Origin of the sequence: Amycolatopsis vancoresmycina, assembly GCF_000716785.1 — a bacterium.
GTDB classification, from domain to species: Bacteria; Actinomycetota; Actinomycetes; order Mycobacteriales; family Pseudonocardiaceae; genus Amycolatopsis; species Amycolatopsis vancoresmycina.
Window position 1 is genome coordinate 1 of sequence record NZ_JNYY01000034.1, and the last position, 53,611, is coordinate 53,611.

The 53,611-nt window shown below is 71.3% G+C and carries 52 protein-coding genes and 2 pseudogenes; 26 read left to right on the top strand and 28 right to left on the bottom strand.

Going from position 1 to position 53,611, the window contains the following annotated elements; genetic code table 11:
- Positions 1 to 354 (top strand): annotated as a pseudogene (locus tag OO60_RS42615) (zinc-binding dehydrogenase); the annotation flags it as partial.
- A 25-nt stretch (positions 355 to 379) separates the two neighbouring features.
- On the opposite strand, the gene OO60_RS42620 reads toward OO60_RS42615, so the two are convergent.
- Positions 380 to 856: a MarR family winged helix-turn-helix transcriptional regulator gene (locus OO60_RS42620; RefSeq protein WP_004558861.1), complete on the bottom strand. Its 477-nt coding sequence runs from the start codon at positions 854 to 856 to the stop codon at positions 380 to 382.
- A 140-nt stretch (positions 857 to 996) separates the two neighbouring features.
- On the opposite strand from OO60_RS42620, the gene OO60_RS42625 reads away from it, so the two are divergent.
- Positions 997 to 1,374 carry a DoxX family protein gene (locus OO60_RS42625; protein WP_033263545.1) on the top strand — a complete coding sequence of 126 codons (378 nt, stop codon included), beginning with the start codon at positions 997 to 999 and terminating at the stop codon, positions 1,372 to 1,374.
- 33 nt (positions 1,375 to 1,407) lie between these two features.
- On the opposite strand, the gene OO60_RS42630 is transcribed toward OO60_RS42625, so the two are convergent.
- On the bottom strand, positions 1,408 to 2,298 hold the full coding sequence (locus tag OO60_RS42630) for an endo-beta-N-acetylglucosaminidase H (RefSeq protein ID WP_004558859.1): 891 nt from the start codon (positions 2,296 to 2,298) through the stop codon (positions 1,408 to 1,410).
- Between the two features lie 440 nt (positions 2,299 to 2,738).
- On the opposite strand from OO60_RS42630, the gene OO60_RS42635 reads away from it, so the two are divergent.
- From OO60_RS42635 to OO60_RS42645, 3 genes are read left to right on the top strand one after another with little or no spacing between them, the layout of a single operon-like run.
- On the top strand, positions 2,739 to 3,770 hold the full coding sequence (locus OO60_RS42635) for an isopenicillin N synthase family dioxygenase (RefSeq protein WP_004558858.1): 1,032 nt from the start codon (positions 2,739 to 2,741) through the stop codon (positions 3,768 to 3,770).
- On the top strand, positions 3,767 to 5,053 hold the full coding sequence (locus tag OO60_RS42640; RefSeq protein ID WP_004558857.1) for a bifunctional o-acetylhomoserine/o-acetylserine sulfhydrylase: 1,287 nt from the start codon (positions 3,767 to 3,769) through the stop codon (positions 5,051 to 5,053). Before OO60_RS42635 ends, OO60_RS42640 begins: the two co-directional genes overlap by 4 nt.
- Entirely contained in the window at positions 5,046 to 5,849 is an 804-nt protein-coding gene (locus OO60_RS42645) for an alpha/beta fold hydrolase (protein WP_033263529.1), read from the top strand. Before OO60_RS42640 ends, OO60_RS42645 begins: the two co-directional genes overlap by 8 nt.
- Positions 5,850 to 5,858: 9 nt before the next feature.
- On the opposite strand, the gene OO60_RS42650 is transcribed toward OO60_RS42645, so the two are convergent.
- The gene (locus OO60_RS42650; protein ID WP_004558855.1) at positions 5,859 to 6,959 is read right to left on the bottom strand and encodes a hypothetical protein; all 1,101 of its coding nucleotides are present in this window, start codon (positions 6,957 to 6,959) and stop codon (positions 5,859 to 5,861) included.
- 265 nt (positions 6,960 to 7,224) lie between these two features.
- Between OO60_RS42650 and OO60_RS42655 the strand changes: the two genes are divergently transcribed.
- Entirely contained in the window at positions 7,225 to 8,079 is an 855-nt protein-coding gene (locus OO60_RS42655; protein ID WP_004558854.1) for a hypothetical protein, read from the top strand.
- Positions 8,080 to 8,081: 2 nt separating this feature from the next.
- Here the strand turns inward: OO60_RS42655 and OO60_RS42660 are convergent, their stop codons facing one another.
- Positions 8,082 to 9,047 (bottom strand): LysR family transcriptional regulator, encoded by a 966-nt coding sequence (locus tag OO60_RS42660; protein ID WP_004558853.1) that lies wholly within the window; start codon positions 9,045 to 9,047, stop codon positions 8,082 to 8,084.
- 124 nt (positions 9,048 to 9,171) lie between these two features.
- Positions 9,172 to 10,689 carry a glycoside hydrolase family 44 protein gene (locus OO60_RS42665; RefSeq protein WP_004558852.1) on the bottom strand — a complete coding sequence of 506 codons (1,518 nt, stop codon included), beginning with the start codon at positions 10,687 to 10,689 and terminating at the stop codon, positions 9,172 to 9,174.
- A 683-nt stretch (positions 10,690 to 11,372) separates the two neighbouring features.
- On the opposite strand from OO60_RS42665, the gene OO60_RS42670 reads away from it, so the two are divergent.
- The 4 genes from OO60_RS42670 (at position 11,373) to OO60_RS42685 (ending at position 18,693) form a co-directional block, all read left to right on the top strand.
- Positions 11,373 to 14,408 (top strand): tetratricopeptide repeat protein, encoded by a 3,036-nt coding sequence (locus tag OO60_RS42670; protein ID WP_156081361.1) that lies wholly within the window; start codon positions 11,373 to 11,375, stop codon positions 14,406 to 14,408.
- Between the two features lie 52 nt (positions 14,409 to 14,460).
- A complete protein-coding gene (locus OO60_RS42675; RefSeq protein WP_244885665.1) occupies positions 14,461 to 16,677 on the top strand; it encodes an ATP-binding protein in 2,217 nt (738 codons plus the stop codon).
- A 79-nt stretch (positions 16,678 to 16,756) separates the two neighbouring features.
- Complete coding sequence (locus OO60_RS42680) at positions 16,757 to 17,329, top strand: RICIN domain-containing protein (protein ID WP_244885666.1); 573 nt, start codon at positions 16,757 to 16,759, stop codon at positions 17,327 to 17,329.
- Between the two features lie 35 nt (positions 17,330 to 17,364).
- Positions 17,365 to 18,693 carry a TolB family protein gene (locus OO60_RS42685; RefSeq protein ID WP_244885668.1) on the top strand — a complete coding sequence of 443 codons (1,329 nt, stop codon included), beginning with the start codon at positions 17,365 to 17,367 and terminating at the stop codon, positions 18,691 to 18,693.
- A gap of 76 nt (positions 18,694 to 18,769) precedes the next feature.
- Here OO60_RS42685 and OO60_RS42690 read toward each other — a convergent pair whose 3' ends face one another.
- Positions 18,770 to 19,177, bottom strand: a complete 408-nt coding sequence (locus tag OO60_RS42690; RefSeq protein WP_033263533.1) for a PPOX class F420-dependent oxidoreductase — start codon at positions 19,175 to 19,177, stop codon at positions 18,770 to 18,772.
- A gap of 81 nt (positions 19,178 to 19,258) precedes the next feature.
- Here OO60_RS42690 and OO60_RS42695 point away from each other — a divergent pair, with 81 nt between their 5' ends.
- The 6 genes from OO60_RS42695 to OO60_RS42720 all read left to right on the top strand — a co-directional run bounded on the left by OO60_RS42695 (position 19,259) and on the right by OO60_RS42720 (position 24,559).
- Complete coding sequence (locus tag OO60_RS42695) at positions 19,259 to 19,930, top strand: TetR/AcrR family transcriptional regulator (RefSeq protein ID WP_033263534.1); 672 nt, start codon at positions 19,259 to 19,261, stop codon at positions 19,928 to 19,930.
- A gap of 74 nt (positions 19,931 to 20,004) precedes the next feature.
- A complete protein-coding gene (locus OO60_RS42700; protein WP_033263535.1) occupies positions 20,005 to 20,451 on the top strand; it encodes a hypothetical protein in 447 nt (148 codons plus the stop codon).
- Positions 20,452 to 20,476: 25 nt separating this feature from the next.
- The gene (locus OO60_RS42705) at positions 20,477 to 21,661 is read left to right on the top strand and encodes a sensor histidine kinase (RefSeq protein ID WP_244885669.1); all 1,185 of its coding nucleotides are present in this window, start codon (positions 20,477 to 20,479) and stop codon (positions 21,659 to 21,661) included.
- Positions 21,661 to 22,311 (top strand): response regulator, encoded by a 651-nt coding sequence (locus tag OO60_RS42710; protein ID WP_004559511.1) that lies wholly within the window; start codon positions 21,661 to 21,663, stop codon positions 22,309 to 22,311. Before OO60_RS42705 ends, OO60_RS42710 begins: the two co-directional genes overlap by 1 nt.
- On the top strand, positions 22,308 to 22,799 hold the full coding sequence (locus tag OO60_RS42715) for an RDD family protein (protein WP_033263537.1): 492 nt from the start codon (positions 22,308 to 22,310) through the stop codon (positions 22,797 to 22,799). The genes OO60_RS42710 and OO60_RS42715 overlap by 4 nt, the downstream gene beginning before the upstream one ends.
- Positions 22,800 to 22,861: 62 nt before the next feature.
- Positions 22,862 to 24,559 carry an alpha/beta fold hydrolase gene (locus OO60_RS42720; protein ID WP_004559509.1) on the top strand — a complete coding sequence of 566 codons (1,698 nt, stop codon included), beginning with the start codon at positions 22,862 to 22,864 and terminating at the stop codon, positions 24,557 to 24,559.
- Positions 24,560 to 24,621: 62 nt separating this feature from the next.
- Here OO60_RS42720 and OO60_RS42725 read toward each other — a convergent pair whose 3' ends face one another.
- On the bottom strand, positions 24,622 to 26,586 hold the full coding sequence (locus OO60_RS42725) for a right-handed parallel beta-helix repeat-containing protein (RefSeq protein WP_004559508.1): 1,965 nt from the start codon (positions 26,584 to 26,586) through the stop codon (positions 24,622 to 24,624).
- Between the two features lie 486 nt (positions 26,587 to 27,072).
- Here OO60_RS42725 and OO60_RS42730 point away from each other — a divergent pair, with 486 nt between their 5' ends.
- Positions 27,073 to 28,089: an MEDS domain-containing protein gene (locus OO60_RS42730; RefSeq protein ID WP_240490859.1), complete on the top strand. Its 1,017-nt coding sequence runs from the start codon at positions 27,073 to 27,075 to the stop codon at positions 28,087 to 28,089.
- A gap of 27 nt (positions 28,090 to 28,116) precedes the next feature.
- Here the strand turns inward: OO60_RS42730 and OO60_RS42735 are convergent, their stop codons facing one another.
- Positions 28,117 to 28,632 (bottom strand): helix-turn-helix domain-containing protein, encoded by a 516-nt coding sequence (locus OO60_RS42735; RefSeq protein WP_240490860.1) that lies wholly within the window; start codon positions 28,630 to 28,632, stop codon positions 28,117 to 28,119.
- A 167-nt stretch (positions 28,633 to 28,799) separates the two neighbouring features.
- On the opposite strand from OO60_RS42735, the gene OO60_RS42740 reads away from it, so the two are divergent.
- From OO60_RS42740 to hypF, 4 genes are read left to right on the top strand one after another with little or no spacing between them, the layout of a single operon-like run.
- The gene (locus OO60_RS42740) at positions 28,800 to 29,819 is read left to right on the top strand and encodes an NADH-quinone oxidoreductase subunit B family protein (RefSeq protein WP_004559505.1); all 1,020 of its coding nucleotides are present in this window, start codon (positions 28,800 to 28,802) and stop codon (positions 29,817 to 29,819) included.
- Entirely contained in the window at positions 29,816 to 30,301 is a 486-nt protein-coding gene (locus tag OO60_RS42745) for a NifU family protein (RefSeq protein ID WP_004559504.1), read from the top strand. The genes OO60_RS42740 and OO60_RS42745 overlap by 4 nt, the downstream gene beginning before the upstream one ends.
- Entirely contained in the window at positions 30,298 to 30,900 is a 603-nt protein-coding gene (locus OO60_RS42750) for a DUF5947 family protein (protein ID WP_081656036.1), read from the top strand. Before OO60_RS42745 ends, OO60_RS42750 begins: the two co-directional genes overlap by 4 nt.
- A 32-nt stretch (positions 30,901 to 30,932) precedes the next feature.
- Complete coding sequence (hypF, locus tag OO60_RS42755; protein ID WP_004559502.1) at positions 30,933 to 33,092, top strand: carbamoyltransferase HypF; 2,160 nt, start codon at positions 30,933 to 30,935, stop codon at positions 33,090 to 33,092.
- Here hypF and hypB read toward each other — a convergent pair.
- The 16 genes from hypB to OO60_RS42830 all read right to left on the bottom strand — a co-directional run bounded on the left by hypB (position 33,049) and on the right by OO60_RS42830 (position 44,472).
- Positions 33,049 to 33,744 (bottom strand): hydrogenase nickel incorporation protein HypB, encoded by a 696-nt coding sequence (hypB, locus tag OO60_RS42760; RefSeq protein WP_004559501.1) that lies wholly within the window; start codon positions 33,742 to 33,744, stop codon positions 33,049 to 33,051. The two genes, hypF and hypB, sit on opposite strands and share 44 nt — an antisense overlap.
- Positions 33,737 to 34,072, bottom strand: a complete 336-nt coding sequence (locus OO60_RS42765; protein WP_004559500.1) for a hydrogenase maturation nickel metallochaperone HypA/HybF — start codon at positions 34,070 to 34,072, stop codon at positions 33,737 to 33,739. Before OO60_RS42765 ends, hypB begins: the two co-directional genes overlap by 8 nt.
- A gap of 62 nt (positions 34,073 to 34,134) precedes the next feature.
- Positions 34,135 to 35,211, bottom strand: a complete 1,077-nt coding sequence (hypE, locus tag OO60_RS42770) for a hydrogenase expression/formation protein HypE (RefSeq protein ID WP_004559499.1) — start codon at positions 35,209 to 35,211, stop codon at positions 34,135 to 34,137.
- A complete protein-coding gene (gene hypD / locus OO60_RS42775; protein ID WP_004559498.1) occupies positions 35,208 to 36,335 on the bottom strand; it encodes a hydrogenase formation protein HypD in 1,128 nt (375 codons plus the stop codon). The genes hypE and hypD overlap by 4 nt, the downstream gene beginning before the upstream one ends.
- 8 nt (positions 36,336 to 36,343) lie before the next feature.
- The gene (locus OO60_RS42780) at positions 36,344 to 36,616 is read right to left on the bottom strand and encodes a HypC/HybG/HupF family hydrogenase formation chaperone (protein WP_004559497.1); all 273 of its coding nucleotides are present in this window, start codon (positions 36,614 to 36,616) and stop codon (positions 36,344 to 36,346) included.
- Between the two features lie 6 nt (positions 36,617 to 36,622).
- Positions 36,623 to 36,727 (bottom strand): DUF6893 family small protein, encoded by a 105-nt coding sequence (locus tag OO60_RS48500; protein WP_420835584.1) that lies wholly within the window; start codon positions 36,725 to 36,727, stop codon positions 36,623 to 36,625.
- Positions 36,724 to 37,227, bottom strand: coding sequence for a hydrogenase maturation protease (locus OO60_RS42785; protein ID WP_004559496.1), 504 nt, complete (start codon positions 37,225 to 37,227; stop codon positions 36,724 to 36,726). Before OO60_RS42785 ends, OO60_RS48500 begins: the two co-directional genes overlap by 4 nt.
- The gene (locus OO60_RS42790; RefSeq protein ID WP_033263539.1) at positions 37,224 to 38,372 is read right to left on the bottom strand and encodes a hypothetical protein; all 1,149 of its coding nucleotides are present in this window, start codon (positions 38,370 to 38,372) and stop codon (positions 37,224 to 37,226) included. The genes OO60_RS42785 and OO60_RS42790 overlap by 4 nt, the downstream gene beginning before the upstream one ends.
- Positions 38,369 to 38,998 carry a DUF6084 family protein gene (locus OO60_RS42795; RefSeq protein ID WP_004559492.1) on the bottom strand — a complete coding sequence of 210 codons (630 nt, stop codon included), beginning with the start codon at positions 38,996 to 38,998 and terminating at the stop codon, positions 38,369 to 38,371. The genes OO60_RS42790 and OO60_RS42795 overlap by 4 nt, the downstream gene beginning before the upstream one ends.
- Entirely contained in the window at positions 38,991 to 39,596 is a 606-nt protein-coding gene (locus OO60_RS42800) for a DUF5947 family protein (protein ID WP_004559490.1), read from the bottom strand. The genes OO60_RS42795 and OO60_RS42800 overlap by 8 nt, the downstream gene beginning before the upstream one ends.
- Entirely contained in the window at positions 39,593 to 40,102 is a 510-nt protein-coding gene (locus OO60_RS42805; protein ID WP_004559488.1) for a NifU family protein, read from the bottom strand. The genes OO60_RS42800 and OO60_RS42805 overlap by 4 nt, the downstream gene beginning before the upstream one ends.
- A complete protein-coding gene (locus OO60_RS42810; RefSeq protein WP_004559486.1) occupies positions 40,099 to 41,871 on the bottom strand; it encodes a nickel-dependent hydrogenase large subunit in 1,773 nt (590 codons plus the stop codon). The genes OO60_RS42805 and OO60_RS42810 overlap by 4 nt, the downstream gene beginning before the upstream one ends.
- Positions 41,868 to 42,923, bottom strand: coding sequence for an NADH-quinone oxidoreductase subunit B family protein (locus OO60_RS42815; protein WP_004559484.1), 1,056 nt, complete (start codon positions 42,921 to 42,923; stop codon positions 41,868 to 41,870). The genes OO60_RS42810 and OO60_RS42815 overlap by 4 nt, the downstream gene beginning before the upstream one ends.
- Positions 42,920 to 43,612 (bottom strand): D-sedoheptulose-7-phosphate isomerase, encoded by a 693-nt coding sequence (locus OO60_RS42820; protein WP_004559483.1) that lies wholly within the window; start codon positions 43,610 to 43,612, stop codon positions 42,920 to 42,922. The genes OO60_RS42815 and OO60_RS42820 overlap by 4 nt, the downstream gene beginning before the upstream one ends.
- 6 nt (positions 43,613 to 43,618) lie before the next feature.
- Positions 43,619 to 43,855: a HypC/HybG/HupF family hydrogenase formation chaperone gene (locus tag OO60_RS42825; RefSeq protein WP_004559482.1), complete on the bottom strand. Its 237-nt coding sequence runs from the start codon at positions 43,853 to 43,855 to the stop codon at positions 43,619 to 43,621.
- Entirely contained in the window at positions 43,852 to 44,472 is a 621-nt protein-coding gene (locus tag OO60_RS42830; RefSeq protein ID WP_004559481.1) for a D-sedoheptulose-7-phosphate isomerase, read from the bottom strand. Before OO60_RS42830 ends, OO60_RS42825 begins: the two co-directional genes overlap by 4 nt.
- Positions 44,473 to 44,843: 371 nt before the next feature.
- Here OO60_RS42830 and kdpF point away from each other — a divergent pair, with 371 nt between their 5' ends.
- From kdpF to kdpC, 4 genes are read left to right on the top strand one after another with little or no spacing between them, the layout of a single operon-like run.
- Entirely contained in the window at positions 44,844 to 44,945 is a 102-nt protein-coding gene (kdpF, locus tag OO60_RS42835) for a K(+)-transporting ATPase subunit F (protein ID WP_004559480.1), read from the top strand.
- Entirely contained in the window at positions 44,945 to 46,603 is a 1,659-nt protein-coding gene (gene kdpA, locus OO60_RS42840) for a potassium-transporting ATPase subunit KdpA (protein ID WP_004559479.1), read from the top strand. Before kdpF ends, kdpA begins: the two co-directional genes overlap by 1 nt.
- Positions 46,600 to 48,690, top strand: coding sequence for a potassium-transporting ATPase subunit KdpB (gene kdpB / locus OO60_RS42845; RefSeq protein WP_004559478.1), 2,091 nt, complete (start codon positions 46,600 to 46,602; stop codon positions 48,688 to 48,690). The genes kdpA and kdpB overlap by 4 nt, the downstream gene beginning before the upstream one ends.
- 2 nt (positions 48,691 to 48,692) lie before the next feature.
- Entirely contained in the window at positions 48,693 to 49,304 is a 612-nt protein-coding gene (kdpC, locus tag OO60_RS42850) for a K(+)-transporting ATPase subunit C (protein WP_033263540.1), read from the top strand.
- Between the two features lie 16 nt (positions 49,305 to 49,320).
- Here kdpC and surE read toward each other — a convergent pair whose 3' ends face one another.
- Positions 49,321 to 50,061, bottom strand: a complete 741-nt coding sequence (gene surE / locus OO60_RS42855) for a 5'/3'-nucleotidase SurE (RefSeq protein ID WP_033263541.1) — start codon at positions 50,059 to 50,061, stop codon at positions 49,321 to 49,323.
- A gap of 7 nt (positions 50,062 to 50,068) precedes the next feature.
- Positions 50,069 to 50,236, bottom strand: coding sequence for a hypothetical protein (locus OO60_RS47305; protein WP_003059440.1), 168 nt, complete (start codon positions 50,234 to 50,236; stop codon positions 50,069 to 50,071).
- 111 nt (positions 50,237 to 50,347) lie between these two features.
- Here OO60_RS47305 and OO60_RS42860 point away from each other — a divergent pair, with 111 nt between their 5' ends.
- Positions 50,348 to 51,088 carry an SDR family NAD(P)-dependent oxidoreductase gene (locus OO60_RS42860; protein ID WP_033263542.1) on the top strand — a complete coding sequence of 247 codons (741 nt, stop codon included), beginning with the start codon at positions 50,348 to 50,350 and terminating at the stop codon, positions 51,086 to 51,088.
- Positions 51,089 to 51,251: 163 nt separating this feature from the next.
- Here OO60_RS42860 and OO60_RS45660 read toward each other — a convergent pair.
- A pseudogene (locus OO60_RS45660) lies at positions 51,252 to 52,112 on the bottom strand (alcohol dehydrogenase catalytic domain-containing protein); the annotation flags it as partial.
- A gap of 11 nt (positions 52,113 to 52,123) precedes the next feature.
- Positions 52,124 to 53,473: a dihydrolipoyl dehydrogenase family protein gene (locus OO60_RS42870; protein ID WP_033263544.1), complete on the bottom strand. Its 1,350-nt coding sequence runs from the start codon at positions 53,471 to 53,473 to the stop codon at positions 52,124 to 52,126.
- Positions 53,474 to 53,611 lie beyond the last annotated feature (138 nt).

A 53,611-nucleotide genomic window follows, 5' to 3' on the forward strand; every position in this document is an offset into this window, starting at 1 on the left:
GCGGAGCTGATCATCGACCGCAACGCCGAGGGCTACCGGTTCTGGAAGGACGAGCACGAGCAGGACCCGAAGGAGTGGCAGCGGTTCGGGGCGAGGATCCGGGAGCTGACCGGTGGGGAGGACCCGGACATCGTGTTCGAGCACCCGGGCCGGGAGACCTTCGGGGCGTCGGTCTACGCCGCGCGCAAGGGCGGCACGATCGTGACCTGCGCGTCGACGTCGGGGTATGTGCACCAGTACGACAACCGGTACCTGTGGATGAACCTCAAGCGGATCATCGGCTCCCACTTCGCCAACTACCGCGAGTCGTGGGAGGCCAACCGGCTGATCGCGAAGGGCCTGATCCACCCGACCCGCGGCGCGTGAGCCGTGCGCAGGCTCAGGGCTCGGGTTCGGCGGCGACGGCCGCCTCGCCGATCCGGCGGCCGATCTCCTGCAGCTGCCGCTGCTGCGCCTTGCTCAGCGGGTCGAACACCAGCCGGCGCACCTCGGCGACATGCCCGGGCGCGGCGTCGACCAGCTTGTCCCAGCCCGCGTCGGTGAGCGTCGCCAGCGTGTAGCGGCCGTCTTCGGGATCGGGCCGCCGGGTCACCCAGCCGACCTTCTCCATCCGCTTCACCACGTGCGACAACCGGGACAGCGAGCCGTCGGCGAGCACGGCCAGGATGCTCATGCGCAGCGTCCGGTCCGGGGCCTCGGACAGCCCGGCCAGCACCTGGTACTCGAAGAAGGTGACGCCGGAGTCGCGCTGCAGCTGGGCGTGCAGCGCCGACGGCACCCGGATCAGCAGACTTGCCAGTGCAATCCAGATCTCTCGCTCCCGTTCGTCGAGCCAGCGAGCTTCGTTCGTTTCCATAGCCTCATCCCGGATAGCCGTACCACGGAAACCTAGCGCAGAGCACTTGAAGGCTCAACTCAGATGACTTGACGCTTCAAGTCATGCGCTGCTAGCTTACGGCCAGTTGCCCCACATCGGAATCGGAGATGCCGAAGATCATGAATGTCGCACTCTGGATCATCGCGGGCCTGCTGGCGCTCGCGTTCCTGGCCGCAGGCGCGATGAAGCTGCTGCAACCCAAGGAGAAGCTCGCCGCCGCCGGCATGGCCTGGGCCGGCGACTACTCCAGCGGCTCGGTCAAGGGCATCGGTGCGATCGAAGTCCTCGGCGCACTCGGCCTGATCCTGCCGGCACTCCTGGTGATCGCGCCGATCCTGACCCCGATCGCGGCCCTCGGCCTGGCCATCGTGATGGTGGGCGCGATCGCCGTCCACATCCGCCGCAAGGAGAACCAGGCCCTGGCCGCCCCGGTGATCCTGCTCATCCTCTCCGCGATCGTGGCCTGGGGCCGGTTCGGCCCGTACGCGATCAGCTGAAGCTCGTCCTGGCGCCGGCGTGAGAGGCCGGCGTCAGTTCGTGTACACGGCGTCCTGGCCGTACAGCTCTTTCGTGAAGCTGGAGAGGTAGGCGTGCGAGTCACCGGCGCCGAGGTTGTAGGTCAGGTAGACGCCGTAGCCTTCGCTCACCGTCCGCCGGGCGAGGCCGGCGGCGGTGCTGGTGGGCGTCGCGGCGATCTGCACCGCCGCGGGCGAGAGCGCTGACTTGGGGAGCGCGATGGTCGGCACGCCCCAGGTTCCGTAGTACGGGTTCCAGGCGTAGTTGAACTTGGACGTGATGTCGACACCGCCGTAGGACAGCCGCGAGGCCGCCGGGCCGATGTTGTACAGCGAGATCAGCTTGCCGGGCATCGCCGCCCGCAAGGCCGAGACGAGGTACACGAACGAGCTCGCGTTGGGCTGGCCCGTGCCGTTGTTGCCGTACTCGGCGTATTCGTCGTCGAAGTCGATGCCGTCCAGCCCGTACTTGGTCACCGCGTCGGAAAGCTGCTTGGCGAACGCCGCGGCCGCCTGCTGGGACGGGAAATTGGCGAAACCGGCGCCCTGGTGGTTGCCCAGGATCGACAGCATCACCTTGATGCCCTTGGCCTGCAACGGGCGGACCTGCGTGCTCACGTTGTCCAGCACGCGCTGCACGTTCGGGTTGAAGGACAGGTACGCGGACCTGGTCGCGGTGTCGTAGTTGATGTTGGCGGCGAAGATGACGCCGATGTCGAACACGTTCCCGCCGCCGGACAGCGCGTACTTGCCGACGTTCAGCATGCTGTCGCTGTTCACCTCGACGTAGGCCACGGTGATCGGTCCGGCCTTGCGCGGCGTGCTCGCCGCGCTGGTACCTGTCGTCATGCCCGCCATGAGTGCGGCGCCTGCCAGCAACGCGGTGATCCGGCCGAGTTTGCGCACAGTGGACCAGCTCCCGTCGAAAGAGATGAACTCGCTCGCCCATGTACGTTCTTTTCCGGCACGGTGTCAAGGTTTGTGATCGAATACCGCGCCCGCTACCTCGGTTGGCCTACGCGGTTCGTCGGCCGGGCCCGCGGCTCAGTCCTCGGGCACGTCGACCGGGGACCACAGGCTCGGCAGGTTGACCACGATGCCTTCCTGGCTGCTGCGTGCGCAGGGGCTGGTGCCAGAGGTCGCTCACGGGAGGTCCTTTCAGGTGGCGACGCGGGCGGGCGCCGCGTGGTCGAGCAGGTCGGCGATGGTCGTGGCGCGCACCAGCGCACCAGCGCACCAGCGCGCCGGCAACCCGGTGAGCGTCTGCCAAGGCCACGAACGCGACCGCGGCGTCCGCGATGTGAGAACACCCGTCCCGCCTGCCGGGGCCCCTTAGGCTGCCGGACGTGACGACGATCGACGAACCCGGGGCGGCCGCCGCTCTGCCGCTGATCGACATCTCGCACTTCCGCGATCCCGCCGCCGACCGGGCCGCGTTCCTCGCCGGGCTGCGGCACGCGGCGCACGAGGTCGGGTTCTTCTACGTGGTCGGGCACGGCGTCCCGGACGAGATCACCACCGGGATCTTCGCCGTGGCGAAGGAGTTCTTCGCGCTGCCGGTCGAAGAGCGGCTGGCGATCGAGAACATCCACTCGCCGCAGTTCCGCGGCTACACGCGCACCGGCTACGAGTACACCGGCGGCACACCCGACTGGCGCGAGCAGATCGACATCGGCCCGGAACGGGAGCCCGTCGCGCCCGGTGGGCCCGCGTGGCAGCGCCTGATCGGTCCCAACCAGTGGCCGGCGGCGCTTCCCGGACTGCGGGAGACGACCTTGGCCTGGCAGGCCGAGGCCCTGCGCGTCAGCCGTGAGGTGCTGCGTGCGCTCGCCGCGGCGCTCGGGCAGGACGAGGGCTACTTCGACGCCTGGTTCGACGAAGAGGCGTCCACGCACGTCAAGATCGTCCGCTACCCGGGACGGCCGTCGGCGGAGCAGGACCAGGGCGTCGGCGCGCACCAGGACTACGGCTACCTCGCGTTGCTGCAGCAGGACGCAGTCGGTGGCCTGCAGGTGCGGGCGGCCGACGGCAGCTGGCTCGACGCCACACCGGTGCCGGGCAGCTTCGTGGTCAACATCGGGGAGATGCTGGAGATCGCCACCCGGGGCTACCTGAAGGCGACGCACCACCGCGTGGTCAGCCCGCCCACCGGGGTCGAACGGTTCTCCGTGCCGTTCTTCCTCGGGCCGCGGCTCGACGCCGTCGTGGCACCCCTGGAGCTCCCGGCGGAGCTGGCGGCCGGAGCCAGGGGCGTCAGCCAGGACGCGGACAACCCGCTGCACGCGGCTTTCGGGGAGAACGCGCTGGTCGGGTGGCTGCGGTCGCATCCTGAAGTGGCCGAGCGCTGGTGGTCCGATGTCCTGGCGGAGCGCGGATGACGGCGTTCGAGACCCGCCAGATCCACGCCGGGGCCCGGCCGGACCCGGCGACCGGCGCCCGGGCGACGCCGATCTACCAGAGCACGTCGTTCACCTTCGCCGACGCGCACCACGCCGCCGAAGCGTTCGCGTTGCGGGACCTGGAAACGCACGCCTACACGCGGTTGTCCAACCCGACGACCGCCGTCGTGGAGGAACGGCTCGCCGACCTCGAAGGCGGGGTGGCCGCGGTCGCGGTGGCCAGCGGGCAGGCCGCCTCGACGCTGGCGCTGCTGAACATCGCCCGCGCCGGCGACCACGTCGTCGCGGCCGCGAGCCTCTACGGCGGGACGTACAACCTGCTCGCCCACACCTTCGCCGACCTCGGGATTTCGGTCGGCTTCGTGCGTGATCCCGACGACCTGGCGGAATGGCGGGCCGCGATCCGGCCGGAGACGAAGGCGCTGTACGCCGAGACCGTCGGCAACCCGCGCGGCAACGTCCTGGACATCAGCGCGGTCGCCGAGGTCGCGCACACCGCCGGGGTGCCGCTGGTCGTCGACAACACCGTGCCGACGCCCTACCTCGCACGGCCCCTCGAACACGGCGCGGACATCGTCGTGCACTCGACGACGAAGTTCCTTTCCGGGCACGGCACCGGTATTGGCGGGATCGTCGTCGACGGCGGGAAGTTCGACTACACCGCCGAACCGGACCGCTGGCCGCAGCTGACCCGTCCGGACCCCAGCTACCACGGCCTGGTTTTCGGCCAGGAGTTCGGCGAGCTGGGGTATGCCCTTCGGCTGCGGACGAAGCTCGTCCGCGACCTCGGCCCGGCGGTATCACCGTTCACCAGTTTCCTGCTCCTGCAAGGCATCGAGACGTTGTCGCTGCGGATGGAGCGGCACGTCGAGAACGCTCACACGGTCGCCGCGTGGCTCGCCGAACGCACCGACGTCGAGGCGGTGCACTACGCCGGGCTGCCCGGCAGCCCGTGGCACGATACGGCCAAGCGGTACCTCTCGCTCGGTGTCGGCGCGGTCGTCGCCTTCGAGCTGAAGGGCGGTCTCGGCGCCGGACGGCGGTTCGTCGACCGGCTGCGGCTGTTCAGCCACCTCGCCAACATCGGCGACGTGCGCAGCCTGGTGATCCACCCGGCCTCCACCACGCACGCCCAGCTGGACGACGAGCAGCAGCGGGCGAGCGGGGTCACCCCGGGCCTGGTCCGGTTGTCGGTCGGCCTCGAAGGCGTCGACGACCTGCTGGCCGACCTGGCGCACGGACTGGAGGGCAGCGATGGCTGAGTTCACCGGAAGCCGCGGGAGGATCCACTATGGACACTGGACACCGCGTGAACCGAAGGCACTGGTCGTGTTCTTCCACGGCCTCGGCGAGCACATCGGCAGCTACGAGCCCTTCGCGGACGCGCTCACCGGCGCCGGGTTCGCGCTGTGGGCGCTCGACCACGCCGGGCACGGCCGCAGCGACGGCGAACGCGTCCTGATCGAGTCCGTCGACGACCTCCTCGCCGACGCCGCCACCCTCACCGGCCTCGCCCGCGACGCGCACCCCGGGCTGCCGCTGGTGATCGCGGGGCACTCGCTCGGCGCGACGGTCGCGGCCCTGCTCGTCGGCGAAGGCCGCCTGCCGGTGCGCCCGGTCGCGCTGGTGCTCGCCGGGTCGTCGCTGGTGCCCGACATGTCGAGCGGCCTGGTCGCGCTGCTGGCGAGCGGAATCGACCCGTGGGACCTGCGCAAGGACCCCGGCGAGCTGACCCGCCACCCCGGCTACGCCCAGCAGATCCGCGACGACCCGCTGACCTGGCAGGGCGGCCTCCGCCTGGAGACCCTGCGCGCCCTCGGCGAAGCCGCGCCACGGGCGGCCGCCGTCCTGGCGAAGCTCGACCTGCCGGTGCTCCTGCTGCACGGCGCGGACGACGACCTCGCCCCGGCCGCCGGCGCGCTGCGGGCGGCCGAGCTGCTGCCGGACGCGAAAGCCGTCGTCTTCCCCGAAGACCGCCACAACATCCTGAACGAGCTCGACCGCGACGACGTGTACCGCGTCTTCACCGGCTTCGCCGCCGAGCACGTCCGCAGCTGAACCCCGCGGTCAGGCGTATCGGGTCGGCCGGGGGAACGGGCCGGCCATCGCGGTGGCGAGGACCGCTTCGAAGTCGGGTGGTGGGGTCCATCGTGGTGGGCCGGCAGCCGGAATGGGCCCGCCGTGCACGGCTTGGCCCAGCGAGTACTGCGCGAAGGTGACGGCTGGGTGCGTTTCCGGGCCGGGGTCGCGGAGGTGGTGCAGCGCGGTGCGGTACCGCTCGGCGAGTTCGGTGTCCCTCACGAGGTGGAGCAGCGGGTCGTCGCCGGTGGGCAGCCGTGCCTCCAGCGTGAAGCTCGTCAGCCGCCGCAGCATGAACGCCGCAACGGTGCCGGCGGTGAGCTGGCCGGTGATTTCCTGGACGTCGTCCGGGTCGTAGACGGCGATCGCCCGGACGTTGCCGTTCCTGGCGGCGGCCCGGGGCACGAAGGTGTCGCATCGGACGCCGAGTTCGTCCGCGATCACCGGGACGGCGTCGGCGGGGACGTTCCACACCGCGGCGACCTGCGGGCTCCGCCACCAGCGGTCGCGGGTCGGGTTCACCCGGTCGACGACCTTCCGGTGTTCGACCTGGACGCCGGGCAGGCTGCCCAGCCAGTCCGCCAGGGCCCGGGCGTCCACGTCGATCCGCTCCGCGCCCCGGACGGTCCCGTCGGCCGTGCGCAGTTCCAGTTCGACACCGGCGGGTTCGGCGAGCTTCACGTGGTCGATGACGGCGATCGACCGCAGGTCACTGGTCCGCGTCGCCCCGGACAGCCGCTTGACGAGCACCCGGGCCGGATCCGGCCCGGGGGTCAGCTCGACCCACCGGGCGTCGGAGCGCAGACTCCAGGGCAGCACGACCGACAGCACCAGGCCGAGGGCGGCGAGGACGCCGCCGAGCACCAGGGCGGTGTGCCCCATCGCGGCCCAGCCGAAGACGACGGCGACCAGGGGCAGCACCACGGCGACGAGCAGCGGGCCGGCGACCGCGAACGGGATGGCCAGGCTGCCGGCCCAGGTCTTGGTCAGCAGGCGCGTGACTCGCGGCACGAACACCAGCCGCACCGTCCCGGACGACGTCGTCACCGCCGGGCGCAGCTGCTCGGGTACCGCTGAGGAAACGTCCACCGGCATCTCCTTCGGTCGAGCGACAGGCCGTCAGGCTACCTCGACCGCCCCGGGTTCGTGGCCGGATCCGAGGTGCCGCAAGCAAGGCAGCGCCTGCTCCGAACGGCGTCATAACACTTCGCGGCGGCGGAAGTCATATCCCCGCCGACCGGCCGCGATGCCGTCGACCCGCCGAAAGTCGCTGCCGCACAACGGAAAGCGCGTCCTAGCATCCGGATCCCCGTGGGCGGGAACCCCGCCGCCCCGTGACGAGGGAGACGCGCCGATGCGGAAGCTGCTTGCCGTTCTCTGCTGTGCCTTCGTGACCACGATCGCGGTGGCCGTCCCGGTTTCCGCGGCACCGGGCGGCACCGTGCCCGGCCTGACCGGCGCGGCCGCGAAAGCGGCGGCCGGGCCGATGGCCGAGAAGTTCCGCCAGCTGCGCCAACCGGCGTCCCTGGCGCAGCGGCACACGTTCTGGGGCCCGGAACCCCAGCTGTCCTCGGGCGCCGACGGCGTGGTCGTGACCCAGAGCATCACGCCGGGCCTGCGGATTTCCAACACCTCCGACGTCGTCTACGCCCCGACGATGAAGCCCACCGGGCACTCGTGCATCGAAGTCGTGACCGCGTACGGGCTCGGCGAAGCCGCGCAGGTCTGGGCCTGGGACTGGTGCCGTTCGGTGTCGCCGGCGAAGGTCGTCCCGATCGACTCCACCTTCCTGGCCACCTACACCAGCTCGGTGAACGGGCACCCGGCCTACACCGTCCAGGAGGTCCGGACCAGCTCGTCGGGCAACAGCTGGACGGCGTCGCTGCGCAACGTGAAGACCGGCGGGTGGGACACCCTGTTCAGCCAGAGCGGCAGCGACCAGAGTTCGCTGAACGAAGGGTGGGACATCTTCGAGCTGTATTCGACCCGCAATCCCGCCACCGGCAACGCCTACTACTGCTCGGACGCGCGCGGCGCGGTGTTCGAGTCGAGCTCGCTGCAGCTGCGGATCGGCGGGCGCTGGACCGACGCGTCGCCGTCGAACTCGCCGCTGCGCCCCACGGCGAACCCGCGCCCGGCCGACTACGACTGCTCGACCCTGCGGTTCGAGGTGCCGTCGCCGAACAGCACCTGGCGCGTCACCGTCTGAGCTCAGCCGGCCGGCAGCAGCTCGCGGCCGCCCGCGTGCCACCACGTGTCGAACGCGGCACTGCAGCCCTGCCGGCCGGCGTAGCTCGCGACGACGGCCGCGTGGATCTCCTCGGCGTGCGCCGCCACCGGCGTGCCCGGCCGGTAGCACAGCCGCAGCTCCTGCCACAGGGGTGCGCCCTCGATGGCCCGCACGGCGATGGTCCCGGGCTGGTCCCGGCGGGTCGCCAGCGCGGGTGCGACGGCCATGCCCGCGCCGACGAGGTCCAGCAGCGTCGCCAGGCACTGCGGCCGGTGCGGCTGGTCGAGGGCGACGCCGCGGCTGCGGCACACCCGCTGCAGGTACGCCGACCACCGCGTGGTGCCCGGCGGGTCGTCGGCCCACGGGTGCTCGCCGAGGCCGGCGAACGGCACCGCGCGTGTCCCGGCCAGCGGGTGGTCGGGGGAGAGGATGACGAAAACCGGCTCCCGGGGGTGCACCACCAGCGTTTCGACGCCCTCGGGGATCACCGCGCCGGGCAGCGGCGGCAGGTAGACCAGCGCGAGGTCCAGCCGGCCGGCGGCGAGCTGGGCGAGGGTGGCGGACTCGTCCGGGTCCTCGTGCACGCTGACACCGTGGCTCCACGGCCGTTCCCGCAGCCAGCGCGACACGGCGAGGTGCAGGAAACCGCAGTACCCGCCGACGCGCACCGGCCCGGCGGGCGCCCGCCGTTCCCCGATCCGCTCGGTCAGCGCGGACACCCCGGCCAGCACGGACCGCGCCTCGGCCACGACGTCGGCACCGAGCCGGGTGGGCACGCACCCGCTGGGGGACCGGACGAACAGCGCCCCGCCGACGGATCGTTCGACCCGGCCCAGCAGCCCCGAGAGGGCGGGCTGCGAGACGTGGAGGAGCCGGGCCGCCCGGCTCAGGCTCCGCGCGTCGGCCACGGCCACCAGCGCGCGCAGGTGGCGCAGTTCCAGCTCCACGGTCCCACTGTAGGCGGCTTGATCAGCGGGGACATCCGACTCGAGTCGGGCGGTCCTGCTCGCCATCCAGCTCGCGGGATCCGGGAACGACGCCGAATCAACGCCCGTTGACGTCCTGACTCGCTCAGGACCGGCGCGGCGGCAGGACCAGCAGGGTGATGGAATTCGCCGCGTACGTCGCGGCGACGCTGCCGCGGTGCACCGGCAGGTCCGCGCCCCGCACGATCGAGGCGAGATCGGCCGGGCTGTAGGTGAATCGCTGGGCCGTGCCGTTGCCGGGCAGGCCGGCGATCGACAGCGGGGCAGCCAGGTCGGTGCCCGTCTTGTTGATCACCATGAGCGTGAGGGCGCCGTCGCAACGGCGTTGTGCGCCGTAGATCGCGAGCTGTCCCTGGTCGGTGCTGGCCGCCGAGACGCTGACCTCGCCGAACTTGCTTCCGGTTCCGTCGTAGTCGCGGTACATCCGGAACGCGTACGCGGCGGGGTCGGTGGGCTTGGGCTCGCCCCAGATGGTGGCGAGATCGAGGCCTTCGCGGCCGAAGATGCCGAGGACGTCGGCTTCGGCGAGGGCGCCGTTGATGTCGTCGAGGGCGCCCCAGTTGTACTCGGTGATGGCGGTCTTGGTGCCCGGGTTGTACTGGGAGACCCACTTCTTCATCGTGCGGATGAACTGCAGGGGTGGCGCGTTGACCCCGCTCGGGCCGATCCAGGATTCCTCGACGTACGAGGGATCCCACAGCGAGCGCGTCGACCGCAGCCGCAGCGCGTTGGCTTCGGGGGTCTTGTCGCCGCTGATCTGGGGGTAGTAGTGCTGGTCGAAGTAGTCGAGCAGCCGCTTGCCCGCGGCGTCACCCGCGTCCTTCATGTTCTTCAGGAACCACTGGGACAGGTTGAGTCCGCCGTGGGCCGCGGCGTCGGCGCCCGGCGCGCACCCGTCCACCCCGGACGCGACCCATTCGCAGTAGCCCCAGCCCGACGGGCCGAGGACCGCCGCCCGCGGATCGGCGGCCTTGACGGCGGCCGCGGTCGCGGTGCTCTTGCTGCCCAGTTCGTCGTCGGACACGGGCTGGGGGTGGACGTCGCGGTGGGTCGAGCTCCACAGCACCGGTTCGTTGTCGAGTTCGTAGATCGGCACCCCGCCCCGTGCGGCCGGGCCGAACCGGCTCACCAGGTGCGAGACCATTTCGCCCGCGAAGGACGCGTCCGCCGGGACGGAGGTGTCGGTGGGTTCCGCTCCGGTGAGGTTCGTGTTGTTCAGCCGGCCGTTGCCGCAGTTGGCGTCCCACTGGTCGAACGAGTCCTGGCTGGGAAAGCGGGTGGCGGGAAAGCCGCAGGCGTGCGGCCACTCCGGCCCGTCTTTGGCCACCCAGCCGGACATCGGCACGGTGACGACCTGCTTGACGCCGTGGTCGCGGTTGCGCTGAACGTAGGCCTCGAGGGTGTTGTCCGGACCGGCGACGATGTTCTCGAAGTACCAGTCGCTTCCGGTGTTGTAGGTGTGGTTCTCGAAGTTGTAGCGGCTGCTGGCGTTGCCGCCCCAGCGTGAGACCGGCGTGCCGAGCTCGGCGACGAGGGCGGGGTCGCCGCCGTTCATCCCGTAGATGTCCGGGCTGATCGCGTGCCGCGCTGCGAACAGGTCCACCGACAGGCTGAGTGTGGTGGCGGATGCCGGGGGCGCTCCGGTTGTCAGAAGCGCCGTCACGAGGCAGCCGCCCGCGGCGATGGCTGTGCTGGATCGTGAGCGATTCCGCCTCTGAACAGCCACCGCCGGACTCCTGACGTCGATGTGTGGGAGCGCTCCCATACGATAGCGGCGGGGCGCGGGCCGTCAATCGGCCGAGTGGAGTGATGAACCGGCGGGGTGTCCGGCTATAGCGGGTCGGGCTGCACCTTGGGTAGCTGAACGCTGGGGATCGCATGTTCGGGCGGTCGAGCGGTGCGAAGAGTGACCTGCCGGGCTGAAGTCGTGCGATCGACCGGGAGATGCACCGTGCGCGAAGGGGTGGCGTCGTGCGAGCGGGACCTTCGCGGGGGCCGGCCCGAATTTATACCCTATCGTGGCGCTGGTCCAACTTTCTGTATGTGGGTTTAGGCAAAATCGACGCTTATTCCCCTAATGGGTGACACGCTTGGGATTCCTGAAAGTCGACTGTGCGTGGGTGTTTCGCCGTGCGGAACAGCCGCTCGGCGCAGCAGTCGCCGCCGGACTGGACGGTGTCGCGCCCGCTCGGGCACGGTACGACCTGGTAGTCCTGCTGGGCCGGTGCGGCAAGTGTCGCGTCTGCGGGACGTCAAGTCCCTGACCGGATCATCGAAGGCGAGAAGGTGAAAAGACGCGACGGTGGGCGGCCGGCGGTGTCGTCGACATATGCCCCGGCGGGCATGCCGTTGATGAACTGCACGCCATCTCAGCTCGAAATTCGCTCGGTCGTCGGGATGGGCCGGGCGAACTCGACGACGCAGACCGAGTTGACGGCGTACTTCCGTCGCGGTCACGACGAGGAGATCCAGCACCGGGTGTCGTCGATCGCCGGTGGCTCGAGCGGCGTGGTGGCGCTGATCGGCCAGCCGAAATCGGGGATGAAGCGGGCGTTGTGGGAGGCGATCCGGTCGAGCAAGCCGGGCATGCTCGCGCCGTTGCTGGACGGCTGGTGGATCTGGCCGGGCACCAGTCCCAGTGATCCCCGGTCGCTGCTGGCGCGGATCGGCGAGTTGCCGGCGCGGACGGTGTTGTGGTTGCCCAATGCGGCGCGCTACCTGCTCGACCACGGCCCCGAGGTGGGTGAGCAGGTGGCTCGCGAACTGCGCGACCTGGTCTATGACGCCCGGCGTGGGCCGGTGATGGTCCTGCTGACCTTGAGTCAAGGTGACATCCACAGGTTGACCGCTTCGTCGTCAGGAGCGCAGGCGGCGCTCAGCGTGCACGCGCGTCAACTCCTCGCCGGCAACGTCATCAGCGTCCCGGATCGGTTCACCGAGGCCGAAGTCGTCACCGCGCGGAACTCGGAGGACCCGCGGATCGTGGAGGCCGCGGAGCACAGCAGCGATGGTTATGTGATCCAGTACCTGGTGGAGGCGCCGGATTTCCAGGCCCGGTTCTCGCTGGCCGGCCCCGTCGCCAGGGCGATCCTGCAGTGCCTCATCGACGCCCGGATCATCGGTCACGATCCGTGGGTCCGGGCGCAGCTGGTGCGGGCCGGCGCCTTGGGGTACCTGCCGGAGTGGGAGCGGGCCCGCCTGGGCGAGAGCTGGTTCGAGGAGGCGATCGACCAGTTGACGGCGTGCGGAGTCGGCGAGACCGGGATGCTGCTGGTGCGCAGCGGCGACGACTCCGGCGAGACGGCCACGGAGCGGATGTTCCGGCTCAACGACTACCTCGAGTGCCAGTTCGTGACGGAAGCGGGCAGGCATGCACTCCCGGCTCCCCATCTGTGGTCTTCGCTGTTTTCGTTCGCTGCGCCGGGTAGTTTGATCCCGTTGGGACGCGAATGCCGGCGTCGCGGCCTCATTCGTGAAGCGGCGCGGTTCTTCCTCCTCGTGCGCAACGGTGCAACGTCGGCCGCGCGTCGCGAACTCGCCGACATGATGCGCGGGTGCGGCCGGTTCGACGAGGCTCTCGACCTGCACCGGGCCGCTGCCGGCAGCCACGTTCCCGCCGCGGTCCTCGCCGGCGGGCAGATTCTGCTGGAAGCGGGAAGGCCCGAGGCGGCGGCGGAGTGGCTCGGCCAAGCCATCGGACCGGGCGACGCGGAATCGCTGAAGCTCGAAGCCATCGCCTACGTGGAGGCCGGGCAACGGCAGAAGGCGGTCGAGGTCTATCGACGCCTGGCCAAGGGAGGCGACGTCAACGCCGCTGTCGTCGCCGCCGAGATGATCGCCGAAGAATCCGGCTATGAGAAGGGGGTCAGCTTCCTGAGCGTGCAGCGGTCGGCGACGGGGTTGAACACGTTGGCCGGAATCGCCGAGCTCGTTGTCGAACACGTCGACGAGGGGCGGGCGGTCGAATGGCTCCGGGACCACGCGCAGTCCGGTGATGCCGATGCCTACCTGGTCGGCGCGGACCTGCTGCTCGGCCTCGGTGAGATCGAGGAGGCGCTGCAGTGGTGCGACCATGCGATCAAGCTGGAAGTCGCGGGGGCACGCATCCATGCGGCGAGGATGTATGCCCGTGCCGGCCTCAGCGACACGGCTTTGGCTCACGCCCGGGAAGCTGCCCGCCGGGGTGAACCGCAGGCACTCGCCGAAGTCGCCAAAGTCCACGTGGAGCGTGGTCTTCGCCGTCGGGCGATGGAATGCTACGCCGATGCCGCGTCATGCGGACACGACGAGTCGTGGGTCTCGGCCGCCGAGCAGGCTGCCGTCCTGGCTGAGATGTCCACTGCTGCCGACTACTACCGGCGGGCGCGCCGCGCGGGGTCGCCGCAGGCGGCGGCGCGGATTGCGGTCGCACTGTGTCGTTCCGGCCCGCCGGAGACCGTTCATGAAGCGCTGCGGTGGTACGTCGGTGTCGTCGAGTCGGCCGGTCCGGACTCGGTCCTGCCGGTGGCGCAGTTCCTGCGTGGCGATGCCGCCACCGTCGCGATCGAGGCGTATTCGGCCCGCCACGGAGCAGACCTGGGCACGGCGATGAAGTGGCTCGCCGAAGGATTCGCCTCGGCCGCGAGAAAGGCCACCGCGGCGAACGCGTCGTTGCAGGAATCCGTCAACACCGCGAAGTTCCTGGGGGACGTGACGCCACGGGAATTCGGCGGTGCGGTGTACTGGTTCGAGCAGGCGGCTTGCTACGGTTATCCGGCCGCGCGGGTGCAGGCCGCGGAGTTGCTGCTCGAGTTCGACCGCACGTCCGAGGCGTTGGTGCTGCTGCGGGAGGTGCAGTCGACGGGGCTCCTGCGCCGGACGGATCCGCGGCTGCTCGTCGCGTTGATCAGGGAGAAGCATTTCGACGAAGCGCTCGCGATGATCGAGTCCGAGCTGGACGTGGGGGAGACCGCCCTGATCGGCGACGTGGTGTCGGCACTGCTGCGAGTCGATCGGACCAAGGACGCGATGCGGCTGCTGTCGCGTGCCGTCGACGCGGGGAATGTGTCGGCTCGAGTCATCCTGGCCGACCGGCAGGTGCGGCAGAACCGCTGTGACAAGGCCCTGGACCACTATCTGGTCGCCTATTGCCGTGGGCGGGCCGATGTCTGGGAAAAGGTCGAGCGGATACTCAAAGGCAACGGTGATTCGACCACGCTCGGCGAGCTGCGTATGTACGGTGTCACGGTCGAGGGCAAGCCGAGCCTGCCGTGGACGCTGGAGGACCTGGCCGGCGATCTGACGGCCGTCGGCGGCGACGGGCAAGATCGCTACCGAGATTGACGAGTTCCGGAGCGAACCGCGGCGCTTCCGCAGCCGTCTTTACTATGTGGCGGTGCACCGGGGGCAGATGGCGTTGGCCGAGATGCTGGCAGGGCTGCGGAGCAGCCGCGGCCTCTCGCAGGAGCAGCTGGCGGAGCTGAGCGGGATCAGCGTCCGCGCGATCGGGGAGATCGAGCGCGGCGCCACCCGGCGTCCGCAGCGTGAAACACTGCGTGCCCTCACCGGGGCGCTGGGCCTCACGCCGGAGGAGCAGGAGGCTTTCGCCCGGTCCGCCCGGACCGCGCCGCCGCCGGACACCCGCCGGCGGAAGACGGCGGTCCGCCCCGCCTTGCCCGCGCCGGTCACCTCGATCGTCGGGCGGGCCGACGATCTCGCCGCGGTGCTCCGGCTCGTCCAGGATCCGCCGGTGCGGCTGGTCACGATCACCGGCACCGGTGGGGTCGGCAAGACCCGGCTCGCGCTCGAGGCCGGCTGGCGGGCGGCGAGCCGGTTCGACTCCGTGCACGGGCTCGACCTGAGCGCCCTTCGCGACGCCGATGACGTTCCGCAAGCCCTGGCCGAGTCCCTGCGGACGCCCGATCCGGCCACGCTGATCGGCGACGCGCGGTGGTTGCTGGTGCTCGACAGCTTCGAGCACGTCGCCGCGGCGGCCACCACCGTGGCCACCCTGCTGGCCGGGTGCCCGGGGCTGACCGTCCTGGTGACCAGCCGGTCGCCGTTGCGGCTGCGGGGAGAACACCTCTGGCCACTCGCCCCGCTGTCCACTCCGGACAGTGACGACCCGGCGGGGCTGGCCGGCAACGCGGCCGTGCGGCTGCTGGTCGAACGCACCGCCGCGGTCCGGCCGGGGTTCGCGCTCACCGAGGACAACGCCGTCGCCGTTGCGGCGCTGTGCCGCCGGCTCGACGGCCTGCCGCTCGCGCTGGAGCTGGCCGCCGCGCGGCTGCGCACCCAGGCGCCGGCCCAGGTGCTCGCCCAGGTCCGCGACCTGCACGGCGACACCGTGGACCTGGCCGACCGGCACGTCAGCCTGCGCCGCACCGTCGAATGGAGCACGCGCGGGCTCACCGATCCCGACCGGCGGCTGTTCGGCCTGCTCGGCGCGTTCTCCGGTGGCGCGGACCCGGTCGACGTCGAGGCCGTGCTGGGCGCGCCGCCACTCTCGCTGGCGACGCTGGCCGCGCACAGCCTGGTCACCGTCACCGAACGGGCCGGCCACCCCCGGATCGGCATGCTCGACACCATCCGCGAGGTCGTCGAGGACCAGCTCACCGGCGTGGCCGACCGCAACGCGCACGCCGGGCACTTCCTGCGCCTGGTCCGCGACGGCGATCCCCGGCTGGGCGACGAGCAGGACAACGTGCGGGCCGCGCTCCAGCAGGCCGTCGACGCCGCGCCGGCCCTGTTGTGCGGGGAAACCGTGCGCGCACTGACCAAGCACTACGTGGCCCGGGGGCGGTTCGCCGAGGGACGGCGGATGCTCGCGGCGGCGGCCGGTGCCGCGCCTACGGAGCAGGCCCGGGCGTGGGCGTGGCACGGCGCCGCGGTCACCGCCAACGAGAGCGGTGACCCGGAGGCGGCGCTGGCGCTGGCCGCGTCGGCCGCCGAGGCGTTCGGCGCCGACCCGGACGGCCGGGCCGCGACGCTGACCCTGATCGGCAACGCCCACAAGTTCGCCGGCCGGTACGACGACGCCGCGGCCGCGTACACCGGCGTGCTGGACCAGGCGCGGACCACGGGTGACGCGCGCCGCGAGACGATCGCGCTGAACAACCTGGGCGCGCTGGCGCACGACCGCGGCGCGTACGCCGAAGCGATCGAGTACCACGCCGCTGCGTTGCGCCGTAAGCGTGAGCTGGGCGACCGGCGCGGCGTCGCGGTGGCTCAGCTCAACCTCGGCGCCGTGCGGAACGACACCGGCGACCACGCCGGCGCGGCCACCCTGCTGACCGAGTCCGCCGCCACGTTCGCCGCGCTCGGCGAACCGGGCTCGGAGGCGTTCGCGCTGGCCCTGCTGGCCCAGTCGCACGCCGGCCTGGCCCGCTGGGCCGACGCCACCACCACCGGCCGGCGGGCGCTGGAGCTGGCCCGGCGGGCCGAACACGCCCAGGCGACCGGGCTCGCGCTGCTCGCCCTCGGCGAGACGGCCGCCGCCGAGGGCGACCCCGGCGGCGCCGCCCGGCTGTTCCGCGAGGCGCTGACGTTCCCCATCGGCCTGCCGGACCAGGCCCGCGTCCGCGCGCACCCGGCGATGGCCGCGGACCGCTGATCGGCGGGAAACCGGTTCTGCCGGCTTTTCCGCCGGTTCCGCCTGGAGCCGGCCGGGTGGTGCTCCCTAGGGTTCGCGCATGCTTCAGCTACCTCGCGTGATCCGCACCGCCGTGCTGGTTCCGCTCGCGACCGCCGCACTCGTGCTGGCCGGTGCCGCTCCCGCCCACGCCGACCGGACCATCTACCCGCCGGTGAGCGGTGACGTGCTGGCCTGGCAGACCAACGAAGGCAGCTGGCTCGGCGGCCCCAAGTGCGTGCAGGTCGACAAGGGACGGCTCGACGACTTCGCCCCGGTCGACCAGCTTTCGTGCGCGTACGGCAACAACCAGCGGTGGCGGATGGGGCAGGCCACGGACGACCCGGCCGTGTTCTGGCTGCAGAACGTCCGCACCGGCAAGTGCCTGGACGACTACGCCTACGGGACGAACCAGGGAAACCCGATCATCCAGTACACCTGCCTCGTCGGCACGAACCAGCAGTGGCGGATGCTCTGGGACTACTACAACGGCGTCGCGGAGTTCCAGAACGTGAACAGCGGCCTCTGCCTTTCGGTGGACGGCATCAACACCGACAACTACCGCCGGTTGGTGCAGAACCCCTGCTACAGCTTCGTCAACGAACGGTTCCAGCCGGTCCTGCCGCCCCGGTGAAACCACAGTTTTCCGTTCACCAGAGAAAGGTGATGATGAGAAGTCACAGAACCGGCCGCGGCACCGTCGGGCTCGCCCTGTGCGCCGCGACCGTCGCGGCGCTGGTACCGGGTGGCACCGCGGGCGCCGCGACCACGGCCGCCACCACGTTGATCAGCGTCACCGTCGACGGCAAGCCGGGCACCGGGGCGAGCGGGGAGCCGTCGGTGTCCGCCGACGGCCGGTATGTGGCCTTCCGGTCCGCGGCCCGGAACCTCGTCGGCGGCGACACCAACGGAGTCGACGACGTGTTCGTGCGGGATCGGGTGGCCGGGGTGACCACCCGCGTCAGCGTCGACCGCAACGGCGCCGAGGGGAACGGCGCCAGCTGGGCACCGGCCATTTCGGCCGACGGCCGGTACGTCGCGTTCGTGTCGGACTCGACGAACCTGGTTCCGGGCGACACCAACGGGTTCCGGGACGTGTTCGTCCACGACCGGCTGATCGGGTGGACGAGCCGGGTCAGCGGCGGGCTGCTGGGTGCCCCGGGCAACGACGACAGCCTCCACCCGGCGATCTCGGCCGACGGGCGGTTCATCGCCTACGACTCCTACGCCGGCAACCTCGTCGCCGGCGATACGAACCGCGTCCGGGACGTCTTCGAGTACGACCAGCAGACGGACCGCACCATCCGGGTCAGCGTCGATTCGAGCGGCCTGGAGGTCAGGGGCGCGAGCCAGCTGCCGTCGATCTCGGCCGACGGCCGCTACGTCACGTTCGAATCCGACGCCACGACCCTGGCCAGTTCCGACACGAACCAGTCGACCGACGTGTTCGTGCACGACAAGCTGACCGGGCTGACCGACCGGGTGAGCGTCAACGCCCACGGTGACCAAGGGCAGGGCGCCAGCAACTTCGCCACGATGTCGGCCGACGGGCGTTACGTCGCCTACCAGTCGGCGGCGGGGAACCTGCTGCCGGGGGACACCAACGGCCACGTCGACAACTTCCTGGTCGACCGGCAGACGGCGGCGGTCACCCGGCTGAACGTCCTCTACACGGGCGCCCAAGACGCCGACGGCACCACCCCGGGCGTCCGCCCGTCGATCTCGGCCGACGGCCGGTACACGGCGTTCGACTCCTTCGCGTGGCGGCTCGTGCCGTTCGACCGCAACAGTGTTTGGGACGTGTTCGTCCGCGACCGCGACACGGCGGCCACCACCCGGGCCAGCGTGGCGGGGAACGGCACGGAGGGCAACGGAAACTCCGCGACACCGTCGATCTCGGCCGACGGCAAGCACGTCGCGTTCCAGTCCGTGGCCACCAACTTCGCGACCGGCACGGACATGTGGACGCCCAACGTGTACGTGCGCGATCTCGGCTGATCTTCTGCTTGGCAGGGCCCCGCTCCCCGGCGGGAGCGGGGCCGCTGGTCACGCGGTCAGTTGCCGACCGCAGGCGTCAGACGTTGCGGCTGTGCGGTACCTGCTCGGTGTAGTCGACGTCCCAGTCCTCGACGCCGATGGCGATGATGCGTTCCGGGTGGACGCGGATCATCGCGTTGTCGTGGTGGCCGGGGGTTTCCACGTCCGTCAACGCCTCGGCGTGGCCGCGGATCTCCAGGGATCGGACGCGCCACGGGTTCGTGCTCGGCACGTCGTCGATCACCAGGGCGATGCGGCCGTTCGCGGCCACGTTGCGGAACCGGCGGGTCCTGCGCAGGTGCAGCCCCATCAGGTCGATCGTCGCGGTTTCCGGGTTGTACGTGAAGCCGACCGGGCTGACCTGCAGCGTTCCGTCGGGCTGGGCGGTGGCGACGCGGCACAGGGGCTGGTCGGCGAGGTACTGGACTTCTTTTTCGGTGAACACGGGTGACCTCCGGCTTGACTTACCAACGTTATATTAATTTATCATTGGTAAGTCAACTGCCGGTGGGTAAGGTCGACACCCATGACCGACGACGTCCTGTGGCTCCGCGACACCGCGCCGCGGCCGCCTCGGCGGAACACCCCGTTGACCCTGGCGCGGATCGTCACCGCGGCGATCGCCGAACTCGACTCGGCGGGCGTCGAACGGCTGACCATGCGGCGGCTCGCCGAACGGCTCGAGGTGACCTCCACCGCGCTCTACTGGCACGTCGCGACCAAGGAAGACCTCCTGGACCTCGCCCTGGACCACGTCGTCGGGGAGGTACCGGTGCCCGCGCCCGGGCTGGCACCCCGGGCGGGGCTGCGGGAACTGCTCGCCGGCTGGCGTGCCGCGCTGCTCGCGCACCCGTGGTCGCCCGGGCTGCTCGGGCGGCCCCTGCTGGGGCCCAACGTGCTCCTCCGGACCGAGTACATCCAGGCGAAACTCGTCCAGGCCGGCTTGGCGGGCAAGGAACTCGCGGTCGCGCGGCGGACGCTCGCCGCCTTCGTGCTGGGGGCGGCCATGGCGGACGCCACCTGGCGGCGGCTGGACGATCCCGCCGCGATCGCCAAGGTGCGCGCGCACGTCCTCGGCTCGGCCGAGCGCTACCCGGCCCTCAGCACGTCGGGGTTCGTCGACGCCGGGTGGCCGGACGACGAGCTCTTCGGCGACGGCCTGGACCGGCTGCTCGACCGGCTCCTCGCCACGCGCTGAGCGGCCTCGGCCGAAAGTACGAGACGCGCTCGCCTCAGCCGGTGCCGGCGCGCGGCGAGTCCTAATTTCCCGGTATGACTACCGAAACAGTGCGGGAGAACCCGCCCAGCACGATCATCGCCGCCTTCTTCGGCTTCCTGGTGTCCACCGTGTCCGCGATCGCCGGCGGGCTGCTCGTCCTGGGCGCGCGCGACGAAATCGCGGCCGCGCTGCGCCGGTCGAACCCCGCGCTGACGCCGGAGCAGCTCGACCGGCTCACCCTGCTCGCGCAGGCCGTCCCGGCCGCCATCGCCGCGGTCGTCGCGCTGGTCTACCTCTGGCTGTCGTTCAAGCTCAAGGCCGGCCGCAACTGGGCCCGCGTCACGCTGACCGTCTTCACCCTGCTGCAGGCCGCTTCGCTGCTCACCACCGAACCTTCGTGGGCCGGTTACCTCAGCTGCGGGGTGGCCGTCGTCGCGACCGTGCTCGGCTACCTGCCGCCGTCCAACCGCTACGTCGCCCTGGTTCGGCGCGCGGGCTGATCCGGGACGCGGGATCATGACGGCCATGCGCAGAGCGGGGGTCCGGCGCGGCATGCTCGGCACCGAGCTCGCGGTGCTGGCCGCGGCGATCGTCGCCGACGTGGTGCTGGTGCTGAAGGTGCCCGGCGGAGGCGGTGGCTGGGCCGCGCCGCTGACCGGGGTGCTGGCTTCCACCGGGACGGCGATCCCGGTGCTGGCCGTGCTGCGGCGGCGCTTCCCCCGCCACGTCGGCGTGCTGGGGAGCGTCGTCGCCGCGCTGTCGGCGATCAGCACGGTCGTGGCGGTCGCCGCGCGCCCGCAGCCCCAGCCGCCGATCGCCGAGATCGTGGCCGCCGGGCTGCTCACGGCCGCGGCCGGCCGCAAGCTCGAGCCGAAGCACGCGGCCGTGCTGGCGCCGGCTCTCGGTGCGGTGATGATCGCCGCACCGCTGCTCCGCTACGGTGCCGGCGAGCCGGAAACGCTGCTGGCGGTGGCCGCCGCCGCGTACTGGGGTGCCTGCCTCGGCGTCGGGCTGATCCTGCGCGCGGCGGACGGCAGGCAGCGCGCCGCGCTGGAGCGGGTCCGCAGCCAGGAACGCCTGCAGCTGGCCAGGGAACTGCACGACCTGGTGTCCCACCACGTCAGCGGGATCGTCGTCCGCGTCCAGGCCGCCCGGGCGATCGCCGAAGCGAACGCCGACGTCGGCGGGCACGCGGCGGTCTACCGCGAGATCGAGGAAGCCGGCGGTGCGGCGCTGGCCGCCGCGCGCCGGCTGGTCGGAATGCTGCGGGACACCCGGGACGTGCCGCCGCTGTCCGGCGCCGTGCTCGGTGACGCGGTGCGCGCGGCCGCCGGGTCCGCCGCCCGGGTCGCCGTCGCCGAGGAACTGGACCAGCTGCCGGTGCCGTCCCAGGTGGCCACGACCGTCCACCGCGTCGTGACCGAAGCGCTGACCAACGCTCGAAGACACGCCCCCGCCGCGACCGAGGTGGTCGTCTCCGTCCGCGTCGAGACCGACGAACTCGTGCTCGAAGTGGCCAACGACGGCCTGCCCGCGAACCCCCGGTCCGCGCCGGGCGGGTTCGGGATCATCGGCATGGCCGAGCGGCTGGAGATGCTCGGCGGCAGCCTGACCGCCGGGCCGGGACCCGGGGCGCGCTGGACCGTCGCGGCGCGCCTGCCGCTCGGCGGCGAGGACACGCCCTTCGACGCCTTGCCGAGGGGGCTCTGATGACCATCCGGGTGCTCGTCGCCGACGACCAGGTGCTGGTGCGCACCGGGTTCCGGCTGGTGCTGGACGCCGCGCCGGACATCGAGGTGATCGCCGAAGCCGCCGACGGGGAGGCCGCGGTCCGGCTGGCGCGGCAGCTGCGGCCGGACGTCACGCTGATGGACATCCGGATGCCCGAAGTGGACGGTCTGCGGGCCACCGAGCTGCTGGCCGGGCCGTCCGTCGCGCACCCGTTGCGCGTGGTCGTCGTGACGACCTACGACGCGGACGAGAACGTCTACGCCGCCCTGCTCGGTGGCGCCAGCGGGTTCCTGCTCAAGGACGCCGGTCCGCGGCTGCTGGTGGACGCGGTCCGCGCGGCGGCCGGCGGGGAGGCGATGGTCTCGCCGTCGGTGACCGTGCGCCTGCTCGCCCGGTTCACCGAAAAGGCGCGGCGGCGCGCGCAGGGGACACCGGGCCTGCTGACCGACCGCGAGTCCGACGTGGTGCTCGCGGTCGCCCGCGGCCGGACCAACGCCGAGATCGCCGACGACCTGCGCGTCTCCCTTTCGACAGTCAAGACGCACCTGGCGAGCGTGCAGCGCAAGCTCGAACTGCGGAACCGCACGGAGGTCGCCGTCTGGGCGTGGCAGCGGGGGTTGCTCGGATGACCTCGGCCGGTGGGCGGCGAGAGGTGCCGGAGCGGCTGCGGATGGCGGGCCGCCGGGTGGTGCAGGCGGTGCTGGACCAGGCGCTCGCCGCCGGCGTGGGGGTGTTCGCCGCGCTCGCGGTCGGCCTCGTGGTGATTCCCCTGCTGCAGTGGGGATGGGTGCCGCCGAAGGCGATCCTGTGGGGACCGGTGATCACGTTCTTCGCGGTCAACTACGCCTGTGACGCGGTGATCCAGATCTGGGTGCCGGCGCGCCGGGGCGGGGTGACGCCGGGCATGCTGGTGATGGGGCTGCGCGTGGAAACCCTGCGCGGCGGGCCGCCGAAGGTGCGCGCCTACGTCTTCCGGTGGCTGCTGTTCACCGTCGACGGCCTGCTGTTCGGGCTGGTGGCCGTCGTCAGCATCGTGGTGACCCGGCGCCGGCAGCGGATCGGCGACCTGGTGGCGCGGACCCTCGTGGTGCGGGCCGGTCCTCGTACTTCTGGTTGATCCCGGCGCCGCGGATGCGCGCCATACTCCGGGTGATCATTCACCCGGACGAGGGGCATCACGTGAAAAAGCAAACACTGAGCCGCTTTCTGATCACCGCCGTGCTGCTCGCGGTACCGGCGGTGCCCGCGGGAACCGCCACCGCGGCCACCCCGGACCGCTACACCGGCCAGCAGGTGAGCTGGGGAGCGTGCCCGTTTCCCGTTGCCGCCGGGGCGAAACCGGCCGAATGCGCGGTGATCACCGTGCCGCGGGACTGGGCGAACCCGGACTCCGGGGTGGACCTGAGCGTGTCCGTCAGCCGCGTCGCGGCGACCGGCGAACGTCTCGGTGCGCTCCTGGTGAACCCGGGCGGTCCCGGCGGGCAGGGCAGTTCCCTCGCGGGTGCGCTGGCCGGCCTCGAACCGAGCGTGAACGAGCGGTACGACTTCATCGGCATGGACCCCCGCGGCACCGGGCACGAAGGGACCGCGGACGCCGGGTTCGCCTGCCAAGTCCCGGCGGAACGCCTGCCGCAGGGGCCGCTCGACGCGCGTGACCGCTCGGCGGCGAGCATCGCCGAGCACCGGAAGACGCCGCGGGCGATCGCGGAGGCGTGCCAGAGCGACGCCGTCGCCCCGTTCGTCACAACGTGGCAGACCGCGCACGACATGGACCTGATCCGGACTTTGCTCGGCGACGCGAAGCTCAACTACCTCGGGTATTCCTACGGCACCTGGCTCGGCGCCAAGTACGCGTCGCTGTTCCCGGGGCACGCCGGCAAGGTGGTGCTCGACTCCAGCGTCGATTTCGAAGGCCGGCTCCAGGCGGCCTTCGAGGCGTTCCCGAAGATCGATCAGCGGCAGACCGACGAGGTCTTCGTGCCGTGGCTGGCCCGGCAGTTCCCCGCTCAGCTGGGTGCTTCGCCGTCCGAGGTGAAGCAGAAGATCGAGCGGCTGCGCGGGTTCTACGCCGGGCTCGGCGTCGCACCGGACCAGTTCGACGCCCTGTTCGTCGGCAACGGCAGCGAGATCCGCTGGATCCTGGTGGCCGCGGTGCTCGTCGCCGGCGCGGGGGAGCTGGACGGCACGCCGGTCCAGCCCCCGGCGGCGCTCGCCGGGCAGCTGGACACGTGGTCTACGGCCGTGTTCGGCAAGCGGCTGGCCCAGCTGACCGGCGCCGACGTCGCCCGCGGACTGGCGGCGGCGGAGCCGGACTACCGCAAGGTGTCCGGGACGCGCTACGCGGTGGCGTGCGGCGACCAGCCGACGAAGACCGCCGACTGGTACCAGCGCCTGTCCGACCGGCAGGGCCCGCAGTACCCGATCTTCGGCTGGGCCTACGGACTGACCGAGCCGTGCGGGTTCTGGTCCGACCGCCCCCGGCAGACCCTGACCGGGCTCCCGCGCGAAGTCGCCGGGAACGTGCTGGTGGTCCAGGGCGAGTTCGACCCGCAAACCGGCTACGAGCAGGCACGTTCGGCGGTCCGCGCGGCCGGGGTCCCGCTGGTCTCGGTCGACGACGCGGCGTTCCACGGCCAGTACGCCTTGGGCGGCAACCCGTGCGTCGACGGCATGGTCAACGTCTTCCTGGTCGCGAACTCCCGGCCGGGATCGGCCACCTGCCTGGGAGTCCCGCTGCCCGGCGAGGACCGCGTGTTCCCGGTGGCCGGCCCGGTCACCGGCAGCCACTCGGCGGCGGTCAGCGCCGCCGACACCCGCGACTCGGCGTTGCGCACGGCCCTGCGGCACCGCATCGGTGAGCTCAACGACGGGCGTTGACGGGCTCGTCCGCGGTGGGGGAGCTCCCGGTCCTGGCGGCGGACCGGGGGCCTCCCGCGTGCTCAGCCGGCCGGGGTCCAGGTGAGCACGTCGGCGTACGCCGGTTCCACGCCTGCGTTGGCGCGGATGCTCGCCGGGATGCCGGCCGCGTCGGTGATCGCGTGGTTGTTCTTGATCAGCACCGATTTCTGGTTGTAGTCGGCGCTGCCGTTCTCCCAGTAGTTGTTCTCGATGTCGAGCGGGTCGTAGGTGCCCTTGTTCAGCGTGTAGTCGGTGTGCTTCGAACCCCACGCGAGCGGGGCGTTGTACAGGCCGTTGCCGGTGATCGTGATGTTGCCGGCGCCGTTGTCGGTGTAGACGGCCTTGCCCGCGCCCTTCTGGTCGTGGATCACGTTGCCGGTGACCTTCTCGCCGCCGGCCAGGTCCGGGCCGGTGTTGCCGTTGGTGTAGATCCCGGCGCCGTCGGCGAGCTGCTGCATGTGGTCGAAGATCAGGTTGTTCGACAGCGTGTTGTTGTTGCTGTAGTTGGGTTCCGCTTTGATCTTCACCTTGTCCGGCCAGCCGCCCCAGCCGATCGAGATCCCGCTGTAGGGCACGTGGTCGAGCTGGTTGTGGGAGACCGTGGTGTGCTCCGTGTAGCCGATGTCCATCCCGATGCCGCCCGCGTACTCCACCGACGTGGCGAACACGTGGTTGTCGAGCAGCCGGTTGCCGCTGGTGTGCTGCGCGGCCGCGGTGGGCAGCGTGAGGTCGACGCCGCCGAGTTCCAGGCCGTTGCCGGAGATGTCGGTGAACACGCTGCCCTGCACCAGGTCGTTCTGCGAGCCGGTGCCGAGGTCGAGGCCCGCGGCGCCGAGGTGGGCGAACGCGTCCCTCGTGAAGGTGATGTTCCTGTCGTAGCTGAAGGAGACGTTGCCGGGTTCCTTGGTCCAGTTGCCGTACGGGCACTTGCCGTTGGCGATGAACTGGCACAGCCCCTGCTGGTCGAAGCCGTGCGCGCCGGTCAGCGTGTAGTTCGCCTGGATTTCCGAGAAGCCTTCGGGCGTGCTCGGGAAGTTCCAGGTCGCGTAGGAGAACTGGAGGCCGCTGAACGTGATGTCGTGCACCGGCGCCGACGCCGTTCCGTTGCCGGACACCAGGGTTTCCAGCGCGGGCGCGGTCACCGTCTCCTGGGTGATGTCCTCACCGGGCTTCGGCACGTAGAAGACGGTGTGCGTGGTGTTGTCGAGGTACCACTCGCCGGCGGAGAGCAGTTCGTAGGCGTTTTCCACCGCGGTGGGCAGCTCGGTGATGGCCTGGCGGCCGACCAGCTCGACCGTGCGGCCGGAGTCGTCGGTGCGCATCACCCGCTTCGTCGAGTTGTCCCAGCACGGCTGCGCCATCTTGATCGTCGTCGGCGAGATCGTGCTGACCGGGCACCGCGGTTGCGTCCACGCGCCGAGGCCGCCGGTGTAGACGAAGTCGATGTCCTTGGGGTTGCGCCAGTTGTCCATCGCGGCCGACGACGTCGTGTAGCCGCCGGTGATCCTGGTCAGCGTCACCGGGAGGGTGCCGGTCGCGCGGGGCACCCGGGCGCCGTTGACGTACAGCTGGCGCGTCCGCAGCGTCGCGGGGGCGGGCGCGGACCAGATGTTCTTGCCGCTGTCGGACAGTTTCCAGCCGGTGATCGGGACACCGCCGCTGACGACCGGCCGGGCACCGGGCGCGGCGGTCCAGACCACCCGGTGGCCGTGGGCGCCGGAGTCGGCCGCGGTCAGCTGCAGCGGCGCGCTCAGCGCGTAGGTGCCGGTGCCGAGGCTGACGGAGACGTCGCCGGTCATGTCCGGGATCAGCCCGCGCACCAGCTGCTGGGCGCGCTGCAACGTCCGGACGGCCTGGGCCTCGCTCGTGCCGTCGTGGGTGTCGTCACCGTCCGGGGCGACGTGGACGACCTGCTGCGGCGCCGACGTCGCCGGTGTCACCGCGAATCCGGTGGCCGCCAGCGCGAGGCCGGTCGCGAACAGGGCTGCCTTGACTCGTGTGCGCACGATGACCGTCCCTCGTCGGAGGCTGCAAGCGGCTCAGAGTTTGACGTGCCGGGCGACGCCCTGTCAACGATTGGTCGGATGACTCAGGGGGATTATTGGGATGAATGACGTCTTTTCGCCCTTCGGTGTCCCGGTCATCGGATCTCTGGCTGCGTGGTGTGCGGCCGCCGACTGGGGTGGCGCCAAAATGCTGGGCGACTTTCGAACAATTTTCCCAACCGGTGCCCACGAAAAAGAGCTTTTTCCCGATAGGTGGTCGGCGATCATTCGGGGCGCGGTTCGGACACTACTGTCCGGACACATCTGCCCCATGGATTCCTGTGCTTGCAAGGGTTTCCGCGGCTGGCGGCAAATGCTCCGAACGGTGTAATCAATTGGTCACTGCGTAGCTGAAGCGGCCTTTTGCGGGTACGCTTCCAGCGGTCTCAGGCGTTCCCGGGGAAACGCGATCGAATGGAAAACCGGCGAAAACCTTCAGGAGGCTCGGTGTGCACGAACACCCCGGCAGCGGCTTTGACACCGGACCGAGCGGTGCAGCCCGGTTTCCGGCACCAGGGCTGCCTCTACCGCAGCGACGCCGAGTTCCTCGCGATGGCCGTTCCCTTCGCGGAAGAGGGGTTGCGGCGGGGTGAGCCGGTGCTGGTCACCACCACCGCGGCCAACCTCGGGCTGCTGCACGCCGTGATGGGCGGTGCTGCCGATCGGATCGCCTTCGCCGAGTCGGACTACTTCGGGCGGCGGCCGGCGCAGCTGGCCGAGGCCCTCCGCCGCTACTGGGGGCGGCACCGGTCCACCGCGCCCACCGGGACCGTGCGCGTCCTCGCCGAACCGGTCCGGGCCGGCGGCGACGCGGCCGCCTGGCAGCTGGCCGAGGCGGAATTCAACGTCGCGCTGAGCGGGACCCGGATCTGGCTGGTCTGCCCCTACGACACCAGGACCGCCGGGCCCGGGGTGGTCGAGGAGGCGCGTCGCACCCATCCCGAATACGTCGTCGACGGCGAGGTCCGGGCGTCCGCGCAGTTCAGGGTGCCCGAGGCGGCCGGCGGAGCCGCGACGGCCGCCCCCTCGCGGGCCGCCGAGGACCCTTTCCGCTTCGAGGGCGACCTGGTCGCCGTGCGGCGGCACGTGCTGGAGCGGGCGAGCGCCCTGCTGCGGTCCGAGGACACCGCGACGCTGTTCGGCGTTGCCGTCGGCGAGGCCGTGGCCTACCTGCTCGAGCACGGCATCGACCGGGCGGCCGTGTGGGTGCGGCCGGCGGCGGGCCGGGTCGTGTGCACGCTGCACAGCGACCGGCCCGTCGACGGCCCGGCCTTCTACGGGCCCCGGGCGGCCACCCGGCCCGGCACCACGCTGTGGATGACCGACCAGATCTGCGAATGGCTCGACGTCAGCTCCGACACGGCCGGCTGCACCATCGAGCTGGCCATGCGGGAACGGCCCGCCGGTGCGGAGCCGGGACAGGGCCGGCCGGGGCGCGGCCCGGCCGGCCCGCCGGCCGGGTAGGGCCGGGCGGCGGGACACATCTGTCCCTCAGCGCAACCGCACGTCGCCGAAGCGGTCTTCGATGCGGCGCAGGTCGCGCAGGCGGGGCTCGGTCCGGCCGCCGAGCCAGCGGCTCACCGTCTTCGGGGACACCCCCAGCTCTCCGGCGGCGGTCTCCTTCGACATCCCGCGGCTGCGCAGCGCTTCGGCCAGCCACTCGGCGAAGCTGGCGGCGGGCGCGTCCGGTCCGGCCGGCTGCGGGGGTACCCGGGGCGGCTCCTCGGCGCGGGACGGCAGCACGTCGAACTCGACCCGCCGGGGGTACTTCCGGCAGGAGACCTCGAGCACGCCCGACGGGCCGGCCGCGGTCAGCAGGGCCCGGAGGATCGTGTTGCCCACCTCGCGCTCTTCGGCTTCGGCGAGCGCTGCTCCGGCGAGGCACTCCTGGACGAATTCCCGGATTCCCGGAACGGCGGACGGGCGCGCGGGAAAGATCTTCGTGATGATTTCGACCGGGACGACCTCGATCGCATTGCCGGGCGATCTTCCCGCCGATTCCACCACGATCAAGACTCCTTCCGGCGCGCGATTTCCGGCTGTTCGCCGAACGTGGCCGGTATTGTCCGCCGTTCGGGTGCAGCTGTGTCCGGGATACCACCCGGCAGCCTTGCCGCTGCTGCCGGACGGGTCTACGGTAGGCGTCCTCCGTGGCCGCAGGGAAGGTGCCATCGATGGTCAGGGCCCCGCAGACCGGCAACGGCCCGGCGGACGACTCCGGGAACAACCCACCGGTTGTCCATATCCTCTGGATGAATGGCGGGCTGAGCTGTGACGGCGAATCGGTTGCGCTGACCGCGGCCAGTCAACCCAGTATCGAAGAGATCGTTCTCGGCGGCCTGCCCGGGCTGCCCGAGGTCGCCATGCACTGGCCGTTCCTCGATTTCGACAGCGGCCCCGACGGCGGTTCCGGCAGCTTCATCGAATGGTGGCACCGCGCCGACCGCGGCGAGCTCGAGCCGTTCATCCTGATCGTCGAGGGCTCGATCGCCGACGAGACGAACAAGGCCGAGGGCTACTGGTCCGGGTTCGGCACCGACCCCGCGACCGGCCAGCCCGTGACGGCGAGCGAGTGGCTCGACCGGCTGGCCCCGAAGGCAACCGCGATCCTGGCCGCCGGCACCTGCGCGAGCTACGGCGGCGTGCACGCCATGGCCGGCAACCCCACCGGCGCCATGGGCGTGCCCGAGTACCTCGGCCGGGACTGGCGGTCGAAGGCCGGGCTGCCCATCGTGTGCGTGCCGGGGTGCCCGGTCCAGCCGGACAACCTCTCGGAGACCATCCTGCACCTGCTGTTCCAGGTGGCCGGGCGGGCACCGGAGATCGACGTCGACGAGGCACTGCGGCCGAAGTGGCTGTTCGCCAACACCGTCCACGAAGGGTGCGACCGGGCCGGGTACTACGAGCAGGACGAGTTCGCCGACCAACACGGTTCGCCCAAGTGCCTGGTCAAGCTCGGGTGCTGGGGCCAGGTGGTCAAGTGCAACGTGCCCAAGCGCGGCTGGATCAACGGCGTCGGCGGCTGCCCGAACGTCGGGGGCATCTGCATCGGTTGCACCATGCCGGGTTTCCCGGACAAGTTCATGCCGTTCATGGAGGACCCCGCCGGGGCCGGCGGCCCGACGGGCACGAGCAGCGTGTCCGGCTCCGCGATCCGCATCCTGCGGGAGATCCGGACGGCGGCGGACCGGTGAGTCACGGAGAGCGCCTCGAGACACTTCTGGGCGCCCTGCTCGCCGGTTCGCACCGGGGGCCCGCCGAAGAGCTCGTCCGGCAGCTGACGGACCTGTACGGCGAAGGCTTGACGCGGATCGTCGGCACGCTGCGCGACCACGCCCCGGCGTCGGTCGGCGCGATCGCCGCCGACGACGTCGTCGCGAGCCTCCTGGTGCTCCACGACCTGCACCCCCTCGACGCGCCGGCCCGGGTCCGGCGGGCCCTGGACCGGATCCGCCCGCAGGTGGGCGCGGTCGGGTTCCGCGGCATCGACGACGGCGTGGTCCGGCTGAGCCTCGGTGCGGGCCGGGGCTGCTCGTCCGCGGCCCGCGCGACGGTCGAGGCCGCCGTCCGGGACGCCGCTCCGGAGCTCACCGGCGTCGAGGTCGTGGCCGAAGCCGTGCTGTACCAGATCGGCATGGGACCACCCGGCACCACACCGGAAGGGAGAGCGTCGTGAGGGTGGCGCAGCCCGTGTCCGAGCGGGACCGGCGCTCGGCGTGGCCGGAGGAGTGCGAGTTCTGCGGGACGCCGGTGGCCGCGCGGCACGGCCACGTGGTCGACACCGGCCGCCGCGGCCTGCTGTGCTCGTGCCGCGCCTGCTTCCTGCTGTGCACGAGCTGCTCGGCCGGGGAAGCGCGGTACCGCGCGGTCCCGGAGCGCTACCTGTGGGACCCCCGGAGCCCGATCGCCCGCCTCGACTGGCACGGGCTCGGGATCCCGGCGCGCTTCGCGTTCTTCGTCCACTGCGGCACCCGCGTCACCGCCTTCCGGCCCGGACCGGCCGGCGCGGCCGAGGCGGCCCTCCCGCCCGGTCTCTGGACGGAGCTCGCCGCGGCGCACCCGCTGCTGGCCACGGCCGAGCCGGACGTCGAAGCGATCGTGTTCCGCGGGGGCGAGCGCGGCACGGACTGCTTCCTCGTGCCCGTCGACGTCTGCTACCGGCTGGCCGGCGTGGTCCGCCGGTACTGGACCGGCGGCGAAGGCGGCCCCGAGATGCACGAACACGTCGGCGAGCTGTTCGCGGAGATCGGGCAGCGGGCGCGGCCCCTGCGGTAGCGACCCGGGCGGCGCGGGCGCAGACTGGGCGGGTGCGGGTGGCCGTCCGGGTCGTCGGGGTGGTGCAGGGCGTGGGGTTCCGGCCCTTCGTCCACCAGCTGGCGGTGCGGCTCGGCCTCAGCGGGTTCGTCGGGAACGACGTGCACGGTGTCTTCGCCGAGGTCGAAGGGACGCCGTCGGCGGTCGACCGCTTCGTCGGCGCGCTCCGGGCCGAAGCGCCACCGCTGGCCGTGGTCGACGCCGTGCGGGTGCGGGAGATCCCCGCCGCGGGCGGGGCCGGGTTCCGGATCGTCGGGAGCCCGCACGGTGGTGGCGGTGCCGACACGCTGGTCTCCGCCGATTCCGCCACCTGTGCCGACTGCCTGCGCGAACTCGCCGACCCCACCGACCGGCGGTTCCGGTACCCCTTCGTGAACTGCACGAACTGCGGCCCGCGGTTCACCATCGTCCGGGGCGTGCCCTACGACCGGCCGCTCACCACCATGGCCGCCTTCGCGATGTGCGCCGAGTGCAAGCAGGAGTACGAGGATCCCGCCGACCGGCGGTTCCACGCCCAGCCCGTCTGCTGCCCGGCCTGCGGGCCCGCGCTGCGGTTCGAGCCCGGTGGCGGGGAGCCGATCCCGGCGGCCGCCGAGGCGCTGCGCGACGGCGCGATCGTGGCCGTGAAGGGGCTGGGTGGCTACCACCTCGCGGCCGGGGCGCGGCACGAGGAAGCCGCGCGGCGGCTCCGGCAGCGCAAGCACCGCGAGGACAAGCCGTTCGCCGTCATGGTCGCCGACCTGGCGCAGGCCCGGGAACTGGCCGAAGTGGACGACCCGGCCGAGCGGGCGCTGACCGGACGGCGGCGGCCCATCGTGCTGCTGCCGAAGAAGGCGGACCTCGCGGCCGCCGTCGCGCCCGGGAACCGGCGGATCGGGCTCATGCTGCCCTACACGCCGCTGCACCACCTGCTGCTGGAGCGCACCGGGCCGATCGTGCTGACCAGCGCGAACGTCTCCGACGAGCCCATCGTGTACCGGGACGAAGACCTCGGCCGCCTCGACGGCATCGCCGACGCCTTCCTTGTCCACGACCGGCCGATCCACGTCCGGACCGACGACTCGGTGGTGCGCGTCTTCCGGAACCGGGAACAGCTGCAACGGCGTTCGCGCGGCTACGCACCCGAGCCCGTGACGCTGCACACGCCCGCGAAGCAGCATCTTCTCGGCTGCGGCGCCGAACTCAAGAACACGTTCTGCCTCGCCAAGGGCCGCCACGCCTTCGTCTCGCACCACATCGGCGACCTCGAGAACTACGAGACGCTCAAGGCGTTCACCGAAGGCATCGAGCACTTCAAGCACCTCTTCGCCGTCGATCCGGTGCTCGTCGCGCACGACCTGCACCCCGAGTACCTGTCCACGAAGTACGCCCTCGAACAGGACGTCGACCTGCTGGGCGTGCAGCACCACCACGCCCACATCGCCGCGTGCCTGGCCGACAACGGCGAGGACGGACCGGTCCTCGGCGTCGCCTTCGACGGCACCGGCTTCGGCCCCGACGGCACCGTCTGGGGCGGCGAGTTCCTCCTCGCCGACCTCGCGAGCTACGAACGGCTCACCCACCTGCGGCCGGTCGCCATGCCCGGCGGGGTGATGGCCATCCGGCAGCCGTGGCGGATGGCCGCGTCCTATCTGGACGAACTCGGGCGCCCGGCGCGCGAAGACATCGTGAAGCTCAAGCGCAGCGGCCTCAACTCGCCCCTGACCTCCAGCGCCGGACGGCTCTTCGACGCCGCGGCCGCGCTGCTCGGGGTCCGCGAGCGCATCACCTACGAAGGCCAGGCCGCCATCGAGCTGGAACAGCTGGCCGATCCGGCCGAGCGGTCCGCCTACCGGGCCCGCATCGACGACGTCGTCCACGGCGAGGACCTCATCGCCGCGCTCCTGGACGACGACGGCCCGAAGGCGGCGAGGGCCGCGCGGTTCCACAACGGCGTCGCCGACGCGATCGCGCGGACCTGCGACCGCTTCCGCGACCGCAGCACCACGGTCGCGCTCTCCGGCGGGGTATTCCAGAACGTCCTGCTGCTCGACCGGGCGGTCGAGCTATTGGAACAAACGGGTTTCCGCGTGCTCACCCACCGGAACGTGCCCACCAACGACGGCGGGATCAGCTTCGGTCAGGTCGCCGTAGCCAGTCGTACCACCCGGTGAGGCCGTCGCCGCGCGTCGCGCTGACCTGGACCAGCGCAGCCGACGGGTTCACGCGGCGGACGTCCCGCTCGAACTCGGAGACGTCGAAGTCGACGTAGGGCAGCAGGTCGACCTTGTTCAGCAGCACCAGGTCCGTCGCGGCGAACATGTGCGGGTACTTCAGCGGCTTGCCGGGCCCCTCGGTCACCGACAGGACCACGACCTTCGCCGTCTCGCCGAGGTCGAACAACGCCGGGCAGACCAGGTTGCCGACGTTCTCGATGAACAACGTCGAGCCGCGGGCGGGCGACAGCGAATGCAGTGCCCGGTGCAGCATCGACGCGTCGAGGTGGCAGCCGGCGCCGGTGTTGATCTGCACCACCGGTGCGCCGGTGGCCTTGATCCGCTCGGCGTCCAGCAGCGTCTCCTGATCGCCCTCGATCACCGCGCACGGGCCGCCGAGGTCCCGGATGGTCCGCTCCAGCAGCGTCGTCTTGCCGGCCCCGGGCGAGCTCATCAGGTTGATCGCGAAGACACCCCCCTCGCGCAGGTGCGCGCGGTTGTGCGACGCGAGTTCGTCGTTCTTCGCCAGGATGTCCTGCTCCATGACCACCGTGTGGGCGTGGTCGGTGATCCGGACGTCCGCGTCCGAGCAGCCGCAGGTGTCACACATGACTGACCTCCACCGAGGCGATCCGCAGTTCCCGCCCCGCCAGCACCGCCGCGTTGGCGCTGCCGCAGGGACACAGCACGATGAAGTCGTCGAGGCCGAACTCCGCGCCGCAGTCGTGGCAGCGGGCGCGGCCCGGCGGTTCGGCGATGTCCAGCCGGGCGCCTTCGAGGGACGTGCCCGTGCACAGCACGTCGAAGCAGAAGCGGACGCTGTCCGGCACCACCCCGGACAGCCGCCCGATCTCCAGCCGCACGCACGACACCGGCGCCTCGCCGAGGCGCGCGACGATCGCGTCGACGACCGACTGCGTGATCGCCATTTCGTGCACGGGTCACCTCCTCGTGAGTGGTAAGGCGGGTTCTAACCCGCCTTACCACTCACGACCGGTTGCTAGCAGATTCTCGGCAGCGGGTCCCCGACCAGCAGGTCCACGATCCGGGTGCCGCCGAACGCGGTGTTCAGCAGCACGATCCCCGGCGGGTCGGCCGCGATCCGGCCGATCACGGCGGCGTCGGCGCCGAGCGGGTGCGCGCGCAACGCGGCGAGGGCGTCGGAAGCCTGCGAGCCGTCGACGACGACCACGATCCGGCCTTCGCAGGCGACGTACAGCGGGTCGATGCCCAGCAGCTCCGACGCGCCGCGGACCTCCTCCCGGACCGGGACGGCGTTCTCGTCGACGACCACGGCGACCTCCGCGGCCTTCGCGATCTCGTTGAGGATAGTCGCGACGCCGCCGCGGGTCGCGTCCCGCATCGCGCGCACGCCGGGCACCGCGGCCAGCAGCCCGGCCACCAGGTCGTGCACCGGCGCGGTGTCGGACGCGAGGTCGGCGTCGATGTCCAGCTCGCCGCGCGCCAGCATGATCGTGACGCCGTGGTCGCCGATCGGCCCGGAGACGAGGACGGCGTCTCCGGGCTTCACGGTGGCCACGCCGAGGCCCGCGCGGGTGAGCACCCCGACCCCGGCGGTGTTGACGTAGACGCCGTCGGCCTTGCCGCGCTGGACGACCTTCGTGTCCCCGGTGACGATCTGCACGCCCGCCGCACCCGCCGCGTCCTTCATCGACTCGACGATCTTCAGCAGGTCCTCGACGGGGAAGCCCTCTTCGAGGATGAACCCGGCGGTCAGGTACAGCGGCCGCGCGCCGGAGACGGCGAGGTCGTTCACCGTGCCGTTGACGGCCAGGTCGCCGATGTTCCCGCCGGGGAAGAACAGCGGCGAGACGACGTAGGAGTCCGTCGTCAGGGCCAGCCGGGCGTCGCCGACGGTCAGCGACGCGGCGTCTTCCAGCGGTTCCAGCATCGGGTTGCGGAACGCGTCGAGGAACACGGCTTCGATGAGCGTGTGCGTCGACTTGCCGCCGGCGCCGTGGGACAGCGTGATGCGCTCTTCACGCACCTTCGCGCGCCGCCGCCGGGCGCGTTCGATGCGGTCGAGGACCTGCTGCTCGCGTTCGGTGGTGGTCATGCGCGGCTCGCCTCCCGGACGCGCGAGCGGCTGAACCGGCCGAAGTTGTAGTAGGCCGCGCAGGCGCCCTCGGGGGAGACCATGCACGTCCCGATCGGCGTCTCCGGGGTGCACGCGGTGCCGAACACCTTGCACTCCCACGGTTTCAGCACGCCCTTGAGCACCTCGCCGCACTGGCACGCCTTCGGGTCGGCGACGCGCAGGCCGGGGATTTCGAAGATCCGTTCGGCGTCGAACGCGGCGTACTCCGACCGGATCGCCATCGCCGAGTGCGTGATGAACCCGAGGCCGCGCCACTCGAAGTACGGCCGCAGCTCCATCACCTCGTTGATCACCTTCAGCGCCACGAGGTTGCCGTCCCACAGCACGACCCGCGAGTACTGGTTCTCGACTTCGCACCGCTTCTCGGCGAGCTGCAGCATCAGCAGGTAGATCGACTGCAGGATGTCCAGGGGCTCGAACCCGGCGACGACGACCGGCTTGCCGTAGTCGCGGGCGATGAACTCGTACGGACGGCAGCCGATCACCGTCGACACGTGCCCGGGCCCGATGAAGCCGTCGAGCCGCAGGTCGGGGGAGTCGAGGATGGCCTTGATGGCCGGGATGATCGTGACGTGGTTGCCGAACACCGAGAAGTTCTCGATGCCCTCGGCGGCCGCGCGCAGCAGCGTCATCGCGGTGGACGGCGTGGTCGTCTCGAACCCGATGGCCATGAACACCACCCGCAGGTCCGGGTGCTGCCGCGCGATCTTCAGCGAGTCCAGCGGCGAGTAGACCATCCGGATGTTGGTGCCTTCGGCGTTGGAGTCGAAGAAGTTCCCGCCGGAACCGGGCACACGCATCATGTCGCCGAAGGACGTCATGAGCACGCCGGGCTGCCGGGCGATGTGGATGGCGTCGTCGATCCGGCCCATCGGGATCACGCACACCGGACAGCCGGGCCCGTGCACCAGCGTGATGCTCTCGGGCAGGTAGTCCTCCAGGCCGTGCTTGTAGATCGTGTGCGTGTGCCCGCCGCAGACCTCCATGAACTTGTAGTGGCGGCCCGGCTCGCACAGCGACGTGATCTTCGCGGACAGCGCCCGCGCCTTCTCCGCGTCGCGGAACTCGTCGACGAATCGCATGACGACTCCTATTCGATCCGGGATTCCAGCAGGGCGGCCATCTCGTCCTCGTACGCCTTGCCGATGCTTTCGAGGAACTCCAGGGCGGCGGCGGCCTCCTGTTCGTCTATTTTGGACAGGGCGAAGCCGACGTGGATGAGGACCCACTCGCCGGGCGACGGCGGGTCGGCTTCGAGCAGGCCGATGTTGATGGTCCGCTTGACACCGCTGACCGAGACTTTCGCGAGGTCCGGGCGCTCCTCGCTGATTTCGATGACCTCACCCGGGATGCCGAGGCACATGGCACGTCACATCCGGCTCATCTCGAGGTACCGCCGGATGTCGGGCTCGAACTGCTTCACGAGCCAGGTCACCCCGCCGAACAGCAGGGCCAGGAACAGCAGGCGCTTCATCCGGAGACCTCCGTCGTTTCCTCGACCGGCAGCTCGGGGCGGGTGCCCCAGGCGAGTTCGGTGACCGCGCGGACCGCGGCCGGTACCGCGGCTTCGACCGGCGGGGACAGACCGATCCCTTCGTCGACGCAGGCGGGTTCGCAGCCGACGACGAGCACCCGGCCGGCGTCCCCGCCGAGCAACCTGAGCAGCCGGAACACCGCGTCCGGCTGCATGCCGTGCGCGTCGATCGACGCCGATGCGGCGAGGTCTTCGGTGTCGGCCTCGATGAGGGAGAGCGTGCCGGGCGGCCGTCCGTGCGGGGTGGCGTCGAGCAGGATCGTCGTGTCGTAGCCGCCCATCAGGTCGTAGGCGAGGTGCATCCCGGCGATGCCGTAGTCGGCGATCTGCACCCACGGCGGCAGGTCGGCCCGCGCCAGCTCCTTGATCACCTCCACGCCGAAACCGTCGTCGCCCAGGAAGATGTTCCCGATGCCGGCGACCAGGACTCGGGGCCTCATTCCGCCACCTCCAGGGGTTCGATCTCGTCGGGGGAGAAGTACCGGTACCGGCCGTGCGCGTGCTGCAGGTCCGCGGCCGGGTCGTCGTCGAGGGTCACCGCCAGGTAGGCCACACCGTCCACATCGGACAGCACGACCCGCACGGTGGCCGTCTTGCCGGCGAGGAACATGTCCTGGGCGTCGGTCCCGCGCAGGTTCGGCCGCAGCAGCACCCGGGACCCTTCGGCGACGCGGACGCCCCCGACGACCACCGAGGGCCGGACCGGCCGGACGGACCGGACCGCGCCGTGCAGCCGCTCCAGCAGTTCGGGCGGCATCGCGTCGACGCGGTCCACGATCGCCGCCGCCCGCGGGTCGGTGGCCCGGGCCTCGCGCTTTTCCTCGTCGGTCAGCGTCATCGTGCGCAGCGTGAGGATTTCGTCGATCTCGGTGCCGTCGAAGAGGTCGCCCGGGCTTTCCGGCGCGATCGCCGGGTCGTCGTAGAGGATGATCGGTGACGCGAGCACGACGGCGCTGCGCGAGGTGTCGCCGATCAGCACCGGCCAGAGCCGGTCCTGGCGGCAGGCTTCGACCGCGGGTTTCGCCCACTCGGGCGGGTCCAGCATGGACAGGAAGTGCCCGGTGTCGACGCTGAGCACCAGGTGGGCGGCGAGCAGGGCGTGGCGCAGGGCGTGCTCGCGGACGCCGTCGGAGGGCCACGACGTCGTGTTGTGCAGCTCGGCGCGCAGCCGGGCGCCGCCGAACGGCCCGTCGAGCGCGTCGAGCCGGGCGGTGAGGACACCGGACAGCTCGTGCGTCCGTTCTCCGTCGCCGGGCACGGCGAACGTCCGCTCGATCGGGAGTTCCGCCAGGGGCAGCTCGAAGTCGAGCTCGTGCTCGACCGCTTCGTCCCACGTCAGCTGCGTCCGCGTCTGCAGGAACCGCAGCTTGACGTGCAAGACCGTGTTTTCGAGGGGCTCCACCAGGCACTCGACGCGGGCCGAGGCGTGCTCGCCGATCTCGGCCGACGCGTACGACGGCGGCACCAGGACGCCCCACTGCCAGCGCACCCGGTTCTTCGGCGCCGAAGCCCGGTACGGGTAGAGGAGGTAGCCCTCGTAGAGCACGGCGTCGCCGACCGCGCGGGCCTGGTCGAGGGCGGTCACGGCCCACCGGCCAGCAGCTGCTCGATCGCGGCTTCCCAGGTCGGGATCGCGTGTTCCGCCTTGTACTTGAGGAGCGCGTCGAGCGTCTCGTGGGGGAGCTTGATCCACCCGGCGTTGGGGAAGTAGCGGTCCATCAGCTCGTCCCAGACGGCCACCGGCATCCGGTACTCGGCCTGCGTGTGCCACGGCACCTGCTCGACCCAGAACCCCGGGCCGCCCTTGCCGAACACCGTGCCGCTGAACAGCAGCACCATCGGCACGACGCCCTCGGACAGCGCGTGGAAGTACTTGCCGGCCGCGACTTCGAGGTCGTAGGTGCACGGCACTTCGGCGTCCACTTCGGTGGCGCCGGTGAACGCCGGCACGGTCACCGCGATCGACGTGAACTGGAACGGCTTCAGCGTCTCGCCCCACCGGGACCGGTCGCCGAAGAGGTGGGTGAGCAGCTCCGACTCGTCGTCGGCGTACCGGCGGCGCTGCGGCTCGATGCGGATCTGGACGCGCAGCACCATCGCGTGCACGGGCTGCCCGGTCAGCTCGGAGATCCGCAGCTTGAACGCCAGCGTCGGCGACGCGGCGTACTTCAGCGGCCGGACGTCGATGCAGTCGAAGGTCAGCTCAGCCATCCGCCACGACCTCGCTGCGTTCCCGCTGGCGCGCGAAGAACCCGTCGATCGCCTCGTGCGCCTCGGTGCCGCCGTCGAAGCCGCGCCAGGTCGCGCGGACGAGCCCGACCAGCTCGTAGCAGACGTCGATCGGCACCAGGAAGCACTCGAAGCCCAGGTCGAGCTGGTTGAGCAGGAGTGCTTCGACGTCGTCGGCGACCCCGGCCGAGGCGAGCAGGTCGTCGCCCGTGCCCAGCGGGAGCAGGGACTCCGTCGCGCCCGCCGGGCTCGGGTAGAACGCCACCGTGCGGTCCTGCACCGAGTTCCGGAACAGGAACGCCATCCGGACCGGGATCCCGGCGGATTCCCACAGCGCGGGACCGGGCTCGTAGCGGGGCAGGTGCCGGAACCGCTGCGGCACCGCGCGGTGCCGCTTCCCGCCTGCGCCGCGGTGGGTGAAGAGCAGGTAGCAGCCCCGGCAGGTGCACAGGATCGTCCGGGACTCGAGGTCGATGACGTGCCCGTGCTCCGCGCCGATCGGCTCCGCGCACATCTCGCACTTCTCGCCCGGCGCGGCGCGCGGGGCGGGCGTGCGGAACCTGCGCAGGCCGCCGGTCACGGCACCTCCACCGGGCACAGGGGCAGCAGCGGACGGCCGCCCGGGCCGGTCTCCTCGGCCACGCCTTCGACGACGACGTCCGCGATCTCCGGCGCGACCTCCCGGACCACCCGCTCGATGGCGTACTTCGCGGTGACCGCCGACGACGGGCAGCCGTCGCACGACCCCCGCAGCTGCAGCCGGAGCACGCCGTCCTCGATCCCGACGAACTCGACGTCCCCGGCGTGCGAGCCGAGGTAGGGCCGGACCTTGTCGAGCGCCTCGGTGACCCGCTCGTGCGTCGACCGCGGGTGCAGGTCGTGCAGCACGAGCAGGCCGCGGACGAGCTCGTCCTCGGCGAGGCGGTCCAGCACGGGCCGCCCGACGAGCTCGGCGATCCGCGCCAGACCGGCACCGTAGAACTCGATCAGCGTGTGGACGAGGTCCTCGGCGAGTTCGGCGTCTTCGCCGTCGAACTCGCCCAGCAGCTGCTCGATGCGCTCGCCGACCCGGTCGACCTCCGTCATCCGAGCTCCCCGCCGAACGCGTGCGGGGTGTGCAGCCGCTCGACCACCTTGCCCTTGCCGGTGTACATGTGGACGCCGCAGGGCAGGCACGGGTCGAAGCTGCGGACCGCACGCATGATGTCGATGCCCTTGAAGTTTTCTTGGGTGTTCTCCTCGAAGATCGGCGTGTTCTGCACGGCGTCCTCGTACGGCCCCGGCGTGCCGAAGCTGTCGCGGACGCTGCCGTTCCACGGCGTCGGCGGGTACGGGTGGTAGTTCGCGATCTTGCCGCCCTTGATCACCATGTGGTGCGACAGCACCCCGCGGACTGCCTCGGTGAAGCCGCAGCTGACGCCTTCCTCCGGGACCTTGAACGGCTCCCACGTCTTGGTGTTGCCCTTGCGGACCTCACCCAGCGCCTGCTCGCCGAAGTGCAGCGCCAGCGCGGCCGAGTACGCCTGGAAGTACGTCCGGGCGCGGTTGCGCTCGATCGCGTTGCTCCACTGCGGGATCTTCCACTCGAAGGCGACCTCGGGCTTGGTCGCCGTGCGCGGCAGGGTGATCGTGACGCTGTGCCCGGTGGACTTGACGTACGGCGTGTCGACCAGCCCGGCCAGCGCGGTGACCCACAGGCGCGCGATCGGGCCGCCACCGGTGTCGAGGGCCAGGTGGTCCTTACCGTCGAACCAGCGCGGCGACATCGTCCACGAGTACTTGCCGTCGAAGTCGCGTTTGGCCGGGCGCGGGATGGTGTGCTGGTTCCAGGGGTGGCGCTGGTCGACCGGGTTGCCGAGCGGGTCCTGGGTGACGAACATCGGCTGGTCGGCCCAGTCCTGGTAGAACGAGCTGCCGAGCAGGATCCGGATGCCGAGGTTGATGTCGACCAGGCTCGTCGTGACGAGCTTGCCGTCGACGACCACGCCCGGCGTCACGAACATCTTGCGACCCCAGGCTTCCATGTTCTCGTAGGTGAAGTCGCAGTGCTCGGGGTCGTTCAGGCTGCCCCAGCAGCCGAGCAGGACGCGCCGCCGTCCGACCTCTTCGTAGCCGGGAATGGCTTCGTAGAAGAAGTCGAACAGGTCGTCGTGCATCGGCAGGCAGCGCTTCATGAACTCGACGTACCGCATCAGCCGGGTCAGGTAGTCGGTGAACAGCTGCACGGTGGCGACCGTGCCGACGCCGCCGGGGTACAACGTGGACGGGTGGACGTGCCTGCCTTCCATCAGGCAGAACATCTCGCGCGTGCTGCGGCTGACCTGCAGGGCCTCGCGGTAGAACTCGCCCTCCAGGGGGTTGAGCGAGCGCATGATGTCGCCGATGGTCCGGTACCCGTGGTCGCCCGCGTGCGGTGCCTCGGTGCGGTTCGCCAGCTCCAGGACGCCGGGGTTGGTCTCGGCGACCATCTTCTCGCAGTAGTCGACCCCGACCAGGTTCTCCTGGAAGATGTTGTGGTCGAACATGTACTCGGCGGCCTCGCCGAGGTTGAGGATCCACTCGCCGAGGTGCGGCGGGCGGACGCCGTAGGCCATGTTCTGCGCGTACACCGAGCAGGTCGCGTGGTTGTCGCCGCAGATCCCGCAGATCCGGCTGGTGATGAAGTGCGCGTCGCGCGGGTCCTTGCCCTTCATGAAGATGCTGTAGCCGCGGAACACCGACGACGTGCTGTGGCACTCCACGACGCGCTTGGCCGCCCAGTCGATCTTCGTGTAGATCCCGAGGCTGCCGACGATCCGGGTGATCGGGTCCCACGCCATCTCGACGAGATCGGTCTTGTCCTTCATCTCGGTCATGACCGCGCCCCTGCCTGGTAGCCGGTGTCGAGTTTGCTGCCCTTGTGCCGCCACTTCGGTTCGGTGTCGGCCTTCCGCTCGGTGATCTTCCGCAGCCGGCGGATCACCGACCCGTACGCGCCGCTGGCCAGCGACGACACGTTCGCACCCGGCGGCTCGTCCATGAACGGCATGAACTTGTCCGGGAAGCCCGGCATGGTGCAGCCGATGCAGATGCCGCCGACGTTCGGGCAGCCGCCGACGCCGTTGATCCAGCCGCGCTTGGGCACGTTGCACTTCACGACCGGTCCCCAGCAGCCCAGCTTCACCAGGCACTTCGGGGAGCCGTACTCGGTCGCGAACTGGCCCTGCTCGTAGTAGCCGCCGCGGTCGCAGCCCTCGTGCACGGTCGCGCCGAAGAGCCACTGCGGCCGCAGGTGGTCGTCGAGCGGGATCATCGGCGCCTGCCCGGCGGCCTGGTAGAGCAGGTAGGTGATGGTCTCGGACAGGTTGTCCGGGTGGGTCGGGCAGCCGGGCACGCAGACGATCGGGATGCCGGCCCCGGACTTCCAGTCCCAGCCCAGGTAGTCCGGCACGCCCATGGCGCCGGTCGGGTTGCCTTCCATCGCGTGGATGCCGCCGTAGGTGGCGCAGGTGCCGGCGGCCAGCACGGCGAGCGCCTTCGGGGCCAGCCGGTCCAGCCACTCGCTGGTCGTCATCGGCTGGCCGGTCTCGGGGTTGTTGCCGAACCCGCACCAGTAACCCTCGTCCTTGATCGCCTCGTTCGGGATCGAGCCCTCGACGACCAGCACGAACGGCTCCAGCTCGCCGCGGTCGGCCTGGTAGAACCACTCGATGAACGTGTCGGCCCCCTTGTCGGGGCCGCACTCGAAGTCGATCAGCGGCCAGTGGACCGCGATCTTCGGCAGGCCGGGCAACGCGCCGAGGACGATCTCCTCGATGCTCGGCTGCGTGGCGGCCGTCAGCGCGACGGAGTCGCCGTCGCAGGACAGACCGGCGTTGATCCAGAGGATGTGGATGGGCTGCTCTTCGGTCTCTTCAGCGTGCGTCACGGCTGATCACCCTTGGCGAGGTCGTCGAGCGCGCCGAGGGTGAGCTCCCACAGCGCGTGGTACAGGGTCGTCTGGGCTTCCTGGATGCGGTGCACGGACGGGGACGGGACGACGAAGAGGTGGTCGATGCTGTCCAGCTCGGCCATCTTCCCGCCGTCGTAACCGGCGATGCCGACGGTCACCAGGCCGCGCCGGGCGGCTTCGTCGAAGGCGCGCACCAGGTTCGCGGAGTTCCCGCTGGTGGACAGGCCCACCGCGATGTCGCCGGGCCGCCCGAACGCGCCGATCTGGCGGGCGAACACGACGTCGAACCCGATGTCGTTGGACAGGGCGGTCACCACGGCGATGTCGTTCGTCAGCCCGAAGGCGGGCAACGGCCGGGCGTCGCCCGCCGGGCTGAGGAACAGGCTGGCCAGGTCCTGCGCGTCGGTCGAGCTGCCGCCGTTGCCGAACGCGAGCAGCCGGCCGCCGCCGGCGAACGCGCGGGCGACGTCCTGCGCGCAGGCGAACAGGCGCTCCCGGTCGGCCGCGAGCACCCGGTCCCGCAGGGCGACGATCTCGTGCACCTTGTCCACAGTGGACTGCCGGACCTGGTCGAGGACGGCGTCGAGGTCGCCGGAACCCGCGTACAGGAACGGGTACAGCGCTTCGAGACCGTCCGCGTCCACGGGGGACTGTTCCCGTGTCATCGCGAGTCAACTCCTCGGCTGAGGATTCTCCAACCGGGCGATCGCTTCGCCGGCGTGCACCAGGATCCGGTCGCCGACCCCGGCTTCGACCAGCGCCACGCTCACCTCTTCGCGGCCCGAGCCGGTGTCCACGACGGCGAGCCCGAGGTCCAGGAGTTCGACCACGGTCACCTCGACCGCGGTGTCGGAGCAGGTGATGCACACCCCGTCGTGGCAGACGGGGCCGGTTTCTCTGCCGGTCACGACACCACCTCCGGGGTGAGTGCGCCGGGGTGTTCGAAGAAGACGTGGACCAGCTCCCACAGCACGTGGTAGGTGGTCACGTGCACCTCCTTGACGATCCGGGGGTCGGCCGAGCGGGCGGTGAAGACGTGGTGCAGCCCAGTAGTCGCGGCAATCGCGCCACCGTTACGACCGGTCAGCGCGATGGTGAGCATTCCGAGGTCACGGGCGGTTTCGAGGGCGCGGCGGACGTTGGCGCACTCGCCGTCGGCCGAGATGCCCAGTGCGATGTCGGCCGGTTCGCCGAGGATCCGCAGCTGGTGGGCGAAGACGTCGTCGAGGCCGGCGCGGGTGGCGACGCCGGTGACGGTCGCGACGTCGGCGGTGAGCGAAACGGCGGGCAGGGCACGCTTCCCGACGATCACCGGGTGGACGAACTCCACGGCCACGTGCTGGGCGTCGGTGCTCGGGCCGCCGTTGCCGAACACCACGAGCTTGCCGCCGCGCCGGAACCGGCGGGCCATGTCGTGGCACGCCTCGGCCACCGTCCTGGCGTCGTCGGCCAGGGCGAGCACCGGCGCCTTCCGGCGCTCGAAGAGGGCGTCGACGGAGTCCGGGTGATTCGGTGACCACGACATCGCGGTGCTTCCTCCGGGCTGCTGCTCGGTGTGTGAGCCCATCTCAGGCTAGAGGTGTGAGTTGGATCACACAATAGCGAGAACGGTGAGAATTGGTGCTGTCGGTCGTCGTGGGTGTGGTCCGTCCGGGTGAACGAGGTCTTCCCGTCAAGAACGCGTCAATGCGCCGTTGGGGCGCATCAAGACTCTGTCAGACGACAGCCGAACCGAGGCTCCGGGAGGCACGCTTTCGGCAGTCCGGTCCCCGATCGGGTTACCCCGGCTTGTCGTGCGTGAGAAAGGAGCAGCCGCATGGCCGACCTGGCCTATGTGCTGCTGGCGATCGTGGTGTTCGCCGTGCTGGCCTTGACCCTGCGTGGATTGGAGCGGTTGTGAGTGGCACCGGCGTGGTCGCCAACGTCATCGGCGGTGTCCTGGCGCTGGCCCTGATCGTCTACCTCTTCGTCGCGCTGATCAAACCGGAGAAGTTCTGATGTCCCCGACGTGGGCCGGCCTGGGACAGGCCGGCCTCCTCCTGCTCGCCCTGGGGCTGGTGTACCGGCCGCTGGGCGACTACCTGCACCGCGTCTTCACGAGCACGAAGCACTGGCGGCTGGAGAAGGCCGTCTACAAGATCGTGCGTGCGGACCCGGAGTCCGAGCAGCACTGGAAGACCTACGCCTCGGGCGTGCTGGGCTTCTCGTTCGTCTCGGTGCTGTTCCTGTACCTGCTGCAGCGCATCCAGCCGCTGCTGCCGCTGAACTTCGGCCGGACGGTCGACCCCGGGGTCGCCTTCAACACGGCGATCAGCTTCGTCACCAACACGAACTGGCAGTCCTACGTCCCCGAGGGCGTCATGGGCCACGTGGTCCAGATGGCCGGGCTGACCGTGCAGAACTTCGTCTCCGCCGGCGTCGGCCTGGCCGTGGCGATCGCGCTGACCCGTGCGTTCGTCCGCTCGCAGAGCGACCGGCTCGGCAACTTCTGGGTCGACCTGACCCGCGGCACGGTCCGCGTCCTGCTGCCGCTGTCGTTCGTGTTCGCGATCGTGCTGGTCGCGCTCGGCGTGGTGCAGAGCCTGAAGTCCGGCGTCGCCGTGCTCAACCCGGACGGCTCGGCGAGCACCATCGCACTGGCCCCCGCGGCGAGCCAGGAGTCGATCAAGGAACTGGGTACGAACGGCGGCGGGATCTTCAACGCCAATTCCGCGCACCCGTTCGAGAACCCGAACTCCTGGTCCAACCTGATCGAGATCTTCCTGCTGCTGGTGATCCCGGTCTCGCTCACCCGCACGTTCGGCAAGCTGGTGGGCAACACCAAGCAGGGGTACGTCCTGCTGTCGGTCATGGGCGTGCTGTGGACCGGCATGCTCGCGGTGATCTGGTGGGGCGAGACGCACGCGAACGGCGCGGCCGCCCGGCTGGCCGGCGCGGCGCTGGAAGGCAAGGAAACGCGGTTCGGCATCGCCGGGTCGGCGTTGTTCGCCGACTCGACCACCGGGACCTCGACCGGCGCGGTGAACGCGATGCACGACAGCTTCACCGGCCTCGGCGGGTTCGGGACGCTGCTGAACATGATGTTCGGCGAGCTGTCGCCCGGCGGTGTCGGCACCGGCCTCTACAGCATCCTGGTGCTGGCGATCATCGCCATGTTCCTGGCCGGGCTGATGGTCGGCCGGACCCCGGAGTACCTGGGCAAGAAGCTCGGCAAGCGCGAGGTGACCTGCGCGGCGATCGCGATCCTCGCGATGCCGACGGTCCTGCTGATCGGCGCCGGGGCGGCCCTGCTGATCCCGGGCAACACCGAGGCGTTCAACAACCCGGGCGCGCACGGCTTTTCCGAGCTGCTCTACGCCTACACCTCGGCCAGCAACAACAACGGCAGCGCGTTCGCCGGCATCACCGTGACCAACGACTGGTACCAGTCCACCCTCGGTGTCTGCATGGCGCTGGGCCGGTTCGTCCCGATCCTGGCCGTGCTCTGCCTGGCCGGCTCGCTGGCCGCCCAGCGCAAGGTGCCGGAGACCGCCGGCACGCTGCCGACCACCAGCCCGCTGTTCGCGACCATGCTCGCCGGCACCGTCGTGCTGGTCGCGGCCCTGACCTTCATCCCCGCACTGGCCCTCGGGCCGATTGCCGAGGCTCTCGCATGACCATGACCACCGAACGCACCCCCGGTGACGTCACCCAGCACCACGTCGAAAACGCGGGCCGGGTCGGCGCGGGCGTGTTCGAACCCCGTCAGCTCTGGACGTCCCTGCCGGACGCCTTCCGCAAGCTCGACCCGCGTCACCAGCTGCGCAACCCCGTGATGTTCGTCGTGTGGGTCGGGTCGGTGCTGGTCACCGTCTTCGCGATCACCGACCCCGGGGTGTTCAACATCGGTGTCGCGCTGTGGCTGTGGTTCACCGTGCTGTTCGCCAACCTCGCCGAAGCCGTCGCCGAAGGCCGGGGCAAGGCCCAGGCCGAGTCCCTGCGCAGGACCAAGAAGGAGACCGTCGCCCGCCGCCTGACCGAGGACGGCTCCGAGGAGCGCGTCCCCGGCGCCGAACTGCGGATCGGCGACCTGGTCGTCGTCGAGGCCGGTGAAGTCGTCCCGGGCGACGGCGACGTCGTCGAGGGCATCGCGACCGTCGACGAATCGGCCATCACCGGCGAATCCGCGCCGGTGATCCGCGAGTCCGGCGGCGACCGGTCCGCGGTCACCGGCGGCACGACGGTGCTGTCCGACCGGATCGTGGTCGAGATCAGGACCAAGCCCGGCGAGTCCTTTGTGGACCGGATGATTGCTTTGGTGGAGGGTGCTTCCCGGCAGAAGACGCCCAACGAGATTGCGCTGACCATCCTGCTGGCCGTGCTGACGATCATCTTCGTCCTCGCGGTCGTGGCGCTGCAGCCGATGGCGGCCTACTCCGGCGGGCAGCAGTCGGTGATCGTGCTGACCGCGCTGCTGGTCTGCCTGATCCCGACGACGATCGGCGCGCTGCTCTCGGCGATCGGCATCGCCGGGATGGACCGCCTCGTCCAGCGGAACGTGCTCGCCACGTCGGGCCGCGCGGTGGAGGCTGCCGGCGACGTCTCGACGTTGCTGCTGGACAAGACCGGCACGATCACCTTCGGCAACCGGCAGGCGACCGAGCTGATCCCGGTGGGCTCGTCCACGGCCGAGGACCTGGCGATCGCGGCCCGGCTGTCCAGCCTCGCCGACGGCACGCCCGAAGGCCGCAGCATCATCGACCTCTGCGCGCGGGAGAACGGCCTCGCCGCGGAGCCGTCCGAGGCCGAGAAGGCCGGCGAGTTCGTCCCCTTCACCGCGCAGACGCGGATGTCCGGCATCGACCTGAACGGCCGGGTCGTGCGCAAGGGCGCCGCCAGCGCCGTGCGCGCGTGGGTCGCCGAGCACGGCGGCCTCGTGCCGGACGAAGTGCACGAGACCGTCGACCGGATCAGCGCGGAGGGCGGTACGCCGCTCGTCGTCGCCGAGCAGGCCGGGGGCACCGCGGTCGTGCGCGGCGTGGTGCGGCTGTCCGACGTCGTGAAGCCCGGTATGCGGGAACGGTTCGCCGAGCTGCGCACGATGGGCATCAAGACGGTCATGATCACCGGCGACAACCCGCTCACGGCGAAGGCGATCGCCGGGGAGGCCGGGGTCGACGACTTCCTCGCCGAGGCCAAGCCCGAAGACAAGATGGCGCTGATCCGCAAGGAGCAGGAGGGCGGGCGGCTGGTCGCGATGACCGGCGACGGCACCAACGACGCTCCCGCGCTGGCGCAGGCGGACGTCGGGGTGGCGATGAACACCGGGACCATGGCGGCCAAGGAGGCCGGCAACATGGTCGACCTCGACTCCGACCCGACGAAGCTGATCGAGATCGTGGAGATCGGCAAGCAGCTGCTCATCACCCGCGGCGCGCTGACGACGTTCTCCATCGCCAACGACCTGGCGAAGTACTTCGCGATCCTGCCCGCGATGTTCGCGTCGATCTACCCGCAGCTGGGCGGGCTCAACGTGATGGGCCTGCACTCGCCGGACTCGGCGATCCTGTCCGCGGTGATCTTCAACGCGCTGATCATCGTCGGCCTGATCCCGCTGGCCCTGCGCGGCGTGCGCTACAAGCCCTCCAGTGCGAAGGCGCTGCTGCGGCGCAACCTGCTGATCTACGGCCTCGGCGGCATCGTGACGCCGTTCGCCGGGATCTGGCTGATCGACCTGCTCGTCCGACTCGTCCCGGGAATGTGACCATGAAGGTGCTGTACAACCAGACCGTCGCCGGCCTGAAAATGCTGCTGGTGCTCACCGTGCTGCTGGGCGTGGTCTACCCCCTGGGCGTGTGGGCCGTGGCCCGGATCCCCGGTCTGTCGGACCGGGCCGAGGGCTCGATCGTCACGCAGAACGGCCAGGCCGTCGGGTCCTCGCTGATCGGCGTGGATCCGGTGGCGAAGGACCCGGCGCACGACCCGTACTTCCACAACCGCCCCTCGGCCGGCTCGAAGGACCCGCTCGGGCCGGGCGACCCGTCGACCTCGGGTGCCTCGAACAAGGGCACCGGCAACGACGACCTGCTGGCGTTGGTGAAACAGCGGCAGGAGCTGATCGCCAAGCGGGAGGGGGTCGACGTCTCGCAGGTGCCGGCCGACGCCGTGACCGCGTCGGCGTCGGGGCTCGACCCGCAGATCAGCCCGGCCTACGCCGAGCTGCAGGTGCCGCGGGTCGCGCGGGAGAACGGCCTGAGCGAGGACGAAGTCCGCAAGCTCGTCGCCGCCGCCACCACCGGGCGCGGGCTCGGCGTGCTCGGCGACCCGGCGGTCACCGTGCTGCAGCTCAACCTCGCGGTCGCGGCGGCCAGGCACTGACCCGTGACGGCGGTGCTCAGAGCCGCACGCCGGGGTCTTCGGTCACCGACCGCAGCGCCGTCACGGTGGGGTGGCCCTCGGCCAGCAGCCGGGCGTCGCTGTCCGGGGGCAGTTCGCCCTCGACGACCACGGCCGCGAGGCTGATCGCGCCGTCGCCCGTGTGCTCGACGCGGGTCCGGACCGTGCCGAACTCGGCCAGCCCCGCTCGTTGCGGTGGCCCGGCTTCGGCACGGTCGGGCACGTTCAGGTTCAGCACCGCCCCGGGCGGCAGGCCGGCGAGCCGGTCGAACAACGTCGCCGCCACCGCGACCGCGGTGTCCCAATGCGGCCGCAGTGGCGGCTCCAGCCCGACGTCGAGCGACACCGCCAGCGCGCGGGCGCCGTTGAGGGAGGCGGTCAGCGCCGCCCCGACGGTGCCCGAGTGCAGCACCGCGCGGCCGACGTTCGCGCCGTGGTTCACCCCGGACAGCACGACGTCCGGCGGGTCCCCGAACGCGCCCTGCGCCGCCGCGAGCACGATGAGCCCGGGGTGCGCGGCAACCGCGTGGGCGGGCACCCCGGGCAGGCCCGGCAAGTCCCGCCGGTCGACGGCGATCCGGCCATCGCCCCCGGCGCCGGACAGGCCGGCGCTCGTCCCGCTGGCCTCCACGGCGGGCGCGGCGACGACGACCGACCAGCCGTGACCGACCGCGGCCTTCGCGAGCGCCACCAGGCCCGCCGAGCCGATGCCGTCGTCGTTCGTGATGAGCGCGCGCATCCGGATTTCAGCCCGGCTCGTGCTCGGTGTCTTCGTCCACCGGGATGATGACGTCGGGCCCGGTGTCGCCGGGACCGAACCCGTCGGCGGTGTCCGGCGCCCCCGGCCCGGGATCGGCGGCGGCGATGTCCTGCTTGCCCGTGTACGGGTCCGGCTCGAACGGTGCAGTCGTCATGGTCGTCCTGTACCCGGGCCACCGGTTTTCACGCTTATCCCGGCAATCGGATGACGCCGGTGGCGGCTGTCACGCGCTACGGTGGCCTTGGCGCCGGCCAGGGAGGCCGTGATGGGCGAGCCGGGTGGGAACGAACGATTGGCCGGGCAGACGGTCGTGCTGGTCGGCGGTAGCGCCGGCATCGGGTTCGAGACCGCGCGGCTGGCTCGCGCCGAGGGCGCCGACGTCGTGCTCACCGGCCGCTCACCGGACAAGCTCGAGAAGGCGGCGGAGGAACTCGGCGCGCGCAGCACGGCCGCCTTCGACGTCGCCGATCCGGCCGCGGTGTCCGGCTTCTTCGCCGCGCTGCCCGGCACGATCGACCACGTGCTGGTCACCGCGGGCGGCCCGCACTACGGGCCGCTGCTGGAGATGTCCGCCGCCGAGGTGCGCACGGCCGTCAGCGACCACATCGTCACCGCCCTCGAGGTGGCCCGGCACGCCGCGCCGAAGATGCGTCCCGGCGGCGCGCTGCTGCTGATGGGCGGCACCGGTGGCCGGCGCGTCGGGCACGGGCTCGGCATCGCTTCCGCGGCGACCGCCGCGTTGCCGCCGTTCACCGCGGCGCTGGCGCTCGAACTCGCGCCGGTGCGGGTCAACCTGATTGCCGCCGGGTTCGTCGACACGCCCCTGTCGGCGACGCTGCTCGGCGACCGGCTCGAGGACCGCCGGGCGGAGCTGCGGTCCACGTTGCCGATCGGTCGCGTCGTCGGCCCCGCCGACGTTGCCGCGCTGGCCGTCCACCTGATGACCAACACCGCCCTGACCGGCGGGACCTACGACATCGACGGCGGCCAGCAGTTCGTCTGGTGAGCGAGCGAAGCCACTCGCGGGTGTCGAGGACGACCCGGAACCGCGCCTCGCCGGACATCATCCGTTCGTAGGCCTTCGGCGCCTCCGACAGCGGCATGATCTCGTTGCGGCTGCGGATTCCGCGGTCGTGGGCCAGCCGGACGCTGTCCTCGTTCTCGATCGCCGATCCCGTCAGCGCGCCCACGACCGAGTGGGTGCCGAAGATCAGGTCCGGGGTGCGGACCTCGATCGGGTCGGGTGCCGCGCCGACCACGAGCAGCTGGCCGCGGGTCGCGAGGCCGGCCACGAGCGGGGACATCGACGCGCCGCTGGAGGCCGTGGCGATGATCGCCGCCGCGCCGCCGAGGCGGGTCAGTTCCCGGCCGGGGTCGGTGGTGGTGCTGTCGATGTACTCGTCGGCGCCCAGGTCCGCCGCCAGGGCGGCTTTTCCGGTGCCGCGGGCGATTGCCGCGACGCGGTAGCCGAGCGTCTTGGCGTACTGGATGCCGAGGTGGCCGAGGCCGCCGATGCCCTGGACGGCGACGAGCGAACCCGGCCGGGCGTCGGCGGTGAGCAGCGCGCGGTAGACGGTGAGGCCTGCGCACAGCAGCGGTGCGACGTCGAGGGGCTGCGCGCCGCCGGGGATGCGGACCAGGCCGGTGGCGCGGGCGTAGGCCACTTCGGCGTAGCCGCCGTCGGTCGTGGTGCCGGTCCAGGGCTGGTCGGTGCAGTTGACGAAGTCGCCGCGACGGCAGTTGCCGCACTGGCCGCAGTGGCCGTTGAGGTAGCCGACGCCGACGTGGTCGCCGGGCGCCCAGGCCGTCACGCCGGGGCCGACGGCGTCGAGCACGCCGACGATCTCGTGGCCGGGCACCACCGGCACCGCCGGGTCGGCGCGCATCCCTTCGACGGCCAGGGTGTCGCTGTGGCAGACCCCGCAGGCTTCGACGCGCAGGCGCACTTCGCCGGGCAGCGGGTCCCGGAGCTCGCGTTCGACCAGGGCGAACCGGCGGGTTCCGGTCACTTCGAAAGCACGATAGGACATCACAGGACTCCTCACGGGTTGATCCGGCGGTCGAGATCGCGCAAGACGTGCAGGAAGGCTTCGGAGAAGGTCGGGAACGGCTGGACGACGTCCAGCAGCACGGCCAGGGGGACACGCGCGCGGATGGCGAGCGTGGCCTGCTGCAGCCATTCCCCGGCCTCCGGGCCGACGGCGTGGGCGCCGGTGAGCCGTTCGCCGTCGGACACGACGGTGAGGAAGCCGGGGCGCGTGTCGTAGGCGCGGGTGTAGGTGGCGGTGCGGGCCACGCCGGAGAGCTGCACCGTCGCCGTGAAAGGTCCTTCGGCCGCACCGACGGCCGCGGCCTGCGGGTCGGTGAAGACCACCCGCGGAATGGCGTCGTAGTTCACCTTCGCCGTCCGGCCGAGGATGTTCGCCGCCACGACCCGGCCCTGGTACTCGCCGGCGTGGGTCAGGTTCCACTGCCCGGTGACGTCGCCGACGGCCCACAGCCCGTCGCCGGCGGCCATGCGGTCGTCGACCGGGATGCCGTGCGGGTCCGCTTCGACGCCGACGGTGTCGAGGCCGATGCCGTCGACGCGCGGCCGCCGTCCGGTGGCGACCAGCAGCCGCTCGGCGCGCAACCGGGTGCCGTCGGGGAAGTCGAGGACGTACTCGTCGCCCTCGAGCCGCGCCGCGCTCGCGTGCTGCCCGAGGTGCAGCGCGACGCCGTCGGCGCGCAGGGCGTCGCCGAGAGCTTCGCCGAGCGCGCGGGGTTCGCGGGGGAGCACCCGGCCGGCGCCGTCGACGAGGGTCACTTCGGCGCCGAGGCGCGTGAACGCCTGGGCCAGCTCGACCCCGGTCGGGCCGGCACCGAGGACGAGGAGCCGGCGCGGGATCTCGGTGGCGCCGGTCGCTTCGCGGTTCGTCCACAGGCCCGGCAGCTCGCGCAGGCCGGGCTCCGGCGGGATCACCGGGGCGGAGCCGGTCGCGACGACGAGGTGTTCGGCGGTGTACGGCCGGTCGTCCACGGCGACGGTGTGCGGCCCGGCCAGCCGGCCTTCGCCGCGCAGGACCGTGATGCCGGCGCCGTCGGCCCACGCCTGCTGGCCCTTGTCGTCGTAGGCCGAAACCATGAAGTCGCGCCAGGCCAGCGCGGCGGTGGCGTCCGCCCGGCCGGTGACGGCCTCGCGGGCACCCGGGACGTCGCGGGCGGCGGCCAGGGCTTCGCCGGGCTGCAGCAGCGTTTTGGACGGGATGCACGCCCAGTAGGAGCATTCGCCGCCGAGCAGCTCCCGCTCGACGACGGCGACCCGCAGGCCGCCCGCGGCGATCGCGGCCGCGGTGTGTTCACCCGGTGCGCCACCGCCGAGGACGATGGCGTCGAAATCGCGGTCAGCCATGGTTCCTTCTTTCGGGAGGCCCGGAGCGGTTCAGGCGTTCTGGTGGTCGGTCATGTACTGGGCGTACCAGGCGGGCCATTGTTCGTCGTACTGCCCGGTTTCCTTTTCGTGTTCGCCGTGGGCGGCCGCGGCGTCGCG

Excerpts from the sequence above, each read along its gene's own strand:
- OO60_RS42680 (WP_244885666.1), top strand. The coding sequence starts at position 16,757 with ATGCTTCAGCTACCTCGCGTGATCCGCACCGCCGTGCTGGTTCCGCTC.
- OO60_RS42740 (WP_004559505.1), top strand. The coding sequence starts at position 28,800 with ATGGTCAGGGCCCCGCAGACCGGCAACGGCCCGGCGGACGACTCCGGG.
- hypD (WP_004559498.1), bottom strand. The coding sequence starts at position 36,335 with ATGCGATTCGTCGACGAGTTCCGCGACGCGGAGAAGGCGCGGGCGCTG.
- OO60_RS42710 (WP_004559511.1), top strand. The coding sequence starts at position 21,661 with ATGACCATCCGGGTGCTCGTCGCCGACGACCAGGTGCTGGTGCGCACC.
- OO60_RS42795 (WP_004559492.1), bottom strand. The coding sequence starts at position 38,998 with ATGGCTGAGCTGACCTTCGACTGCATCGACGTCCGGCCGCTGAAGTAC.
- OO60_RS42640 (WP_004558857.1), top strand. The coding sequence starts at position 3,767 with ATGACGGCGTTCGAGACCCGCCAGATCCACGCCGGGGCCCGGCCGGAC.
- OO60_RS42705 (WP_244885669.1), top strand. The coding sequence starts at position 20,477 with ATGCGCAGAGCGGGGGTCCGGCGCGGCATGCTCGGCACCGAGCTCGCG.
- OO60_RS42870 (WP_033263544.1), bottom strand. The coding sequence starts at position 53,473 with ATGGCTGACCGCGATTTCGACGCCATCGTCCTCGGCGGTGGCGCACCG.
- OO60_RS42645 (WP_033263529.1), top strand. The coding sequence starts at position 5,046 with ATGGCTGAGTTCACCGGAAGCCGCGGGAGGATCCACTATGGACACTGG.
- surE (WP_033263541.1), bottom strand. The coding sequence starts at position 50,061 with ATGCGCGCGCTCATCACGAACGACGACGGCATCGGCTCGGCGGGCCTG.
- kdpA (WP_004559479.1), top strand. The coding sequence starts at position 44,945 with ATGTCCCCGACGTGGGCCGGCCTGGGACAGGCCGGCCTCCTCCTGCTC.
- OO60_RS42805 (WP_004559488.1), bottom strand. The coding sequence starts at position 40,102 with ATGACGGAGGTCGACCGGGTCGGCGAGCGCATCGAGCAGCTGCTGGGC.
- OO60_RS42695 (WP_033263534.1), top strand. The coding sequence starts at position 19,259 with ATGACCGACGACGTCCTGTGGCTCCGCGACACCGCGCCGCGGCCGCCT.
- OO60_RS42655 (WP_004558854.1), top strand. The coding sequence starts at position 7,225 with ATGCGGAAGCTGCTTGCCGTTCTCTGCTGTGCCTTCGTGACCACGATC.
- kdpC (WP_033263540.1), top strand. The coding sequence starts at position 48,693 with ATGAAGGTGCTGTACAACCAGACCGTCGCCGGCCTGAAAATGCTGCTG.
- OO60_RS42780 (WP_004559497.1), bottom strand. The coding sequence starts at position 36,616 with ATGTGCCTCGGCATCCCGGGTGAGGTCATCGAAATCAGCGAGGAGCGC.
- OO60_RS47305 (WP_003059440.1), bottom strand. The coding sequence starts at position 50,236 with ATGACGACTGCACCGTTCGAGCCGGACCCGTACACGGGCAAGCAGGAC.
- OO60_RS42860 (WP_033263542.1), top strand. The coding sequence starts at position 50,348 with ATGGGCGAGCCGGGTGGGAACGAACGATTGGCCGGGCAGACGGTCGTG.
- OO60_RS42820 (WP_004559483.1), bottom strand. The coding sequence starts at position 43,612 with ATGACACGGGAACAGTCCCCCGTGGACGCGGACGGTCTCGAAGCGCTG.
- OO60_RS42830 (WP_004559481.1), bottom strand. The coding sequence starts at position 44,472 with ATGTCGTGGTCACCGAATCACCCGGACTCCGTCGACGCCCTCTTCGAG.
- OO60_RS42810 (WP_004559486.1), bottom strand. The coding sequence starts at position 41,871 with ATGACCGAGATGAAGGACAAGACCGATCTCGTCGAGATGGCGTGGGAC.
- hypB (WP_004559501.1), bottom strand. The coding sequence starts at position 33,744 with ATGTGTGACACCTGCGGCTGCTCGGACGCGGACGTCCGGATCACCGAC.
- OO60_RS42715 (WP_033263537.1), top strand. The coding sequence starts at position 22,308 with ATGACCTCGGCCGGTGGGCGGCGAGAGGTGCCGGAGCGGCTGCGGATG.
- OO60_RS42700 (WP_033263535.1), top strand. The coding sequence starts at position 20,005 with ATGACTACCGAAACAGTGCGGGAGAACCCGCCCAGCACGATCATCGCC.
- kdpB (WP_004559478.1), top strand. The coding sequence starts at position 46,600 with ATGACCATGACCACCGAACGCACCCCCGGTGACGTCACCCAGCACCAC.
- OO60_RS42620 (WP_004558861.1), bottom strand. The coding sequence starts at position 856 with ATGGAAACGAACGAAGCTCGCTGGCTCGACGAACGGGAGCGAGAGATC.
- OO60_RS42685 (WP_244885668.1), top strand. The coding sequence starts at position 17,365 with ATGAGAAGTCACAGAACCGGCCGCGGCACCGTCGGGCTCGCCCTGTGC.
- hypE (WP_004559499.1), bottom strand. The coding sequence starts at position 35,211 with ATGACCACCACCGAACGCGAGCAGCAGGTCCTCGACCGCATCGAACGC.
- OO60_RS48500 (WP_420835584.1), bottom strand. The coding sequence starts at position 36,727 with ATGAAGCGCCTGCTGTTCCTGGCCCTGCTGTTCGGCGGGGTGACCTGG.
- OO60_RS42785 (WP_004559496.1), bottom strand. The coding sequence starts at position 37,227 with ATGAGGCCCCGAGTCCTGGTCGCCGGCATCGGGAACATCTTCCTGGGC.
- OO60_RS42625 (WP_033263545.1), top strand. The coding sequence starts at position 997 with ATGAATGTCGCACTCTGGATCATCGCGGGCCTGCTGGCGCTCGCGTTC.